General features: G+C 72.1%; 45 protein-coding genes and 2 pseudogenes (1 of these 47 cut by a window edge). 24 read left to right on the top strand and 23 right to left on the bottom strand.

What is annotated here, in order from left to right; translation table 11 throughout:
- Nucleotides 1–13: 13 nt before the first annotated feature.
- Nucleotides 14–931: pseudogene (gene iscB / locus SY2F82_RS39530) on the top strand (RNA-guided endonuclease IscB); the annotation flags it as partial.
- A gap of 271 nt (nucleotides 932–1,202) precedes the next feature.
- On the opposite strand, the gene pdxH reads toward iscB, so the two are convergent.
- The gene (gene pdxH, locus SY2F82_RS22160) at nucleotides 1,203–1,841 is read right to left on the bottom strand and encodes a pyridoxamine 5'-phosphate oxidase (RefSeq protein ID WP_200421092.1); all 639 of its coding nucleotides are present in this window, start codon (nucleotides 1,839–1,841) and stop codon (nucleotides 1,203–1,205) included.
- A gap of 430 nt (nucleotides 1,842–2,271) precedes the next feature.
- On the opposite strand from pdxH, the gene SY2F82_RS22165 reads away from it, so the two are divergent.
- Nucleotides 2,272–3,372, top strand: coding sequence for a citrate synthase 2 (locus SY2F82_RS22165; RefSeq protein WP_200420894.1), 1,101 nt, complete (start codon nucleotides 2,272–2,274; stop codon nucleotides 3,370–3,372).
- A 142-nt stretch (nucleotides 3,373–3,514) separates the two neighbouring features.
- Here SY2F82_RS22165 and SY2F82_RS22170 read toward each other — a convergent pair whose 3' ends face one another.
- The 8 genes from SY2F82_RS22170 to SY2F82_RS22205 form a co-directional block, all read right to left on the bottom strand.
- Nucleotides 3,515–4,120: a TetR/AcrR family transcriptional regulator gene (locus tag SY2F82_RS22170; RefSeq protein WP_200420895.1), complete on the bottom strand. Its 606-nt coding sequence runs from the start codon at nucleotides 4,118–4,120 to the stop codon at nucleotides 3,515–3,517.
- Entirely contained in the window at nucleotides 4,108–4,845 is a 738-nt protein-coding gene (locus tag SY2F82_RS22175) for an enoyl-CoA hydratase family protein (protein ID WP_200420896.1), read from the bottom strand. Before SY2F82_RS22175 ends, SY2F82_RS22170 begins: the two co-directional genes overlap by 13 nt.
- The gene (locus tag SY2F82_RS22180) at nucleotides 4,842–6,407 is read right to left on the bottom strand and encodes a 4-coumarate--CoA ligase family protein (RefSeq protein WP_200420897.1); all 1,566 of its coding nucleotides are present in this window, start codon (nucleotides 6,405–6,407) and stop codon (nucleotides 4,842–4,844) included. The genes SY2F82_RS22175 and SY2F82_RS22180 overlap by 4 nt, the downstream gene beginning before the upstream one ends.
- Nucleotides 6,408–6,436: 29 nt before the next feature.
- The gene (locus tag SY2F82_RS22185; protein WP_200420898.1) at nucleotides 6,437–7,570 is read right to left on the bottom strand and encodes an acyl-CoA dehydrogenase family protein; all 1,134 of its coding nucleotides are present in this window, start codon (nucleotides 7,568–7,570) and stop codon (nucleotides 6,437–6,439) included.
- A 97-nt stretch (nucleotides 7,571–7,667) separates the two neighbouring features.
- A complete protein-coding gene (locus tag SY2F82_RS22190; protein WP_308437784.1) occupies nucleotides 7,668–9,509 on the bottom strand; it encodes a biotin carboxylase N-terminal domain-containing protein in 1,842 nt (613 codons plus the stop codon).
- Nucleotides 9,510–9,540: 31 nt separating this feature from the next.
- Nucleotides 9,541–11,139: an acyl-CoA carboxylase subunit beta gene (locus tag SY2F82_RS22195; RefSeq protein WP_200420900.1), complete on the bottom strand. Its 1,599-nt coding sequence runs from the start codon at nucleotides 11,137–11,139 to the stop codon at nucleotides 9,541–9,543.
- Entirely contained in the window at nucleotides 11,136–12,827 is a 1,692-nt protein-coding gene (locus tag SY2F82_RS22200) for an acyclic terpene utilization AtuA family protein (protein WP_200421093.1), read from the bottom strand. Before SY2F82_RS22200 ends, SY2F82_RS22195 begins: the two co-directional genes overlap by 4 nt.
- 5 nt (nucleotides 12,828–12,832) lie before the next feature.
- Nucleotides 12,833–13,627, bottom strand: a complete 795-nt coding sequence (locus tag SY2F82_RS22205; protein WP_200420901.1) for a TIGR03084 family metal-binding protein — start codon at nucleotides 13,625–13,627, stop codon at nucleotides 12,833–12,835.
- Nucleotides 13,628–13,971: 344 nt separating this feature from the next.
- Between SY2F82_RS22205 and SY2F82_RS39535 the strand changes: the two genes are divergently transcribed.
- From SY2F82_RS39535 to SY2F82_RS22225, 5 genes are all read left to right on the top strand, one after another.
- Nucleotides 13,972–14,106: a hypothetical protein gene (locus SY2F82_RS39535; protein WP_258053272.1), complete on the top strand. Its 135-nt coding sequence runs from the start codon at nucleotides 13,972–13,974 to the stop codon at nucleotides 14,104–14,106.
- Nucleotides 14,107–14,247: 141 nt separating this feature from the next.
- Nucleotides 14,248–16,290, top strand: coding sequence for an ABC transporter ATP-binding protein (locus SY2F82_RS22210; protein ID WP_200420902.1), 2,043 nt, complete (start codon nucleotides 14,248–14,250; stop codon nucleotides 16,288–16,290).
- A 120-nt stretch (nucleotides 16,291–16,410) separates the two neighbouring features.
- Nucleotides 16,411–17,367, top strand: coding sequence for a DMT family transporter (locus SY2F82_RS22215; protein ID WP_200420903.1), 957 nt, complete (start codon nucleotides 16,411–16,413; stop codon nucleotides 17,365–17,367).
- Between the two features lie 291 nt (nucleotides 17,368–17,658).
- Nucleotides 17,659–18,177, top strand: a complete 519-nt coding sequence (locus tag SY2F82_RS22220; protein WP_200420904.1) for a hypothetical protein — start codon at nucleotides 17,659–17,661, stop codon at nucleotides 18,175–18,177.
- 169 nt (nucleotides 18,178–18,346) lie between these two features.
- Nucleotides 18,347–18,634: a hypothetical protein gene (locus SY2F82_RS22225; protein WP_200420905.1), complete on the top strand. Its 288-nt coding sequence runs from the start codon at nucleotides 18,347–18,349 to the stop codon at nucleotides 18,632–18,634.
- A 119-nt stretch (nucleotides 18,635–18,753) separates the two neighbouring features.
- Here SY2F82_RS22225 and SY2F82_RS22230 read toward each other — a convergent pair whose 3' ends face one another.
- Complete coding sequence (locus SY2F82_RS22230) at nucleotides 18,754–19,533, bottom strand: metallophosphoesterase (RefSeq protein ID WP_200420906.1); 780 nt, start codon at nucleotides 19,531–19,533, stop codon at nucleotides 18,754–18,756.
- On the bottom strand, nucleotides 19,530–22,403 hold the full coding sequence (locus tag SY2F82_RS22235) for an FAD-binding and (Fe-S)-binding domain-containing protein (protein ID WP_200420907.1): 2,874 nt from the start codon (nucleotides 22,401–22,403) through the stop codon (nucleotides 19,530–19,532). The genes SY2F82_RS22230 and SY2F82_RS22235 overlap by 4 nt, the downstream gene beginning before the upstream one ends.
- A gap of 133 nt (nucleotides 22,404–22,536) precedes the next feature.
- On the opposite strand from SY2F82_RS22235, the pseudogene SY2F82_RS22240 reads away from it, so the two are divergent.
- Both SY2F82_RS22240 and serC read left to right on the top strand, forming a co-directional pair.
- A pseudogene (locus tag SY2F82_RS22240) lies at nucleotides 22,537–22,922 on the top strand (cytochrome P450); the annotation flags it as partial.
- 313 nt (nucleotides 22,923–23,235) lie between these two features.
- Nucleotides 23,236–24,354, top strand: coding sequence for a phosphoserine transaminase (serC, locus tag SY2F82_RS22245; RefSeq protein WP_200420908.1), 1,119 nt, complete (start codon nucleotides 23,236–23,238; stop codon nucleotides 24,352–24,354).
- Nucleotides 24,355–24,425: 71 nt separating this feature from the next.
- On the opposite strand, the gene SY2F82_RS22250 is transcribed toward serC, so the two are convergent.
- Nucleotides 24,426–25,418, bottom strand: a complete 993-nt coding sequence (locus tag SY2F82_RS22250) for a WD40 repeat domain-containing protein (protein WP_200420909.1) — start codon at nucleotides 25,416–25,418, stop codon at nucleotides 24,426–24,428.
- 111 nt (nucleotides 25,419–25,529) lie between these two features.
- On the opposite strand from SY2F82_RS22250, the gene SY2F82_RS22255 reads away from it, so the two are divergent.
- The 3 genes from SY2F82_RS22255 to SY2F82_RS22265 all read left to right on the top strand — a co-directional run bounded on the left by SY2F82_RS22255 (nucleotide 25,530) and on the right by SY2F82_RS22265 (nucleotide 27,937).
- Nucleotides 25,530–26,213 carry an SGNH/GDSL hydrolase family protein gene (locus SY2F82_RS22255; protein ID WP_200420910.1) on the top strand — a complete coding sequence of 228 codons (684 nt, stop codon included), beginning with the start codon at nucleotides 25,530–25,532 and terminating at the stop codon, nucleotides 26,211–26,213.
- A gap of 88 nt (nucleotides 26,214–26,301) precedes the next feature.
- Entirely contained in the window at nucleotides 26,302–26,886 is a 585-nt protein-coding gene (locus SY2F82_RS22260; protein ID WP_200420911.1) for a Uma2 family endonuclease, read from the top strand.
- Between the two features lie 61 nt (nucleotides 26,887–26,947).
- Nucleotides 26,948–27,937, top strand: a complete 990-nt coding sequence (locus SY2F82_RS22265) for an aldo/keto reductase (protein ID WP_200420912.1) — start codon at nucleotides 26,948–26,950, stop codon at nucleotides 27,935–27,937.
- Nucleotides 27,938–28,154: 217 nt separating this feature from the next.
- Here the strand turns inward: SY2F82_RS22265 and thpR are convergent, their stop codons facing one another.
- From thpR to SY2F82_RS22280, 3 genes are all read right to left on the bottom strand, one after another.
- Nucleotides 28,155–28,724, bottom strand: a complete 570-nt coding sequence (gene thpR, locus SY2F82_RS22270) for an RNA 2',3'-cyclic phosphodiesterase (RefSeq protein ID WP_200420913.1) — start codon at nucleotides 28,722–28,724, stop codon at nucleotides 28,155–28,157.
- 91 nt (nucleotides 28,725–28,815) lie between these two features.
- The gene (locus tag SY2F82_RS22275) at nucleotides 28,816–30,078 is read right to left on the bottom strand and encodes an MFS transporter (protein WP_200421094.1); all 1,263 of its coding nucleotides are present in this window, start codon (nucleotides 30,076–30,078) and stop codon (nucleotides 28,816–28,818) included.
- Nucleotides 30,079–30,601: 523 nt separating this feature from the next.
- Nucleotides 30,602–31,039 carry a MarR family winged helix-turn-helix transcriptional regulator gene (locus SY2F82_RS22280; RefSeq protein ID WP_200420914.1) on the bottom strand — a complete coding sequence of 146 codons (438 nt, stop codon included), beginning with the start codon at nucleotides 31,037–31,039 and terminating at the stop codon, nucleotides 30,602–30,604.
- Between the two features lie 193 nt (nucleotides 31,040–31,232).
- On the opposite strand from SY2F82_RS22280, the gene SY2F82_RS22285 reads away from it, so the two are divergent.
- Nucleotides 31,233–31,427 carry a ribbon-helix-helix protein, CopG family gene (locus SY2F82_RS22285; RefSeq protein ID WP_200420915.1) on the top strand — a complete coding sequence of 65 codons (195 nt, stop codon included), beginning with the start codon at nucleotides 31,233–31,235 and terminating at the stop codon, nucleotides 31,425–31,427.
- 33 nt (nucleotides 31,428–31,460) lie between these two features.
- Here SY2F82_RS22285 and SY2F82_RS22290 read toward each other — a convergent pair whose 3' ends face one another.
- A complete protein-coding gene (locus tag SY2F82_RS22290; RefSeq protein WP_200420916.1) occupies nucleotides 31,461–32,912 on the bottom strand; it encodes an NCS2 family permease in 1,452 nt (483 codons plus the stop codon).
- A 259-nt stretch (nucleotides 32,913–33,171) separates the two neighbouring features.
- Here SY2F82_RS22290 and SY2F82_RS22295 point away from each other — a divergent pair, with 259 nt between their 5' ends.
- Both SY2F82_RS22295 and SY2F82_RS22300 read left to right on the top strand, forming a co-directional pair.
- Complete coding sequence (locus SY2F82_RS22295; protein ID WP_200420917.1) at nucleotides 33,172–33,444, top strand: DUF2530 domain-containing protein; 273 nt, start codon at nucleotides 33,172–33,174, stop codon at nucleotides 33,442–33,444.
- Nucleotides 33,445–33,563: 119 nt separating this feature from the next.
- On the top strand, nucleotides 33,564–35,957 hold the full coding sequence (locus SY2F82_RS22300; protein ID WP_200420918.1) for a cation-translocating P-type ATPase: 2,394 nt from the start codon (nucleotides 33,564–33,566) through the stop codon (nucleotides 35,955–35,957).
- A gap of 76 nt (nucleotides 35,958–36,033) precedes the next feature.
- Here the strand turns inward: SY2F82_RS22300 and SY2F82_RS22305 are convergent, their stop codons facing one another.
- The gene (locus tag SY2F82_RS22305) at nucleotides 36,034–39,150 is read right to left on the bottom strand and encodes a sacsin N-terminal ATP-binding-like domain-containing protein (protein WP_200420919.1); all 3,117 of its coding nucleotides are present in this window, start codon (nucleotides 39,148–39,150) and stop codon (nucleotides 36,034–36,036) included.
- A 223-nt stretch (nucleotides 39,151–39,373) separates the two neighbouring features.
- Nucleotides 39,374–40,294, bottom strand: a complete 921-nt coding sequence (locus SY2F82_RS22310; RefSeq protein WP_236041727.1) for a DUF3027 domain-containing protein — start codon at nucleotides 40,292–40,294, stop codon at nucleotides 39,374–39,376.
- 376 nt (nucleotides 40,295–40,670) lie between these two features.
- Between SY2F82_RS22310 and SY2F82_RS22315 the strand changes: the two genes are divergently transcribed.
- The 4 genes from SY2F82_RS22315 (at nucleotide 40,671) to SY2F82_RS22330 (ending at nucleotide 44,201) form a co-directional block, all read left to right on the top strand.
- Nucleotides 40,671–42,104, top strand: a complete 1,434-nt coding sequence (locus SY2F82_RS22315; protein ID WP_200420921.1) for an MFS transporter — start codon at nucleotides 40,671–40,673, stop codon at nucleotides 42,102–42,104.
- Nucleotides 42,105–42,175: 71 nt separating this feature from the next.
- The gene (locus SY2F82_RS22320) at nucleotides 42,176–42,637 is read left to right on the top strand and encodes a DUF2771 domain-containing protein (RefSeq protein WP_200420922.1); all 462 of its coding nucleotides are present in this window, start codon (nucleotides 42,176–42,178) and stop codon (nucleotides 42,635–42,637) included.
- Nucleotides 42,607–43,350, top strand: a complete 744-nt coding sequence (locus tag SY2F82_RS22325; RefSeq protein WP_374707195.1) for a futalosine hydrolase — start codon at nucleotides 42,607–42,609, stop codon at nucleotides 43,348–43,350. Before SY2F82_RS22320 ends, SY2F82_RS22325 begins: the two co-directional genes overlap by 31 nt.
- A complete protein-coding gene (locus SY2F82_RS22330; protein WP_200420923.1) occupies nucleotides 43,347–44,201 on the top strand; it encodes a 1,4-dihydroxy-6-naphthoate synthase in 855 nt (284 codons plus the stop codon). Before SY2F82_RS22325 ends, SY2F82_RS22330 begins: the two co-directional genes overlap by 4 nt.
- A 25-nt stretch (nucleotides 44,202–44,226) precedes the next feature.
- Here SY2F82_RS22330 and SY2F82_RS39720 read toward each other — a convergent pair whose 3' ends face one another.
- Nucleotides 44,227–44,610: a cold-shock protein gene (locus SY2F82_RS39720; RefSeq protein WP_103845154.1), complete on the bottom strand. Its 384-nt coding sequence runs from the start codon at nucleotides 44,608–44,610 to the stop codon at nucleotides 44,227–44,229.
- Between the two features lie 175 nt (nucleotides 44,611–44,785).
- Between SY2F82_RS39720 and SY2F82_RS22340 the strand changes: the two genes are divergently transcribed.
- Nucleotides 44,786–45,040 (top strand): hypothetical protein, encoded by a 255-nt coding sequence (locus SY2F82_RS22340; RefSeq protein ID WP_200420924.1) that lies wholly within the window; start codon nucleotides 44,786–44,788, stop codon nucleotides 45,038–45,040.
- Between the two features lie 19 nt (nucleotides 45,041–45,059).
- Here the strand turns inward: SY2F82_RS22340 and SY2F82_RS22345 are convergent, their stop codons facing one another.
- A complete protein-coding gene (locus tag SY2F82_RS22345) occupies nucleotides 45,060–45,677 on the bottom strand; it encodes an HAD family hydrolase (RefSeq protein ID WP_200420925.1) in 618 nt (205 codons plus the stop codon).
- A gap of 148 nt (nucleotides 45,678–45,825) precedes the next feature.
- Between SY2F82_RS22345 and SY2F82_RS22350 the strand changes: the two genes are divergently transcribed.
- On the top strand, nucleotides 45,826–46,188 hold the full coding sequence (locus tag SY2F82_RS22350) for a hypothetical protein (RefSeq protein WP_200420926.1): 363 nt from the start codon (nucleotides 45,826–45,828) through the stop codon (nucleotides 46,186–46,188).
- A gap of 80 nt (nucleotides 46,189–46,268) precedes the next feature.
- On the opposite strand, the gene SY2F82_RS22355 is transcribed toward SY2F82_RS22350, so the two are convergent.
- Entirely contained in the window at nucleotides 46,269–47,264 is a 996-nt protein-coding gene (locus tag SY2F82_RS22355; protein WP_200420927.1) for a hypothetical protein, read from the bottom strand.
- A gap of 276 nt (nucleotides 47,265–47,540) precedes the next feature.
- Between SY2F82_RS22355 and SY2F82_RS22360 the strand changes: the two genes are divergently transcribed.
- Complete coding sequence (locus SY2F82_RS22360; RefSeq protein WP_200420928.1) at nucleotides 47,541–50,150, top strand: helicase C-terminal domain-containing protein; 2,610 nt, start codon at nucleotides 47,541–47,543, stop codon at nucleotides 50,148–50,150.
- A 115-nt stretch (nucleotides 50,151–50,265) separates the two neighbouring features.
- Nucleotides 50,266–51,912 carry a DNA repair helicase XPB gene (locus tag SY2F82_RS22365; protein ID WP_200420929.1) on the top strand — a complete coding sequence of 549 codons (1,647 nt, stop codon included), beginning with the start codon at nucleotides 50,266–50,268 and terminating at the stop codon, nucleotides 51,910–51,912.
- 28 nt (nucleotides 51,913–51,940) lie between these two features.
- Here the strand turns inward: SY2F82_RS22365 and SY2F82_RS22370 are convergent, their stop codons facing one another.
- Entirely contained in the window at nucleotides 51,941–52,129 is a 189-nt protein-coding gene (locus tag SY2F82_RS22370; RefSeq protein ID WP_200420930.1) for a hypothetical protein, read from the bottom strand.
- Nucleotides 52,130–52,489: 360 nt separating this feature from the next.
- On the opposite strand from SY2F82_RS22370, the gene SY2F82_RS22375 reads away from it, so the two are divergent.
- Entirely contained in the window at nucleotides 52,490–54,547 is a 2,058-nt protein-coding gene (locus SY2F82_RS22375) for a UvrD-helicase domain-containing protein (RefSeq protein ID WP_200420931.1), read from the top strand.
- 69 nt (nucleotides 54,548–54,616) lie between these two features.
- Here SY2F82_RS22375 and SY2F82_RS22380 read toward each other — a convergent pair whose 3' ends face one another.
- Nucleotides 54,617–57,671: the 3' portion of a choice-of-anchor D domain-containing protein gene (locus tag SY2F82_RS22380; protein WP_236041756.1), read on the bottom strand. It continues 122 nt past the right edge of the window; only the last 3,055 of its 3,177 coding nucleotides appear in the window; the start codon falls outside the window, past its right edge; the stop codon is at nucleotides 54,617–54,619.

The raw sequence follows: 57,671 nt of genomic DNA on the forward strand, positions 1-57,671 counted from the left end.
CGACACGACCGTCTCCTGGGCAGTCCGCCTGTGCCGGTACGCACCGGTCACCGAGATCCACGTCGAACACGCCGCCTTCGACACCCACTCCATGAGCCTGGGCCGACAGCTCACGGGGACCCAATACCAGCAGGGCACACTCGCCGGGACCGACGCGCGCGCCTACCTCCAAGAGATGTGGCGCAGCGCCTGCGCCTACTGCGGTGCCACGGGCGTGCCCCTGAACATCGACCATGTCCGGCCCAGAAGCCGAGGAGGCTCGGACCGCATCTGGAACCTCGTCCTGGCCTGCGTGCCCTGCAACAAGGCCAAAGGCAACCTGCCCGTCGACGTCTTCCTGGCCCACAGGCCCGACCGACTGGCACAGATCCTCGCCCAGGCCAGACCACCGCTTCGCGACGCCGCTGCCATGAATACGACCCTCTGCCGGCTCACCGAGGCGCTCACCGCACTCGGCAGGCCAGTGCACCCCCGGTCGGGCCACCGTACGAAGGGGAACCGAGCCGCCACGGGCCTGCCCAAGACGCACACCCAGGACGCGCTGTGCGTCGGACGCCTCGATCACGAGAGCGGCGACATGATCGTCCGGATCCCCGCACACGTCCTCATCGCCAAGGCCACCGGACGCGGCTCCTACGCCCGCACCACACCCGACCGGCACGGGTTCCCCCGCCTGCGGCGCGCCCGCGCCAAGCAGCACTTCGGATACGTCACCGGAGACCTCGTACGTGCCGTCGTGCCGTCCGGCAAGCGGGCGGGCACGTGGACCGGACGGATCTCCGTTCGCGCCCGAGGGCAGCACAGCCTCTCTACGCCGGCCGGACGGATCAACGTCTCCCACTGGAATCTGCGGCTCGTGCAGCGCGGCGACGGGTACGGCTACGGCACCCGGCCGGAACCCGCGCCGTCAACATCTCGAAAAACCTGTTGATTGGGTCCCGACAGCTTCTTAGGGTGTGTCGTACAGCTGAGAGGAGGTGGTTCGGCGAATGTATGAAAACCGGACAGCTGAGGTGGCTGCGGGCTAGCGGCCCGTCACCACACCCAGTGCGGCGCCGGACCAGCGCGTGTGAGATGCGCGCAGCCGGCCAATCCAACGCAGTCACCCGGCCCGCGGGCTCGCCGGTACGTCCGGCCGGCTCCTTCGTCTACTGGCGGAGGACCTGAGCTCGCGGGTCGTCTGCGTTTTCGGGCACCGAGACTCAGGGGCTGAGGCGTTCCACGCGCCAGCTGCCGTCCGGTTCCGCGACGTAGCGGAGGCGGTCGTGGAGGCGGTTTTCGCGGCCTTGCCAGAACTCGACCGTCGAGGGTGCGATGCGGAAGCCGCCCCAGTGCGGGGGGACCGGGACCTGGGCGCCCTCGGGGTAGCGGGTGGTGAGCTCCTGGTAGGTGGCGTCGAGTTCGGCGCGGGAGTAGATGATCGAGGACTGGGTGCTGGCCCAGGCACCGAGCTGGGAGCCGTGGGGGCGGGTGCGGAAGTAGGCGGCGGTTTCGTCGCGGCCGGTGCGGCGGGCGGTGCCGGTGACGATCACCTGGCGGGCCATGGGGTGCCAGGGGAAGAGCAGGGAGACGTAGGGGTTGGCGGCGAGGTCCTGGGCCTTGCGGGAGTCGTAGTTGGTGTAGAAGACGAAGCCCTGTTCGTCGTACTGCTTCATCAGGACGGTGCGGGAGCTGGGGCGTCCTTCGGCGTCGGCGGTGGAGACGATCATCGCGTTCGGTTCGTAGATCATTCCGGCGATGGCGGCCTGGGCTGCCTGTTTGAACCAGCGGGCGAACTGGTCCATGGGGTGGGGGGCGAGCGTGGATTCGTCGAGGCCTTCGGCGCGGTAGTGGGCTCGCATTTCTGCGGGGTTGGCGGACAGGTCCTCGGCGGGGCCTTCGGCCGCGCGTTCGACGATGGGTTCGATAACCGGGTCCGTCGTGGATTTGGCGGCAGGGTGAACGGGGTGCTGGGCTGCGGGTTCGTCCGGGTAGCGGTCGGTCACGTCGTCATCTTGCCGTACGCGCCCGGGGGCCTTCGGCGGCTTGTGGACAGTGGGCACGGTGCGGGTGGGCTTCATCACTGTGTGGCACTGAGTGCCGCTTGGTCTCCCCAAAGGTGGCACTCGGGGATATCGTGCAGATGCCGTTCGGGTTGGGTGACCGCCGACCGATCGGGGCATCAACCGGGGTGACCGTTTCGGACCGCGAGTTTTCGAGAACGACCGCTAAAGACCGTGGAGCCGGGGCGGCGCACCCCTTTCCGCCGTACACATCACGAGGAGCCGCCTGATGTCCGATTTCGTACCCGGGCTCGAGGGAGTCGTCGCGTTCGAGACGGAGATCGCCGAGCCGGACAAGGAGGGCGGTGCCCTGCGGTACCGGGGCGTCGACATCGAGGACCTGGTCGGCCATGTCTCGTTCGGCAACGTGTGGGGGCTGCTCGTGGACGGCGCCTTCAACCCCGGACTGCCGCCCGCCGAGCCGTTCCCGATCCCGGTGCACTCCGGCGACATCCGTGTGGACGTGCAGTCCGCGCTGGCCATGCTCGCCCCGGTGTGGGGCCTGAAACCGCTGCTGGACATCGACGTGGAGCAGGCCCGCGACGACCTGGCCAGGGCCGCCGTCATGGCGCTTTCGTACGTCGCCCAGTCGGCGCGCGGCCAGGGTCTTCCGATGGTGCCGCAGCGGGAGATCGACAAGGCGCGGTCCGTCGTGGAACGGTTCATGATCCGCTGGCGGGGCGAGCCGGACCCGAAGCACGTCGCGGCCGTCGACGCGTACTGGACGTCGGCTGCCGAGCACGGCATGAACGCCTCGACCTTCACCGCGCGGGTGATCGCCTCCACGGGCGCGGACGTGGCCGCGGCGCTGTCGGGTGCCGTGGGTGCCATGTCGGGGCCGCTGCACGGCGGTGCGCCCTCCCGTGTGCTCGGCATGATCGAGGAGATCGAGCGCACCGGTGACGCGGAGGCCTATGTGAAGGGCGCCCTGGACCGGGGTGAGCGGCTGATGGGCTTCGGCCACCGGGTGTACCGGGCCGAGGACCCGCGGGCGCGCGTGCTGCGCCGTACCGCCCGTGAGCTGGGCGCGCCGCGTTTCGAGATCGCGGAGGCGCTGGAGAAGGCGGCTCTGGAGGAGTTGCACAACCGCCGTCCGGACCGTGTGCTCGCCACGAACGTGGAGTTCTGGGCGGCGATCGTGCTGGACTTCGCCGAGGTCCCGGCGCACATGTTCACGTCGATGTTCACGTGTGCGCGTACGGCCGGCTGGTCGGCGCACATCCTGGAGCAGAAGCGCACGGGCCGCCTGGTGCGCCCGTCGGCCCGCTATGTGGGCCCCGGGCCGCGCAGCCCCCAGGAGATCGAGGGGTACGCGGACATCGCGCACTGACGGCGAGCTGCCCGGGGCCTCCCGCACTGACGGCGAGCGGCCCGGGACCTCCCGCACCGACGGCGAGCGGCCCGGGACCTCCCGCACCGACGACGGGCGGCCCAGGACCTTCGCACCGACGACGGGGCGGCCTGGGCTGTCCTCAGCCCAGCGCCTCCTCCAGCAGGGCGGCCCACTGCGCCACCACTCGTTCGCGGCGGGCGGCGTCGTCGGTGAGGAGGTTCGCGAGGCCCAGGCCGCGGGCCATGTCCAGCAGGCCCTGGACCGTTTCGCGGACGCCCGGCCTCCGCTCGTCGGCGCGGAGCAGGTCGACGGCGATGCGGTGGGTCTCGCGGCCGACGCGGGCCTCCAGCTCGGTCACGCGGGGGCGCAGCTGCTCCTCGTTCGAGGCGGCGACCCACAGGTGCAGGGCCGCCCGGAACAGCGGCCCGGTGTAGAGGTCGACGAGGGCCGCGACCACCGCGCGGCGGTCGGCGGCCCCGTGCGGGAACAGGGCCCTCAGCGCGGTGGAGCGCTCCTCGGCGACGTACTCGACGGCCGCCGTGAACAGGTCCTCCCGGGTCGGGAAGTGGTGCTGGGCGGCGCCCCGGGAGACGCCGGCGCGTTCGGCGACGACCAGGACGGTGGAGCCGGCCCATCCGTGGTCGGCGAGGCAGTCCACGGCGGCCTGGAGGAGCCGTTGCCGGGTGGCCCGGCTGCGGTCCTGCTTGGGCACGCGCTCGCGTTCGACTGTGTTCACACCACCCATGAGGGTTCCCGTCGTTCCAGGAAGGCCGTCATTCCCTCGCGGGCCTGCGGGGAGGAGAACAGCCGGGCCGAGAGCGCGGTCAGGTCGGCCGCGTCCCGGTCGAAGGTCTGCAGCACAGTAGCGGTGAGGAGCCGCTTGGTCTCCGCCAGGGCCTGGGGTGCGGCCCGGCGCAGTCCGTCGAGCATGGGTTCGAGCACTTGGTCGACGTCGTCGCCGGTGGCGGTGAGCAGGCCGGTGCGTACGGCTTCGGGGGCGTCGAAGCGTTCGCCGGTGAGGTAGTGGCGGGCGAGGGCGCGGGGGTCGGTGCGGGGCAGCAGGGTCAGGGAGATCACGGCGGGGGCGACCCCGATGCGTACCTCGGTGAAGGCGAAGGTCGCCTCGGTGGACGCGGCGGCGATGTCGCAGGCGCCCAGCAGGCCGAGGCCGCCCGCCCGTACGTGCCCGGTCACCCGGGCGACGACGGGTCGGGGCAGCTCGACGATCTGCCGCAGTAGTCCGACCAGGGCGTCCGGGGGCGGTGGGTCGCGCAGGTCGGCGCCCGCGCAGAAGGTGGTGCCTGTGTGGGTGAGGACGACGGCGCGGACGTCGCGGTCCTTGCCGCAGGCGGTGAGCGCGTCGGCCAGGCCGCGGACGAGTGCGGCCGACAGGGCGTTGCGGTTGGCGGGCGAGTCGAGGGTGAGGGTGGTGATGCCGCGGTCGTGGGCGATGCGGACGAGGTCGGTCATATCCGCTCCCTGAGCTGTCGGCGGAGGATCTTCCCGGAGGCGGCACGGGGCACGCCGTCGATGAAGGTGACGTTGCGGACGCGTTTGTAGGGGGCGACGCGTTCGGCGACGTACATCATGACCTCGCCCTCGGAGAGGTCGTCGGCGCCCGCCCGGCGGACGACGAAGGCGTGGGGGACCTCGTTGTGGTCGTCGTTGTAGACGCCGATGACGGCGGCGTCCGCGATGCGGGGGTGGGTGAGGAGGAGGGCTTCGAGTTCGGCGGGGGCCACCTGGAAGCCCTTGTACTTGATGAGTTCCTTCACGCGGTCGACGACGAACAGCCAGCCGTGGGCGTCGACGTACCCGACGTCCCCGGTGTGCAGCCAGCCGTCGCGGTCGATCATCGCGTCGGTGGCCTCGGGCCGCCCCAGGTAGCCCTTCATCACCTGGGGGCCGCGGATGGCGATCTCGCCGGCCTGGCCGACGCCGAGGTCCTTGTCGGGGTCGTCGAGGGACAGGATGCGCATCTCGGTGCCGGCGACCAGTTTGCCGACGGTGCCGGGGGGCGCGTCGTGGGCGTCGAGGGGGACGACGTGGGTGCACGGGGACAGTTCCGTCATGCCGTACCCCTGGCCGATGGGCGGCAGGCCGAGGCGCTGGGCGCAGGCCACGGCCAGCTTGGCGTCCAGGGGGGCGGCGGCGCTGATGATGTACTTCAGCGACGACAGGTCGTACTGGGCGACGACCGGGTGCTTGGCGAGGGCGAGCACGATCGGCGGGGCCACGTACAGGCCGGTGATGCGGTGGTCCTGGATGGCCGCGAGGAAGGAGTCCAGGTCGAAGCGGGGCAGCACGACGACGGTGGCGCCCTGCCGCAGGGGGGCGTTCATGAGGGCCGTCATGCCGTAGATGTGGAAGAAGGGCAGCACGGCGAGGATGCGCTCGCCGGGCCCCGTGCCGATGAGGGGCCGGATCTGCGCGAGGTTGGTGGCGATCTGGCGGTGGGTGAGCATGACGCCTTTGGGGATGCCGGTCGTCCCGGACGAGTACGGGAGCGCGGCGATGTCCTGCACCGGGTCGATGACGACCTGGGGCTCCGGCGCGGTGGAGGCCAGCATGTCGATCAGCGACCGGTGGCCGGGCGCGCTGTCGCAGACGAGGATCTCCTCGACGCCGCCCGAGAGTTCCGCGGCGCGGCGGGCCGTCTGAAGGAGCGGTGAGACGGTGATGATCCAGCGGGCCGCGGAGTCCCGCAGCTGCTTGGCGAACTCCTCGGCCGTGGCCTGCGGGTGCACGGTGGTGACGGAGGCACCGGCGCGCGTGGCCGCGTAGAACGCGAGCGGGAAGGCGATCGTGTTCGGGCTGTGCAGCGCGAGCACGTCGCCCTTGCGCACGCCCGCCTCGGCGAGCGCGGCTGCGATCCGCCGGTGGAAACGGTCCAGTTGTTCGTAGGTGAGGGTGGTGCCGTCCGTGCCGTCGATGAGCGCGGGCAGCTCGGCGAACTCGGCGGCCCGGCCCAGCACGGCGTCGTGGATGGGGAGTTCGACGGGCGGGACGTCTGCGTACTCGCTGCGGAACACTGTTCCTCCTCGCGCCGGCGCGCCGGTCGTCAGTACGACTTGGGCAGGCCCAGACTCTGGTGGGAGACGTAGTTGAGAATCATCTCCCGGCTCACCGGTGCGATACGAGACACGCGCGCGACCGTGATGAGGGAGGCGAGCCCGAACTCCCGGGTGAGGCCGTTGCCGCCGAGGGTGTGCACGGCCTGGTCGACGGCCTTCACACAGGCCTCCCCGGCCGCGTACTTGGCCATGTTGGCGGCCTCACCGGCGGCCGTGTCGTCCCCGGAGTCGTAGAGGAAGGCGGCCTTCTGCATCATCAGGCGGGCCAGTTCGAGGTCGATGTGCGCCTGCGCCAGGGGGTGCGCGATCGCCTGGTGGGAGCCGATGGGCTGCTGCCAGACGGTACGGTCGCGCGCGTACTCCACGGCACGGGAGACCGCGTAGCGGCCGAGGCCGATCGCGAAGGCGGCCGTCATGATGCGTTCGGGGTTGAGACCGGCGAAGAGCTGGAGGAGCCCGGCGTCCTCGTCGCCGACGAGGGCGTCGGCGGGCAGCCGTACGTCGTCCAGGGTCAGCTCGAACTGCTTCTCCCTGCCGGTGAGTTCCATGTCGATCTGCCGCCGCTCGAACCCGGGCGCGTCACGGGGGACGATGAACAGGCAGGGCTTGAGCCTCCCGGTGCGGGCGTCCTCGGTGCGGCCGACGACGAGGGTCGCGTCCGCGATGTCGACGCCGGAGATGAACACCTTGCGGCCGCTGAGGATCCAGTCGTCGCCGTCGCGGCGGGCGGTGGTGGTGATGCGGTGGGAGTTGGAACCGGCGTCGGGTTCGGTGATGCCGAAGGCCATGATGCCGGTGCCTTCGGCGATTGCGGGGAGCCAGGTCTGTTTCTGTTCCTCGGTGCCGAAGCGGGATATCACCGTGCCGCAGATGGCCGGTGAGACGACCAGCATGAGCAGGGGGCAACCGGCTGCGCCCAGCTCTTCCAGGACGATGGAGAGTTCTGCGATGCCTCCGCCTCCGCCTCCGTACTCCTCGGGGAGGTTGACGCCGAGGTAGCCGAGCTTGGCGGCTTCCGACCAGAGTTCGACGGGGTCGTGGCTGCGGCCGTGGCGGGTGCCGAGGGTGGCTACCGCTGTGCGGAGGGCTTTTTGTTCCTCGGATTCGATGAGGGGGCTCATTGTTGTCTCCCGGGTGCGGGTCCGTTGTGGTTGCTCGCGCTCACGCGGCGGTAAGCCGCATATCGATACAGCCCCGCGCCCCTGACGGGGCGCTTCCCTACTCGGTGCTTTGAACCACTGCCAACAGAGCCCCAACCTCGACCTGCTGGCCAAGAGCGGTGTGCAGGGCCGTGACCGTCCCCGTGGCCGGGGCTGTGATCTTGTGTTCCATCTTCATCGCCTCCAGCCAGAGCAGGGGCTGCCCGGCCTGTACCGTCGCGCCGGCCGTCAGCCCCTCCGCGATCCGTACGACCGTGCCGGGCATCGGGGCCAGCAGGGAGCCCGGGGCGTGGGCCGCCGTGGGTTCGTGGAAGCGGGGCAGGGCCGACAGGGCCGTCGAGCCGACGTACACCTCGTCGCCGTAGCGGGCCACCGGGAACCTCCGGCGTACGCCGTCCACCTCGAGGATCACCAGGTGCGCGTCCGCGTGCACCACCCGCGCCCCGTCCGCCGTCAGGCCGCCGCGCGTGTGCCGGTAGCGGACCTCGTGCTCCTCGCCCGCCATGCGGTACCGCTTGGTCTGCGGCTGCGAGGGCAGGTTGCGCCAGCCGCCGAACCGTGAGCGGCCGTGGGCGTCCGCGAGAGCGGCGGCCAGGGGGGCGTACGGTTCGGGGGCGGATTCCGTGAGGACGGCGAGGTGGCGGTCGTAGAAGCCGGTGTCCATCCGCGCCGCCGTGAACTCCTCGTGACGCAGGGAGCGCACCAGCAGGTCCCGGTTCGTCACCGGGCCGTGGATCTCGGCGCGCTCCAGGGCCCCCGCCAGCTTCCGGATCGCCTCCGCGCGGGTGGGGGCGTGGGCGACGGCCTTGGCGAGCATGGGGTCGTAGTGGACGCCGATGGTGTCGCCGTCCGTGTATCCCGTGTCGAGGCGTACCCCGGGTACGGCGATGCGGTGGAGGGTGCCGGTCTGCGGGGCCCAGTCCCGGGCCGGGTCCTCGGCGTAGAGGCGGGCCTCGATCGCGTGCCCCCGCGCGAGGGGCGGCTCGTCGTCCAGTACCGCGCCTTCCGCGACCCGGATCTGCAGGGCCACCAGGTCGATCCCGAACACCTCCTCGGTAACGGGGTGTTCCACCTGGAGACGGGTGTTCATCTCCAGGAAGTGCGCCCTGTCCCCGTCGACCAGGAACTCGACCGTGCCCGCGCCCACGTAGTCGACGGCACGGGCGGCCCGTACGGCCATCGAACGCAGGGATTCCTCGATTTCGGGGGTCAGTCCGGGTGCGGGGGCCTCCTCGATCACTTTCTGGTGGCGGCGCTGGAGGGAGCAGTCCCGGGTGCCGAGCGCCCACACCGTGCCGTGGGTGTCGGCGAGGATCTGCACCTCGACGTGGCGTCCGCCCTCGACGTACGGCTCGATGAACACCTCGTCGTCGCCGAAGGCGCCGCGTGCCTCCGCACGTGCGGCCGTCAGTTCGGCGTCCAGGTCGGCCAGTCGCCGTACGATCCGCATGCCGCGTCCGCCGCCGCCCGCCGCCGCCTTCACCAGGACCGGGAGGTCGGCGTCCGTCACGGAGGTGAGCGGCTCGAGGCCCATCAGCTTCTTCGCGCGTGTCTTGGACGCCATCGCCTCGATCGCCTCCGGCGGCGGCCCGATCCACACCAGGCCCGCGTCCCGCACGGCGCGCGCGAGGTCGGCGTTCTCGGAGAGGAAGCCGTAGCCGGGGTGCACGGCGTCGGCGCCGGCCGCGAGGGCGGCCTCGACGATCAGGTCACCGCGCAGATAGGTGTCGGCAGGTGCCGCGCCCGGGAGGCGTACGGCCGCGTCGGCCACGCGCGCGTGGAGCGCGTTCTCGTCGGCGTCCGAGTGCACGGCGACCGTACGGATGCCCAGGTCGCGGCAGGTGCGGGCGATGCGGCAGGCGATCTCGCCGCGGTTCGCCACCAGGACGGAAGTAATCACGGGCATCGAGGGCATCGGGGGCATCAGGGCCTCACATCCGGAAGACGCCGAATCCGCCACGCGCGCCCTGGTAGGGCGCGGTGTGGATCGCGGACAGGCACAGGCCGAGGACGGTGCGGGTGTCGCGCGGGTCGATGACCCCGTCGTCGTACAGCCGCCCGGAGAGGAACATCGGCAGGGACTCGGATTCGATCTGCTGCTCCACCATGGCGCGCAGGGCGGCGTCGGCGTCCTCGTCGTACGGCTGTCCCTTGGCCGCCGCCGACTGCCGGGCGACGATCGACAGGACGCCCGCGAGCTGCTGGGGGCCCATGACCGCCGACTTGGCGCTGGGCCAGGCGAACAGGAAGCGCGGGTCGTAGGCCCGTCCGCACATGCCGTAGTGCCCGGCGCCGTACGAGGCGCCCATCAGGACGGACAGGTGCGGCACCGTCGAATTGCTGACGGCGTTGATCATCATCGCGCCGTGCTTGATGATGCCGCCCTGCTCGTACTCCTTGCCGACCATGTAGCCGGTGGTGTTGTGCAGGAAGAGGAGCGGGATGTCGCGCTGGTTGGCGAGCTGGATGAACTGGGCCGCCTTCTGGGACTCCTCGCTGAACAGCACCCCCTGGGCGTTCGCCAGGATGCCGACCGGGTAGCCGTGCAGGGCCGCCCATCCGGTGCACAGGCTGGTCCCGTACAGCGGTTTGAACTCGTCGAAGTCGGAGGCGTCGACGATGCGGGCGATGACCTCGCGCGGGTCGAAGGGCACCTTGAGGTCGCCGGGCACGATCCCGAGGAGTTCCTCCGGGTCGTACTTCGGAGGGGCCGCCGGACCCGGGTCGGCGTACGCCTTGCGGTGGTTCAGGCGGGCGACCACGCGACGGGCCTGCCGGATCGCGTCCTGCTCGTCGACCGCGTAGTGGTCGGCGAGGCCCGACACGCGCGCGTGCATCTCGGCGCCGCCCAGGGACTCGTCGTCGCTCTCCTCGCCGGTGGCCATCTTCACCAGCGGCGGCCCGCCGAGGAACACCTTGGCGCGCTCCTTGACCATGATCACGTGGTCGGACATGCCGGGGATGTACGCGCCCCCGGCCGTGGAGTTGCCGAAGACGACCGCGAGGGTCGGGATGCCGGCGGCGGACAGGCGGGTCAGGTCCCGGAAGATGGCGCCCCCGGGGATGAAGATCTCCTTCTGGGACGGCAGGTCGGCGCCCCCCGACTCCACGAGGCTGATGCAGGGCAGCCGGTTGGCGAGCGCGATGTCGTTGGCGCGCAGGGCCTTCTTCAGGCTCCACGGGTTGCTGGCGCCGCCCCGCACGGTGGGGTCGTTGGCGGTGATCAGGCACTCGACGCCCTCGACCACCCCGATGCCGGTGACGAGGGAGGCGCCGACCGTGTAGTCGCTGCCCCAGGCCGCCAGCGGGGACAGTTCGAGGAACGGTGTGTCGGGGTCGAGGAGGAGTTCGATGCGCTCACGGGCGAGCAGCTTGCCGCGTGCCCGGTGGCGGGCGACGTACTTCTCGCCGCCGCCCGCCAGCGCCTTGGCGTGCTCGGCGTCCAGCTCGGCGAGCTTGGCGAGCATGGCGTCGCGGTGGGCGAGGAAGTCGGGGCTGTGGGGGTCCAGCGCCGACGACAGCACGGTCACAGGAGGGCCTCCGGTATCTCCAGGTGGCGGGCGCGCAGCCATTCGCCGAGGCCCTTGGCCTGCGGGTCGAACCGGTGCCGCGCGGCGACGCCCTCGCCGAGGACACCCTCGACGACGAAGTTCAGGGCGCGCAGGTCGGGCAGGACGTGGCGTACGACGGGCAGGCCGGCCGTCTCCGGGAGCAGTGCGCGGAAGCGGTCGACGGTGAGGGTGTGGGCGAGCCAGCGCCAGGCTTCGTCGGTGCGGACCCAGACGCCGACGTTGGCGCTGCCGCCCTTGTCGCCGCTGCGGGCGCCTGCGACGAGACCGAGGGGTGCGCGGCGGGTGGGTCCCGGGGGCAGCGGCTCGGGCAGGGGCGGTTCCGGCAGGTCGTCGAGTATGCGGGTGTTCTGGGCCGGCGGGACGGGGATACGGCGGCCGTCGTGGAGGACCGCCACATGGTCTACGGCACCACGGTCGACGGTGGCCGCTTCGAAGACTCCATACGGTTCGCCCTTCCCCGGTGGGGCGACCACATGGAAGCCGGGGTAGCTGGCGAGCGCCAGTTCGACGGCGGCGCCGGTGAATGCCCGGCCCACCGCCTCCTGGCCCCGGTCCCGTACGACGAGCCGCAGCAGAGCGCTCGCGGTCTCCTCGGTGGGCGCGTCGGGGTGATCGGTGCGCGCGAGTTCCCAGCGCACTTCCGCAGGACGGGACTTCCCCGCGTCCAGGGCCGCCTCCATCTGCGCCCTCACGAGCGCGGCCTTGGCCTCGATGTCGAGCCCGGTCAGCACGAAGGTGACCTCGTTGCGGAAGCCGCCGAGCCTGCTCAGGCCGACCTTCAGGGTGGGCGGCGGTGCCTCCCCCCGCACGCCCTCGATCCGCACCCGGTCGGGCCCCTCCTGGGTGAGTCGGACGGTGTCCAGCCGGGCGGTGACGTCGGGGCCCGCGTACCGGGCGCCGGCCGTCTCGTACAACAGCTGTGCGGTGACCGTGCCGACGTCCACGACGCCGCCGGTGCCGTCGTGCTTGGTGATGACGCTGCTGCCGTCCTCGTGCAGTTCGGCGAGCGGGAAGCCGGGCCGGTGCAGCCGCTCGGGCGGATGCTCGGCGAAGAAGGCGTAGTTGCCGCCGGTGGCCTGCGCCCCGCACTCCAGGACGTGCCCGGCGACCACTGCGCCCGCCAGCCGGTCGTACTCCTCGGGCCCCCACCCGAAGTGGGCGACGGCAGGCCCGGTGACCAGCGCCGCGTCCGTCACGCGCCCGGTGACCACGACGTCGGCGCCCTCGCGCAGACACGCGGCGATCCCGTGCCCGCCGAGGTAGGCGTGGGCGGTGAGGGCGCCGGGGTTGGACGCGGTGAGGTCGTCGCCCTCGACGTGCGCCACCCGGACGGGGATGCCGAGGCGTTCCGCCAACTTCCGTACCGCGTCGGCGAGTCCGGCCGGGTTGAGCCCGCCCGCGTTGGTGACGATCCGCACGCCCCGCTCGTGGGCGAGGCCGAGGCACTCCTCCAACTGGCCGAGGAACGTGCGCGCGTAGCCGCCGCCGGGGTTCTTCAGGCGGTCGCGGCCGAGGATCAGCATGGTCAGTTCGGCGAGGTAGTCGCCGGCTACGACGTCGAGGGGACCACCGGTGAGCATCTCGCGCAGGGCGTCGAAACGGTCGCCGTAGAAGCCGGAGGCGTTGCCTATGCGCAGGGGATGCAGGGCCGTCACCGGGCGGCTCCCTTCGCCGGGCGTCCGCTGCCCGGTGGGCCCGCGAAGGCCTGGGCGATGTCCAGCCAGTGGTCGGCGTCCGGGCCCTCGGCGCGCAGGGCGAGGTCGGCGCGGTGGGCGCGTTGGGTGACCAGGAGGCAGAAGTCGAGGGCGGGTCCGGTGACGCGCTGCGGGGCGTCTTCGGGGCCGTACGCCCACACGTCCCCGTTCGGAGCGAGGAGTTCGACGCGGAACGGGTCGGCGGGCGCGGGCAGTCCGTGGACCGCGTAGGAGAAGTCGCGGGTGCGGAATCCGAGCCGGGCGATGTGCCGGAGCCGGGCCGTGGGCGCTGGTGCCACACCGAGCGCGTCCGCCACGTCCAGGCCGTGGGCCCAGGTCTCCATCAGGCGGGCGGTGGCCATGGAGGCGGTCGACATGGGCGGCCCGTACCAGGGGAAACGGGCGCCGGGCGGTGCCTGGCGCAGGGCCCGGTCGAGCGCGGCGCGGCCCTCGCGCCACCGGGCGAGCAGGTCGGCGGGCGGGCGCCCGGCTTCCTCGCGTGCCGCCTCGTCGACCCAGGTGCCGGGCGACGCGAGAGCCTTCTCGACCTCCGTCGCGAAGGCCTCCGGGTCCGTGACGGCCAGCAGGGCGGCGCGGTCCGTCCAGGCGAGGTGCGCGATCTGGTGGGCGATGGTCCAGCCCTCGGAGGGGGTGTCCAGCGCCCAGCCGTCCTCCCCCAACCGGGCCACCAGTCGGTCGAGTTCCTCGCTCTCCCGGCCCAGGTCGTCGATCACGGACGATGCGTCGGACACGATGCGCTCCCCTCGGGGCACGACGGTGTGCGTGGGGAGCATGGCAGCGGGCGGAGAAACAAGCAAGCATGCTTGCATGGATCGCTGACGCTCAGGGGGCTCACAGACAGGGACGCCAGGGACAAGCAACACTCAGCTTCCGTGACCGACTGCCAGCAATTCCCAAGGTTTTCACAGCCCCCGTTTGCAGTTCCTTTCCGTTTTACGGCCCCGGGCCGTGTAGGTTCTTCCGTGTCGGGCGGCGAAGGAATTCCCGGGACAGCCGATCCGGAATTCCCGCCCCACCCGCCGAGAATTCTCGCACCACTGCACGGCAATATCGAGAAACCCGCAAGGAGACGGAAATGAGCTTCAAGAAGCTTGCCCCGCTGCCCCCGAAGCCCAAGGCCAAGCAGCTCCCGCCCCCGCCGAAGCCGAAGCCGAAGAAGAAGCACCAGCCGAAGCCGCTGCCCAAGCCGCTGCCCGGCCACGACCACTGAATCCGGTAACCATGAAGAGGGCCGACGGGTACACCGTCGGCCCTCTTTCGTGCTTTTTCTCGACCGATTGCGGCGGCATTACACAGCCTGCGCCGAGATTGCTCAAAGGGCCGACCGATCCCCGTGACGGAGCCTGTGGGCATGACCGGGACTGACCAGTACGAGGGCCACGAAGACGAGTACGCGGACCACGAGGAGAACGACACCCCCACGATCCCCGCCCGCACCGCCTTCCGGCGCTTCTGGCCCTTGACCAGGGGCCTGCGGGGCCGGCTGGCGATCGTCTGGGGGTGCACGGTGCTCGCCGCACTCGCCGAGACCGCCGCCATCCTGCTGTTCAGCGAGCTCACCGACCACGCGTTGCAGAAGGGCTCGCTGAGCGCGTTCTGGGCGCCGGCCGCCGAGTGGCTCGTGGTCGCCGTGCTCGGCGCGGCCATCGGGTACGCGGGCAACTCCCTGGCCACCTGGATCACCGAGCGTTTCGTGATGCGGCTGCGCGAGCACGTCTTCGACCACGTCCAGCAGTTGCCGCCGCACTTCTTCCAACGCCACCGGCAGGGCGACCTGCTGTCCCGGCTGACCAGCGACGTCGAGGCGATCGAGACGATGGTGGTGTCCGGGCTGGTCGGAGCCGCCTCGGCCGCTTTCAGTGCCGTCTTCTACGCGGCCGCCGCGTTCTGGCTGCGCTGGGACCTCGCGGCGGCGACCTTCGCACTGGCGCCGCTGTTCTGGCTGGCCGCCCGGCGCTTCTCCGGAAGCATCAAGGCGGTCTCGCGCGAGGGCCGGGTCGCGGACGGCGCGATCACCTCCGTGGTGGAGGAGTCGCTGGGCAACATCGTGCTCACCCAGGCCTACGACCGCCGTGCCGCCGAGCGGCGGCGGCTCGGGCAGGAGGCGAACGCATGGTTCCGGGCGTCCGTGCGCTCGGCCCGACTGGGCGAGCTGTACGAGCAACTCGTGCAGGTCATCGAGACGGTGTGCGTGCTCGCGGTGATCGGGCTCGGCGCCTGGGAGATCTCCGCGGGGCGGATGACGCTCGGCCAGTTGCTCGCGTTCGCGGCCTTCCTCGGCTACCTCTACCCGCCGGTGCGGGGCCTCGCGCAGCTCGGGCTCACGGTGACGGCCGCGACGGCCGGGGCCGAGCGGCTGATCGAGATCCTGGACGTACGGCCGGCGGTGAGCGATCCGGCGCCTTCGGAGCGGGCGCCGGTGGGGCGGCCCGACGGGTCGGTGGAGGTGCGGGACGTGTACTTCCGCTACCCGGGGGCGGACCGGATGACGTTGGAGGGACTGTCGTTCTCCGTGCGCCCTGGCGAGCTGGTGATCATCACCGGACCGAGCGGCGCCGGCAAGTCGACGGTCTCCAAGATGCTGCTGCGCTTCTACGACCCCGACTCCGGCGCGGTGTTCCTCGACGGAACCCCGATCGGCGGCTTCCCGCTGGCACGGCTGCGCGAGTACATCACGCTGCTGCCGCAGGAGACCCTCGTCCTGCACGACACGGTCCGCGCGAACATCGCCTGCGGCCGGCCCGGCGCCGGCGAGCAGGCGATCATCGAGGCGGCGCGGGCGGCGGACGCGCACGACTTCATCATGCGGCTGCCCGAGGGGTACGAGACCAAGGTCGACCCCAACTCCGCCCGGCTGTCCGGCGGTCAGCTGCAGCGGCTCGCGATCGCGCGCGCCATCCTGCGCGACGCGCCCGTCCTCGTGCTGGACGAGCCGACGACCGGCCTGGACGCGATGGCGGCGCGCCGGGTCGTCAAACCGCTGCGGCGCCTGATGACCGGCCGTACGACGATCATGATCACGCACGATCTGAACCTGGCGCCCGACGCCGATCGCATCCTCGTCGTCGACCAGGGACGCATCGTCGAGACGGGCCGCCACGAGGAGCTGCTGGCGCGGGGCGGGGCGTACTCCCGGCTGCACCGCTCGCAGAACAACGTGAACATGGACACGGCGGAGCTGCGGCTGCCGCTGTTTCCGCAGCCGGCGGAGGTGCCCGCAGCGGTTCCGGCGGAGTACGCGGCCGGGGCCCCGGCGGGGCAGCAGGCCGGCCGGCCGACACCCGACCCGTACGTGCCGTACGAGTTCCCCGGGGAGTCCCCCGGGGCCGTGCCCCACCAACTCCCGGACGGCCGCCCGCTCTTCCGCGACGAGCGGCCCTGGCACGGGGGCTGACGCCGTTCGGCGGCCGGGGGTACAGGCCCATAACCGCTTCACACACATGACGAAGTCCACTACCCTGGACTTCCAGGTACACCAAGCTGCACGATCCCCGCCCAGCACCTGGAAGGCCCCGTGAACACGCCCAGCACCGCAGCCTCCGCCGCCTCTTCGGCGTCGACCCCCGCCTCGACCGCCCCCGTGGCGCCCGGCGGTCCTCGGCTGCGGGGTTCCCTCGGGCCCGTCGGCCTGGTGCTCGCCGGAGGCGTCTCGGTCCAGTTCGGCGGCGCGCTCGCGGTGAGCCTCATGCCGCGGGCCGGTGCGCTGGGGGTCGTCACCCTGCGACTGGTGGTGGCGGCGATCGTCCTGCTTCTGGTCTGCCGGCCCCGGCTGCGCGGGCATTCGCGCGCCGACTGGGGCACGGTCGTCGTCTTCGGCATCACCATGGCCGCGATGAACGGCCTCTTCTATCAGGCCGTCGCCCGCATCCCGTTGGGCCCCGCCGTCACCCTGGAGGTCCTCGGCCCGCTGGCCCTCTCGGTGCTGGCCTCCCGCCGCGCGGTGAACGTGGTCTGGGCGGCCCTCGCCCTGGCCGGCGTGTTCCTGCTGGGCGGCGGAGGCTTCGGCGACCTGGACCCGGCGGGTGTCGCCTTCGCCCTGTCGGCGGGCGCGATGTGGGCGGCGTACATCGTCTTCAGCGCCCGTACCGGACGGCGCTTCCCGCAGGCCGACGGTCTGGCGCTCGCGATGGCGGTCGCGGCGGTGCTGTTCGTGCCGCTCGGGATCGCCGAGTCGGGCACGAGGCTGCTCGCACCGGTGACGATCGGACTCGGCGCGGCCGTGGCGATGCTCTCCTCGGTCCTGCCGTACACCCTGGAACTCCTCGCCCTGCGCCGCCTGCCCGCCTCCACCTTCGCGATCCTGATGAGCCTGGAGCCGGCCCTCGCGGCGACGGCGGGCTTCCTGATCCTCGGCCAGTCCCTGACCGCGACCCAGGCGGTGGCGATCACGTTGGTCATCGCGGCGAGCATGGGGGCGGTGCGGACGCAGGTGGGGCGGGGCAGGGTGAGGACGGCAGAGCCGGAAGCGTAGGCTCCGGAGCGGTTGTCGGCAAAGACGGCGTCGCGGCACGGTGGCAGCGTCGCAGCACGGTGGCGGAGCAAGAGGCCACCGGGTCGTCACCATCTGCGCGAGTCGGCCGGGAGCACGAATGGTTTTTCAGCCGACAGGTTCCCTTCGCGGCTTGTGATCATGCCCACGCAGTATGCGCAGGTTCGAAGTGATCTTCGCTGCTAAAGTGCACTTTCGACTGATCAGCGCCTGACCACCTGCTGATCGGGTGCAAATGCGGGGGAAGAGAAGCATTTCGGGGAGCCGTTAAGTTTGGACGCCTACCGGCGTTTCCGCACGCCCTCTTCCCCCTTGGTACTGCAAGGGGAAGTCTACGTGAAACCCATACGCATGCGCGTTGCCGCCGTGAGCGTGCTGGCCGCCATCGGCCTTGCCGCCGCAGCTCCGATGGCCACTGCCCAGGAGTTGCCGAAGGCCGCAGCCGCGTCCGCCCAGGAGGTCGGGGCAGCGGAGTCGCTGAAGGCCCTGCTGGACAGCAAGGACCCCGAGGTCCAGGCCTTCATGGCGAACTTCAGCAGTGAGGAACTGGCCGCCTTCAAGCAGGCGGCCGAGACCAAGCCGGGCGATGGCATGGTCGGTTTGAAGGCCCCCAACTGGGGCCAGATCATGCGTGCCCTCAAGAAGATCGGCGGCTTTGCCAGGGCTGTGGCGGGCAAGTACGACGATTTCAAGCGGTGGGTCGACGACCGGCCGTGGTACATCAAGTACGCCATCAAGGCGGTTTCGCCCGGTCTGTCGCTCTACGACATCTGGTGGCACTTCCACCACTGAGTCGCCTGCCCGTCCGGGCCGCCTGTACGGGCGGCCCGGACGGGCTCCACCGCGTTGCCACGATGCCTCTCAATTCCGTCCGGCGCACCGCTGATGGGCGTTTCCGTCGGTCTCGGCGTCGTGTCGGCGCTGTCGGCTCGAGAGGAATTGACACTCGAAGGGATTGACGATGGAAAACGGCCAGGGCCAGGACGTCGAACCCAAAGTCACCGAGGGCACCTGGGGCATGCCCCTGATCGTTTTGATTCCGGTCGCCCTGATGCGCATCTTCACAGATCTTTCGACACCGTGGCTCGTCATGGCGTGGACGCTGTGGGGCCTTGCAGCGCTGCTGACGATCGTCGGGTGGCTCCAGGTGGTCCGCTACGGCCCGCGGCAGGCGCGGGGTTGGTCCGCCTGCGTCCCGCTGCACTGCGCGCTGGCCTGGCTCGGGGCACAGCTCGTCCTTGCGGAATAGGGCCCGTCGGGCCTGTCGGGAGCCTCGCCTCTGGGCATCGGGACGGACGGGCGAGCCGCCGCCCCACCGAGGAGCGCGGCGGCTCGCCTCGCACGCTGCAGGCCCTGCCCGCCTGGGTGTCACTCCCGCTCCGGCGTCGCTCCCCGTCCCTCCATCCGTCCGAACACCTCCAGCACCTCCGCGTCGCCCGCCCGGGCGTTGAGGAAGTAGTCCGCCCACTCGGCGATGTCCTCGTACGCCGACTCCCGGGTCAGGCGGGCGATGGCGGACGGAGTGTCGAAGAGCGTTCTGCGCAGGTCCACGCCGGGACCGAGCAGGCACCAGTGGGCGCCGGGGCGGCCGTAGGGCATGCCGACGCTGCCGGGGTTGACCACCTGGCGGCCGTGGGCGAGGCGGACGTACGGCATGTGGGTATGGCCGCACACCACCGTGCCGATCGTGTCCGGCAGCTTCTCCCACACCTGAGCCCAGCGGGTGAGGGGCGAGTCGACGAGGACGACCTCCTCGTCGTTCCTCGGCGTCGCGTGGCAGAACAGGACCTCGCCGAGGCCGCGCACCGGGAGTGTCACCGTCAGCGGCAGTCCGGCGAGGAAGTCGACCTGCTCGTCGCGGAGCCGGGACGCCGCGTAGGGGCCGATGGGGTCGGGGATCTCCGTCCGCTGTCCGCGGCGGTATTCGACGAGTTCCCGGTCCGCGTTCCCCGCGACCCAGACCACCCGCTCGCCCTCGCGCGCCAGCAGGTCCAGGACCTCGGCCGGCTGCGGACCCGCCGTGATGTCGCCCGTCACCACGACGCGGTCGGCCACGGCGACCTCCGGCTCCGCGAGTACCGCTTCCAGGGCGGGCAGTACGCCGTGGATGTCGGAGAGGACCGCCACCCGGTCCAGTACGTCGCTCACTTACTCGTCCCTCTCCTTGTCGATGGCCTCTCCAGCCCTTCCGCCAGCACCTCCGCCAGGTGCCGTGCCCTGACGCCCGCCAGCTGCTGGAGCTGGGTGCGGCAGGAGTAGCCGTCCGCCAGGATCATCGCGTCCTCGGGTGCCGAGCGCACCGACGGGAGCAGTTGTTCCTCCGCGCAGGCCGTGGACACCTCGTAGTGGCCCTTCTCGAAGCCGAAGTCGCCCGCGAGGCCGCAGCAGCCGCCGGCGAGTTCGCCGGTCAGGCCCGCCGCCGTGCGCAACCGGCGGTCGGCCGTGTCGCCCAGGACCGCGTGCTGGTGGCAGTGGGTCTGGCCGGCCACCGGGCGGTCGAGGTGGGGCGGTGTCCAGTCGGGGGCGTACCTCTCCAGAGCCTCCGCGAACGTCACCACCGCCGCCGCGAGGCGCTGCGCGCGTGGGTCGTCGTGCAGCAGCTCGGGGAGGTCCGTGCGCAGGGCGGCGGCGCAGCTCGGCTCGAGGACGACCACCGGGGCGCCGGCCGCCAGAACCGGTTCCATCAGGCCGAGGGTGCGGCGCATGACGGTGCGGGCGCGGTCCAGTTGGCCGGTGGAGACGTAGGTCAGGCCGCAGCAGACCCTGCGCCGACGGCCCGGGGGCAGGGCCACCCTGAGACCCGCCGCCTCCAGCACCCGTACCGCCGCGCGGCCCACCGACGGCGACAGGTGTTCCGTGAAGGTGTCCGGCCAGAGGGCGACCAGCGGGCCCGCCGTCCGGGGGCGTCCGCCGGTCGTCCGCCCCCACCATCGGCTGAAGGTCTCCCGCGCCAGTCGGGGGAGGCGGCGCTCCGGCGCGATCCCGCCCAGGCGTTTCGCGAGCGCCGCCAAGGGGTCCACCGACGCGAGGGCGTTGACCAGCGGCGCCGTGCGGGTGCGGGCCACCGCCCGGAGCCACAGCGGCAGCCACCCCATCGCGTAGTGCGCGGCCGGGCGGCGGCGGTCCGCGTAGTGGTGGTGCAGGAACTCCGCCTTGTAGGTCGCCATGTCGACGCCGACCGGGCAGTCCGTGCGGCAGCCCTTGCAGGACAGGCACAGGTCGAGGGCGTCCCTGACCTCCGTCGAGCGCCAGCCGTCCGTCACCACCTCGCCCGCCAGCATCTCGTGCAGCAGCCGGGCGCGGCCCCGCGTGGAGTGCTCCTCCGCGCCCGTCGCCCGGAACGACGGGCACATCACCGAAGAGCCGGACACCGTCGTCGTACGGCACTTGGCGACGCCCACGCACCGGCGGACCGCCGCCGAGAAGTCGCCGCCGTCCGACGGATAGCCGAAGGCGACCTCGACCCGCTCGCGGGGCAGCACCGCGAACCTCAGGTTCTCGTCCAGGCGGTTCGGGCGGACCAGCATGCCCGGGTTGAGCAGGCCGTCCGGGTCCCACAGGTCCTTGGCGCGGGTGAAGAGGGCGACCAGATCGGGGCCGTACATCTTCGGCAGCAGCTCCGCGCGCGCCTGCCCGTCACCATGCTCCCCCGACAGCGAGCCGCCATGGGCGACGACCAGGTCCGCGAGGTCCTCGGAGAAGCGGCGGAAGCGGGCGACGCCCTCCTCGGTCAGCAGGTCGAAGTCGATCCGGACGTGGATGCAGCCGTCCCCGAAGTGGCCGTACGGTGTGCCGCGCAGGCCGTGGTCGGTCAGCAGGCGCCTGAAGTCGCGGAGATAGTCGCCGAGTCGGGCCGGGGGGACCGCGCAGTCCTCCCAGCCGGGCCAGGCTTCCCTGCCGTCGGGCATGCGGGTCGCCGTACCGGCGGCGTCCTCCCGCAGCCGCCACAGCGCGCGCTGTCCGGCGGGGTCGGTGACCACCGTGGCGTCCGTGACGTCCGCCGCCCGGACGACGGCCTCCGCACGCGCGCGTGCCTCCGCCTCATCCCCGCCGCCCACCTCCACGAACAGCCAGGCGCCGCCGCGCGGCAGCCCCGCCGACGGTGGTACGAGATCGGCGGCCATGCCCTCCACCGTCAGCGGGCCGAGCGGCAGCAGCCCGGCCGCCGCCTGGGCCGCCGCCGTCTCGTCCGCGTACCCCAGCACGGCGAGCGCACGCGCGCGGGGGGCCTCGACGAGGCGGACGACCGCCTCCGTCAGGACGCCCAGCGTGCCCTCGGAGCCGCAGAAGGAGCGGGCCACATCCGAGCCCTTCTCCGGCAGCAGCGCGTCCAGGGCGTAACCGGAGATACGGCGCGGGAGGGACGGGAAGCCCGTGCGCAGAAGCGCCAACTCCCCCTCGAGCAGCGTCCGCAGCCCCTCGGGGGCGCCCTTCCAGCCCGGCCCGAGGGTCAGCGCCTCGCCCCGCGCGGTGAGCACCGACAGGCCCCGTACGTTGTCCGCCGTCGTCCCCCAGGCCACCGAGTGCGAGCCGCACGCGTTGTTTCCGATCATTCCGCCCAGCGTGCAGCGGGCGTGGGTGGAGGGGTCCGGGCCGAAACGCAGGCCGTGCGGGAAGGCGGCCTCCTGGAGACGGTCGAGGACCAGGCCCGGCTGCACCACCGCCGTGTGCGCCTCGGGGTCCAGGGACACGATCCGGTTCATGTGGCGGGTGAAGTCGAGCACCACCCCCGTGCCCGTCGCCTGCCCGCCGATCGACGTGCCGCCGCCGCGGGCGACGACCGGCACACCGTGCGCCCGGCACACCGCCAGCGCCGCCGCCACGTCGTCCGCGTCCCGGGGCGCCACCACGCCGAGCGGGACGCGCCGGTAGTTCGACGCGTCCATGGTGTGCAGCGCCCGCGCGGTCGTGTCGAACTCGACCGCACCGCGCACCGCCGCGCGCAGCTCCCGACGCAGCGCACCGACGTCGGCACCGGCGCCCGCCGCCTGCTGCCCTCGCACCACAGGATCCGTCATGCCACCAGCATGCCGTCCGCCACTGACAGTGACCGTCCCGGGGCACACCGGAGCCGTCAGGCAGGACGGTGGCGGCTGCGGTCGCCGAGTGGCGGCCCCTGCGGTCGCCGGGCTGTCGCGCGGCGATCACATGACCGCCGCCTCGCACGTGCTGATCCGCTTCGCGATGGAGGACGTCCCGGTGGGGGACAAGGTCGTCCCGGCGGGTGACGCGCTGATCGTGTCGTACGGGGCGATCGGGCGGGACGAGAAGGCGCACTGTTCGACCGCGGGCGTCTTCGACGTCACCCGGGAAACAAAGAACCGGCACATCTCCTTCGGGCACGGTCCGCACGTGTGCCCCGGGGCGGCGCTGTCACGTCTGGAGGCGGGCGTGGCGCTTCCGGCGCTGTACGCCCGTTTCCCGGACCTGGACCGGACCTGGACCTGGACCTGACGGTGCCGGCGAGCGAGCCGCGCAACAAGCCGGTGGTGACGCAGAACGACCTGTTCGAGCTGCCGGTACGGCTCGGGGGCTGAGGCAGGGGGTCGTCGCCCCCGCCGCCCCTACCCGTCCCGTCCCTGGGGGCTGCGCCCCCAGACCCCCGCTTCGGCCTGACGGCCTCGTCCTCGAACGCCGGACGGGCTGAATATCGCTCACCGGCGTTGACACTGCAGCCCTCCGGCGGAAATTCAACGGGCCCGGGGCGGAGTCCCGGTGGGGTCGGTGGGGCGGCGCCCCTGGGGTGGGCGGGTAGAGGTGGCGGGGGCGCGGTCAACCCGGCGGCGACACCCCGTCTCAGCCGACGGACCACGTTTCGCCCAGGTTTCCTCCAGCGGCTACGCTCCGTCCGTGGCTGATATCCAGATTCCTGACGACATCAAGCCCGCCGATGGTCGTTTCGGCGCGGGTCCCTCCAAGGTGCGGGTCGAGGCGCTGGACGCCCTCGCCGCCACGGGTAGTTCCCTGCTCGGCACGTCCCACCGCCAGGCCCCGGTCAAGAACCTGGTCGGCCAGGTGCGCGAGGGTATCCGTGAGTTGTTCCAGCTCCCCGACGGCTACGAGGTGATCCTCGGCAACGGCGGGTCCACCGCGTTCTGGGACATCGCGACCCACGGCCTGATCGAGAACAAGTCGCAGCACCTCAGCTTCGGCGAGTTCTCCTCGAAGTTCGCCAAGGCCGCGGGGCTCGCCCCCTGGCTCGCCGAGCCCACCGTCGTCGCCGCCGACCCCGGCACCCACCCCGAGCCGCAGGCCGAGGCGGGCGTCGACGTCTACGCGTTCACGCACAACGAGACGTCGACCGGTGTCGCCATGCCGATCAAGCGCGTCGAGGGTGCCGACGAAGGCGCGCTGGTCCTCGTGGACGCCACCTCCGGCGCCGGCGGCCTCCCGGTCGACATCGCCGAGACCGACGTCTACTACTTCGCCCCGCAGAAGTCCTTCGCCTCCGACGGCGGCCTGTGGATCGGCGTCTTCTCCCCGGCCGCGATCGAGCGCGCCGAGCGCATCCACGCCTCCGGCCGCCACATCCCGGAGTTCTTCAGCCTCCCCACGGCGATCGACAACTCCCGCAAGAACCAGACGTACAACACCCCGGCCCTCGCCACCCTGTTCCTGCTCAACCAGCAGCTGGAGTGGATCAACGGCCAGGGCGGCCTGGACTGGGCGGTCCGCCGCACCGCCACCTCGGCGCGCACGCTGTACGGCTGGGCCGAGGACGTCAAGTTCGCGACCCCGTTCGTCACCGACCCGGCCAAGCGCTCCCAGGTGATCGGCACGATCGACTTCTCGGACGAGATCGACGCCGCCGCCGTCGCCAAGGTGCTGCGCGCCAACGGCATCGTCGACACCGAGCCGTACCGCAAGCTCGGCCGCAACCAGCTCCGCATCGCGATGTTCCCGGCGATCGATCCGGCGGACATCGAGGCACTGACGAAGTGCGTCGACTACGTGATCGAGAAGCTGTAGGGCCCGGCCGACTTCATCGCGCACGACGACAAGGGGCGTCCGGTGTCACCGGGCGCCCCTTCCGTCCTTCTCTAGCGCGGGGTGCGGCGCAGCAGGCGTTTGAGGACCAGGACGAGGGCCAGGCCGGCGGCGAGGACCAGGGCGCCCACCTTGTAGTCGGCGTTCAGCGGTGAGCCGCTTCCGGCCCCGGTCTGCGCACCCCCCTTCCCTGAGGGCGACGTGGACGACTGGTGACCGGGCACCTTCTCGGACTGCACCGGGCTGTCCGCGCCCTCGCTCCCGTACAGGAGCTCGGAGCCGTCGAGCGTGTACGTGACCGACTCGCCCTGCCGCTGCAGAGGGACGTCCAGGCGGGTCTGCTTCTTGATCCGCCCGCCGTTCCACGCGTACGCGATGCCGCCGAAGTAGCCGCGCACGGCGAGCTGTTCGCCGTCGGGCGAGAAGGCGGCGTCGGTGGCCCACAGGTCGACGGCGGCGGTGGGGCGGAAGACGTTCGTCCCCGTGGCGGAGAGCCTGGCCGGGCCCTCGTAGAGGTGGCCGCCGTCCTCCTTCTTGTCGATGATGTAGACGCGACCGGTCTTCGGGTGGACCAGCAGGGACTCGGCGTCCCTGGGGCCGTCCGCGTACTTCACGACGTACTGGGTGGCGCGGATCGTCTGGTCCTTGAGCACCTTCGGCTCGGGCAGCTTGTAGATCCACACGTACGGCCACTTGCCGCCGAAGTTGTCGCCGATGTCGCCGAGGTAGATCTCGTTGCCCGGGCCTATGGAGACGGCCTCCACGTCACGCGGCGTGCCGATGCCGCGGAGGGTGAGGGTGGCCACCGTCTTTCCGGTGCGGCCGTCCACCGCGTAGACGTACGGGCCGTCGTCGCTGTCGTTGTGCGTCCAGTAGATCCCCGGGTGGAGACGGGAGGCGGCGAGCCCGCTCGACTCGGTGATCCGGGGGTCCTTGATGGTGAAGCCGCCGTCGTCGGCGGACGCGGGCGCCGACGCGACGAGCGCGAGCACACCGGCGAGAAGGGCCCCGAAGAGGCCGGAGAGGAACGCGAACGATCGACGCATGGCCCCAGCGTGCCATCCCGTGATCGGCGGCCGTCGCGCGTGTCGATCCTCACACCCACCCCGTCCCATACGTGCCACCCCGTTCCCCCGCTGATCGTCCATCATGAGCGGATGCTCAGGTTCATGCCCGTAGGCGACTCCCAGACGATCGGCAGCGCGGGCGAACACACGTGGCGTTACCGGTTGTGGCGGCATCTGTGCGCGACGTACGGCGGCCCGTGCACGCTCGTCGGTCCGCGCGAGACGCTGTACGACAAGGCGGAGGACGCGCCGACGTCGTACGCCTACGCCGAACCCGACTTCCCGCGCGCCCATCTGGCGGGCTGGGGCGAGGGCTGGCTTCACATGGCGCCGCTGATCGGGGACGCGGTCCGCGCGTCGCGGGCGGACGTGCTCCTGGTCTCCCTGGGCCTGATCGACCTCGGCTTCTACACGAACGCGGAGCAGACGGCGGAGAACGTGCGCCGCTTCGTGGCGGAGGCCCGGGCGGCCGACCCGCGCATCCGTATGGTCCTGCTCCCGGTGATCCCCAACATCCGGGCGGAGGCGGACGCGTCGTTCGGGGCCCAGGTGACGCTCTTCAACGAGCTTCTGGCGAAGGCAGCGGCCGACCTGGACGAGCCCCGGTCACCGATCCTGCTGGCCTCGCCGCCGTCGTCGTACGACATCCACGTCGACACGTACGACGGTACGCATCCGAATGCCTCCGGCGAGCACAAGATCGCGGCGGCGTTCGCGGGGGCGATGTGGGAGGCGTGGGGAGTCGGACAGCCGTACGCGGCTGGAACGAGTTGACCGAATACCGGAGTGCCCCGGTCACCGTGCGTATCGTTGTACTGCGTGGCTGCACTCGTGCGGAGAGTGGCCGGGGAGGAGCGCCACGATGACCGTCCTTGAAGACAGGATCGAGATGGCCGATGACAGCGGCGAGCTGACTTTGGACGAGCTGTTCGAGTCGCTCGAGCGGACCACCCCCGAGGGATACAAGGTTGAGATCGTCGAGGGGGCCATCTTCATGTCGCCGCAGCGGGACACGCACTGGGAGATCATCGCCGACATCTACGAGCAGCTGCGCACCAAGTACGCTCGCAAGCGCGTGAAGTCGGACGTCCGCGTCGACTACCCGGGCCACCTCAACGGCTTCGCCTCCGATGTGACGCTCGTGGCCGAGGGCGCCGAGAAGGACGACAAGGGCCTGTGGCGGTGCAAGGACGTCGAATTCGTCGCCGAGGTCATCTCGAAGGGCACAGCGCATAACGACTACGGGCCGAAGAAGACGGCCTACGCACTCGCCGAAGTCCCCGTCTACCTCATCGCCGACCCTTACCAGGGCAAGTGTCACCTCTACACCCAACCCAAGGACGGCGAGTACGTCAGCGAACTCTCCATCGCCTTCGGAGCCGACGTCGACATGACCACCACTCCACTCGGCCTGACCCTCAAAACCGATGACTTCCCCCGCGACTGACCCGGCCCCGCCCCCAACGCCCCTTGCCTAGAGCGCACTCCACCCCGTTGGCTAAGCAGTCATGAAGTACACGCAGCTCGGACGCACGGGACTCAAGGTCAGCCGGCTCGTTCTCGGGACCATGAACTTCGGTCCGCAGACCGAGGAAACCGACAGTCACGCGATCATGGACGCGGCCCTGGACGCGGGGATCAACTTCTTCGACACCGCCAACGTGTACGGCTGGGGCGAGAACAAGGGCCGTACCGAGACCATCATCGGCAACTGGTTCGCCAAGGGCGGCGAGCGGCGCGACAAGGTCGTGCTCGCCACCAAGGTGTACGGCAACATGGGCCCGGACGGCGAGGCCTGGCCCAACCACGACAAGCTCTCCGCCGTGAACATCCGGCGGGCGGTCGACGCCAGCCTCAAGCGCCTCCAGACCGACTACATCGACCTGTACCAGTTCCACCACATCGACCGGAACACTCCCTTCGAGGAGATCTGGCAGGCCCTGGACGTGCTGGTCCAGCAGGGCAAGGTCCTGTACGTCGGCTCCAGCAATTTCCCCGGCTACAAGATCGCGCAGGCGAACGAGACCGCCGCCCGGCTCGGCTCGCTGGGACTGGTCAGCGAGCAGTGCCTGTACAACCTCTTCGAGCGCCGCGCCGAGATGGAGGTCATACCGGCCGCGCAGGACTACGGCCTCGGAGTCATCCCGTGGTCGCCGCTGCACGGCGGGATGCTGGGCGGCGTCATCAAGAAGGAGGTCCAAGGCGGACGCCGGGCCGGCGGGCGCACCGCCGACTCGCTCGCCGACCCCGCTGTGCGGTCGCAGATCCAGTCCTACGAGGACCTGCTGGAGAAGCACGGCCTGGAGCCCGGCGAAGCGGCTCTCGCCTGGCTGCTGACCCGCCCGGGCGTCACGGGACCGATCGTCGGCCCGCGCACCGCCGAGCAGCTTCAGTCCGCGATCAGGGCGGTGGAGCTGGAGCTGTCGGAGGAGGTCCTGGCGGGCCTGGAGGAGATCTTCCCCGGTCCGGGTCCGTCTCCGGAAGCCTTCGCCTGGTAGCCCGCCCGCCCGGCGGGGCGTGGGTGCGGGACGTGGGTGGTGTCCGCGGGCCGGGAACGTCCGGCCCGGGGCACCTCGCCCGCGTCCGCGCGGTACCCCTGGATCTACTTCCCGACCGCCGCCGCCAGCGCCACCACCGCGAACATCAGCACGAGCACACCGGCCATGATCCGGTTACGGGTCTTCGGGTCCACGTATCGAGCCTAACCGGACCTCGTCACTCCCCTGCGCCGAGCCCCCACCGCTCCACCGTCTCGTAGCGCGGCTGCTCCCCCGGCACGCCCGACCTCGGCAGGCGGCTGCGCACGAGGGCCAGGTCGGCGACCCTCCACTCGCGGCCCGCGAACTCCCGCAGTGCCGCCACATACGGCCGGAAGTCCGCCGTGCCCCGGCTGCGGGCCAGGGTCAGATGCGGGCGGTAGGGGCGGTGCTCCCCCATCTCCACGCCCGCCTTGCGCGCCGCGGACTCCACACGGTCGGCGAGCAGCCGGAGCGCCCGCACGTCCCCGGACGCGCCCACCCACAGTGCCCGGTCCCCGAAGCGCCCGCCCCCGGACACGGACAGCGGGAACGGCTCCGTGCGCCGGGCCGCCCGGGCGAGCCGCTCGGAGAGGTCCGGCACGACGTCCTCGGGCACCTCGCCGTAGAAGGCCAGCGTGAAGTGCCAGGCCGGCCGTTCCGTCCAGCGCAGCGAGCGCGCCCCCGGCAGCCCCTCCAACTCCTTCACCGCCGAGGCCAGTTCCCGAAGGGCGTCCGGGGGCGGCAGCACCGCGGCGAAGAGTCTCATGACCTCACCTTCGCAGGGATCGGGTTCCCCGGCCACACCGGTGACCAGGCGCGAAGAGGGGCGCCCCCTGCCCCGGGGCGCCCCGAACCCCTCAGGCCGGCACCGGCTCCTCGCGCGGCACGAACCGTACCCGCGGGTGCCCCCGGTGCCAGCCCACCGCCAGGCGCAGGCCGCTCGCCCGGGCCAGGATCAGGCCGATGGTCACGGCGGCCAGGGCCGAGATCAGGCCACCCAGGGCGAACCCGACCCGGGCGCCGTACGCGTCCGTGATCCAGCCGACCACGGGCGCCCCGAGCGGCGTGCCGCCCATGAAGACCATCATGAACAGGGCCATGACGCGGCCGCGCATCGCCGGGTCCGTGCCCATCTGGACGGCCGTGTTCGCCGTGACGTTCACCGTGAGGCCGAAGATCCCTATCGGCACCATCAGCAGTGAGAACAACCACAGGGACGGCGCCCCGGCCGCCACGATCTCCAGCGTGCCGAAGAGGGCCGCCGCCGCGATCAGCACCCGCAGCCGGGCCGTGCCGCGGCGGGCGGCGAGCAGCGCGCCGGTCAGGGAGCCGATCGCCATCAGCGTGTTGAAGAGGCTGTAGGCGCCGGCGCCCGCGTGGAAGACGTCGTCCGCGTAGGCCGACAGCCACACGGGGAAGTTGAAGCCGAAGGTGCCGATGAACCCGACCAGCACGATCGGCCAGATCAGCTCCGGATGCCCGGCGACATAGTGCAGGCCCTCGCGCAGCTGGCCCTTGCCGCGCGGTGCGCGCTCCACGGCGTGCAGCTCACGGGCGCGCATCAGCAGCAGGCCGGCGATGGGCGCGAGGAAGGACAGGCCGTTGAGCAGGAAGGCCCAGCCCGTGCCCATGCCGGTGATCAGGACACCGGCGACGGCGGGGCCGACCAGGCGGGCGGACTGGAAGTTCGCCGAGTTCAGGCTGACCGCGTTCTGCAGGTGCTTCGGGCCGACCATCTCGGAGACGAAGGACTGCCGGGCCGGGTTGTCGACGACCGTGGCGAGTCCGACGGCGAAGGCGGCCACGTAGACGTGCCAGACCTGGACGTGCCCGGTCAGGGTCAGGAAGGCGAGGACGAGGCCGGTGGCTCCCATCGCCGACTGCGTGACGAGCAGCGTCGGGCGCTTGGGCAGGCGGTCGACGAGGACGCCGCCGTACAGGCCGAACAGCAGCATCGGCAGGAACTGCAGCGCCGTGGTGACACCGACGGCGGTGGAGGAGCCGGTCAGGCTGAGCACCAGCCAGTCCTGGGCGATGCGCTGCATCCAGGTGCCGGTGTTGGAGACGACCTGGCCGAGGAAGAAGAGCCGGTAGTTGCGGATGCGCAGCGAGCTGAACATCGATGACTTGCGGGGCTCGGTCGGGACGGCGGTCCCGGTGCGTTCGACGGACTCGGCCGGCAGGACGGGCTCGGTCCGCGCGGCGGACTCGGCCGGCAGCACGGGCTCGGTCCGTGGGACGGGGCCGGTCTGCCTGACGGGCGCGGTCCTTACGACGCGGCCGGTCCGTGCGACGGGCTTGGTGCGTGCGACGGGCTTGGTGCGTGCGACCGTCTCGGTCCGTTCGACGGTCCCGGTCCGTTCGACGGGCTCGGTCCGTTCGGCAGGCTCGGGGCCCTCGGCGGGGGTGGGGGGTTGTGCCGGTTGCGCGGTCTCGTGGGCGGGCGGGGAGTCGTGGGTGGCTGGTGCGGGGGCGGAAGCTGCTCCGGTTCCCGTACTCAAAGGGATTCGCCTCCTTGCGATGACGGCTTCGTACGTACGCGGGTGGGGGCCGCGTCGGTCACGGTGGGCGTCCGGCCCGGGCGCGCACCCGTGGCCGCGACACCCCGGCTCGGGGTGCCGCGGTACCCCGGATGCGCCCCGGTCACAGGTGCGCGAGCTTCTCGAGGACGGGGGCCGCGGCCCGCAGTGCCGCCCACTCGTCCTCGTCCAGGCCCTCGATCAGTCCGGCCAGGAACGCGTTTCTCTTGCGGCGGCTCTCCTCGAGCATCGCCTCGGCACGCTCGGTCTGGGTGACCACCTTCTGGCGCCGGTCCTCGGGGTGGGGCTCCAGGGCGACCAGACCCTTGCTCTCCAGCAGCGCCACGATGCGGGTCATCGAGGGCGGCTGGACGTGCTCCTTGCGGGCCAGCTCACCCGGGGTCGCGGAGCCGCAGCGGGCCAGGGTGCCGAGCACCGACATCTCGGTCGGGCTCAGCGACTCGTCGACCCGCTGGTGCTTGAGTCGGCGCGACAGGCGCATCACGGCGGAGCGGAGAGCGTTCACGGCGGCAGCGTCGTCGCCATGGGTCAGGTCAGGCATGCTCTTTAGGATAACTCATTACCTTCGCTAAAGACCACCCGGAGATGCGCCCACAAGGGTGACTCCGACCACTTCCGCAGGCGGCACGACGGGACCAGGCAAGAAACTCCTGAGCTGCCTACATCACTCGAATGAGTGATCCGGCAGCGGAACGTGACCCCTCGCGCGCCCGGTCCGGGCAACCCTCGTCGCCATGGGGACCAGCGTGCTCAGTGTGCGGATAGACAGGGAACTGCTCGAGCGGCTCCGGCACCACGCCGCCAGAAGAGGAATGAGCGTCCAGGACTATGTCGTCCGGACGCTCATTCGGGATGACTTCGACCAGCGGTTCGAGGCCGCCGTCGAGGAGACGGAACGGTTCTACAACGGTTCTACGCCGGTCACCTGACCGTCGCCCGACCCCGGAGACCGACCCGGCGGATCAGGTCAGGCCCAGCGCCGGCATCAGGTAGTAGAAGGCGAAGACCGCCGCCACCACGTACATCGCCGCCGGGACCTCACGCCCGCGGCCCGCGGCCAGGCGCAGCAGGGCGAAGGTGATGAAGCCCATGCCGATGCCGTTCGTGATCGAGTACGTGAACGGCATCATCAGCATGGTCACGAAGGCGGGGATGGCGATCGTGTAGTCCGCCCAGTCGATCTCCTTGATCGAGTTGGACAGGATCAGGAAGCCCACCGCGACCAGGGCCGGGGTGGCCGCCTGGGACGGGACCATCGTGGCGACCGGGGTGAGGAAGAGCGCCACCGCGAACAGCAGGCCCGTGACGACGTTCGCGAAGCCCGTGCGCGCCCCCTCGCCGACACCGGCCGTGGACTCCACGAAACAGGTGGTGGCCGAGGAGGAGCTGGCGCCGCCCGCCGCGACCGCGATGCCGTCGACGAAGAGGACCTTGTTGATGCCGGGCATGTTGCCCTCGGCGTCGGTCAGCTTGGCCTCGTCGCTGATGCCCATGATCGTGCCCATCGCGTCGAAGAAGCACGACAGCAGGACCGTGAAGACGAACAGGATGCCGGTCAGCACGCCGACCTTGCCGAAGCCTCCGAACAGGCTGACCTTGCCGATCAGGCCGAAGTCGGGGCTGGCGACCGGGTTGCCGGGCCACTTCGGGACGGTCAGCCCCCAGCTCGGGATCTTGGCGACGGCGTTGAGGACCACCGCGAGGACCGTCATCGCGACGATCGAGATCAGGATCGCGCCCGGAACCTTGCGGACGATCAGCGCGAAGGTGAGCAGCGCGCCGAGGACGAAGACCAGCACCGGCCAGCCGTTCAGGTGGCCGTTCATGCCGAGCTGGAGCGGGACCGTGGTCTGGGCGACGTCGGGGATGCGGGTGACGAAGCCGGAGTCCACGAGACCGATCAGCATGATGAACAGGCCGATGCCGATCGCGATGCCCTTGCGCAGGCCGAGCGGCACGGCGTTCATCACGCGCTCGCGCAGACCGGTGGCGACGAGGAGCATGACCACGAAACCGGCGAGGACGACCATGCCCATCGCGTCCGGCCACGACATGCGCGGGGCGAGCTGGAGGGCAACGACCGTGTTCACGCCGAGGCCGGCGGCGAGGGCGATCGGGACGTTGCCGATCACGCCCATGAGCAGCGTGGTGAAGGCGGCCGTCACGGCCGTCGCGGTGACGAGCTGGCCGTGGTCCAGGTGGTGCCCGTACATGTCCTTCGCGCTGCCGAGGATGATCGGGTTCAGCACGATGATGTACGCCATCGCGAAGAAGGTGGCGAAACCGCCGCGGATCTCACGGGACAGCGTGCTGCCCCGCTCGGAGATCTTGAAGTAGCGGTCGAGGGCGCCGGACGGCGGCCGGGTGCCCGGCTGCTGCGGGGCGGAGGCCTTGGCGGGGGCCGAGGTGGACATGCGGGACCTCAATGTGCACGGGATCACGGGGATCGCTGACAAACGTGATCGAGTCTCGCCGTCGCCTGTCACCAACAGGTTCCCCCACGCTTCCGTTGGTGCTTCATACGAACGTAAGCGGCCAGACTCGAACTGTTTCAGTATGAACATATAAGCCTTTGATCGCTATCTCCGCGCGTAGACCCTTGGTGTGCAAGGGCCCCCGGGGCCACGCCCGGGTCGAGGTCGGGGCGGTTTCGGCTCCTCGTAAGCTGTGCGCATGGCGAAGTGGACCCCCAGGCACGAGGCGCCGGAGCCCCTTGAGGGCCCCGTGGTGCCCGTCGTCACCGGCGGCACGATCCTCTGGTTGCTGATGTTCCTGGTCCAGTTGCCGTTCTACGGCTGGTTCGCCGACCACGGGCACACATGGTGGCTGTGGACGTGCCTGGCGGGAGCGGGGCTGGGCTGCGTGGGCATCTGGTACGTACGCAGGCGGGACGCGGCGATCAAGCGGGACGCGGCGATCAAGCGGGCCGCCGACGCCGAGCGGTGACTTTCGCAGTACCTCTCCCGCGTTCCCTCCGACCCCCGCATGAGCCGCCCTCCTCCCCTGGTCGGATCTTTGAAGTGCTCGGCGGGTGAAGGCGCAAATCCGCACGTACCGTCGAATGCATGACGCACATCGACGCGGGCGCCGAACTCGATCCCGTGCACCCCGTCCCGATGCCCGTGCGGACGCGCGGCCTGACCGCCGCGGAAGTGGCCGAGCGGGTCGCCCGCGGTGACGTCAACGACGTTCCCGTGCGCAGCAGCCGCTCCCTCGGCGAGATCGTCCGCGCGAACGTCTTCACCCGCTTCAACGCGATCATCGGTGTGCTCTGGCTGATCATGCTGTTCGTGGCGCCGTTCCAGGACAGCCTGTTCGGATACGTCATCATCGCGAACACCGGGATCGGCATCATCCAGGAGTGGCGGGCCAAGAAGACCCTGGACTCCCTCGCCGTGATCGGCGAGGCACGGCCGACCGTGCGCCGGGACGGGACGGCGGCCCAGATCGGTACGTCCGAGATCGTGCTGGACGACGTCATCGAGATCGGGCCGGGGGACAAGATCGTCGTCGACGGCGTCTGCGTCGAGACCGACGGGCTGGAGATCGACGAGTCACTGCTCACCGGCGAGGCCGACCCCGTCGTCAAACGGCCCGGTGACCCGGTGATGTCCGGCAGCTTCGTGGTCGCGGGCGGTGGCGCGTTCCAGGCGACCAAGGTGGGCCGCGAGGCCTACGCCGTCCAGCTCGCCGAGGAGGCGAGCCGTTTCACGCTCGTGCACTCCGAGCTGCGCACCGGCATCTCCACCATCCTCAAGTACGTCACGTGGATGATGGTCCCGACCGCGGTCGGCCTGGTCGTCAGCCAGCTGGTGACGACGCAGCACGGGATCAAGGACTCCGTCGCCCGCACGGTCGGCGGCATCGTGCCCATGGTCCCCGAGGGGCTGGTCCTGCTGACCTCCGTGGCCTTCGCGATCGGTGTCATACGGCTGGGCCGCAAGCAGGTCCTCGTCCAGGAACTGCCCGCCATCGAGGGGCTCGCCCGCATCGACACCGTCTGCCTCGACAAGACGGGCACCCTCACCGAGGGCGGCATGGACGTCACCGAGCTGCGACCGCTCCAGGGCGCCGACGAGACCTACATACGCAAGGTCCTCGGCGCCCTCGGCGAGGCGGACCCGCGCCCGAACGCCTCCCTCCAGGCCATCATCGACGCCTACCCCGACAGCGAGGACTGGCGCTGCCTCGAGGCCCTGCCCTTCTCCTCCGCCCGCAAGTACAGCGGCGCCTCCTTCAGCGAGGGCGACGGCCAGGCCGGCACCTGGCTCCTCGGCGCCCCCGACGTCCTCCTCGACCCCGACGACCCGGCGCTGACCGAGACCGAGCGGCTGAGCGAGCAGGGGCTGCGCGTGCTGCTGCTGGCCCGTGCCTCCCGGGACCTGGACGACCCCCGGGTCACGGCCGGCGTCCGGCCCACCGCGCTGGTCGTCCTGGAGCAGCGGCTGCGCCCGGACGCTGCCGACACCCTGCGCTACTTCGCCGACCAGAACGTCCGTGCCAAGGTCATCTCCGGCGACAACGCGGTGTCGGTGGGCGCGGTGGCCGGAAAACTCGGCATCCGTGGCGAGGTGATGGACGCCCGGCACCTGCCGCAGAACCAGGACGAGATGGGGAAGTCCCTGGACAAGGGCACCGTCTTCGGCCGGGTCACCCCGCAGCAGAAGCGGGACATGGTGGGCGCGCTCCAGTCGCGCGGGTACACGGTGGCGATGACGGGCGACGGCGTGAACGACGTGCTGGCGCTCAAGGACGCGGACATCGGGGTGTCGATGGGCTCCGGCTCGGAGGCGACCCGGGCCGTGGCGCAGATCGTGCTGCTCGACAACAGCTTCGCGACGCTGCCGTCGGTGGTCGGCGAGGGACGGCGCGTCATCGGGAACATCACGCGGGTCGCGACGCTGTTCCTGGTGAAGACCGTGTACTCGGTGCTCCTGGCGGTGCTGGTGGTGTGCTCGCAGGTGGAATACCCGTTCCTGCCCCGGCACCTGACCCTGCTGTCGACCCTGACGATCGGCGTCCCGGCGTTCTTCCTGGCCCTCGCGCCGAACAACGAGCGGGCGAGGCCCCACTTCGTCCGGCGGGTGATGCGGTACTCGATCCCGGGCGGGGCGGTGGCGGCGGTCGCCACGTTCGTCACGTACCTGATCGCCCGCCACCACTACAGCGGCCCCGGCTCCCTGGAGGCGGAGACCAGCGCGGCGACCCTCACGCTGTTCCTGATCGCCATGTGGGTGCTGGCCATCGTCGCCCGCCCCTACACCTGGTGGCGGATCGGTCTGGTGGCCGCGATGGGCGTGGCGTTCCTGTGCGTGCTGGCCGTGCCGTGGTTGCAGCACTTCTTCGCCCTGAGGCTGGTCGGGGAGACGATCCCCTGGGTCGCGGTGGGCATCGCGGCGGTGTCGGCGGCCGCCCTGGAGCTGCTCTGGACGTGGGTCGACCGCCGGTTCCCCGCGTGATGCCTCAGCCGAACCTGATGCCTCAGCCGAACGTGATACCTCAGCCGAACGTGATGCCTCAGTCCGATGTGATGCCCTAGTCGAACCAGCGGTCCCGCGCCAGCTCCTCGGTGCGGGACGGGTCCTCCAGCAGCGCCGCCACCTCGAAGCGGCGCGGCCACTGGCCCGCCGCCCAGGCCAGGCCCGCCGCGACGCCCTCCAGGGTGGCCGCGTGCAGCACACCGTCGGACGTCAGGCGCCAGTCCAGCTCGACCCCGTCGACGACGAGTTCCTCGTGCTCCACGTACGTCTGCGGCGTCCGCGGTCCGAGCAGGACCCGCACCGAGTCCGGTACGTCGTGCTCGACGCCCTCGGAGGTCACCTCGCCCGTCACCGACTCGCTCAGCCGTCGTACCTGGAACAGCTCGGCCAGGTCGGCGGCCCGGGCCGGGCGGACCGGCAGCAGGGGGACGCCCTCGGTGAAGGGCAGCAGGTCGGGCGAGTCGACGACCACCGCGTCGGCGGCGTCCACGACGGTCACGCGCCCGTCGACCACCGCCCGCAGCTCCTCCGGCAAGGTCACCTGCTGCGGGTCCAGCTCGGCCAACGCGCCGTACAGCGCGTGCAGTTGCGCGGCCGTGACGGCGCGGTCCGGGTCGGCGAGCCGGTCGAGGAGTTCCGCGGCGCCGCCGGGCTCGTCGAGGAGGGCGGCGACCGACGTCCGTACGCCGAGGGCGCGCAGCACCTGCTCGTCGTCGAAGCCGGTGGCGTCCGCCTCGTCGTACAGGCCGTGCAGCAGCGGGTCGCCGCCCGCCGCGCGCAGACCGGCCGGGCGGCGGCCGTCCAGCACCGGGTGGCCGCGCAGCCACCAGGCCGCGTAGGGGCGTACGACCTCGTGCGTGCCGTCCGGCAGCAGCACCCGCACCGACTGGGTGAGCGCGTCCCTGAGCGGGGGCTGCGAGAGCAGGGCGAGGGCCTGCGGCCAGCGGTCGTCGTCGACCAGGTCCAGGTCCCGCACCGCGACGATCTCGGTCGCCACCGGCGGTACGGGTGTGTCGGGCAGCCGGTCGAGGACGTCCTCGCACCACACGTCGACCGCGTCGAGCAGCCCCACGTCGTCGGGTTCGGCGAAGTCGGAGTCGCGGGGCTCCAGTTCGTCCGGGTCCAGGACGACATCGGTGGCGCGGACGAGGGCGAAATCGGCGAGCACGCCGCAGGCGGCCAGCGGCTGCTCGCCCCAGCGTTCGGCGAGGTCGGCGTCCACGAAGGCCAGTTCGCCCTCGCGCATGACGCTCGCGAAGGGGCTGCCGGGCAGCACGAGTTCCCCGGCGGGCGCGAGTTCGCCGTCCTCGTCGGGCAGCGCGAGCGCGCCGAGCCACGGCTCGTCACCGGGGTCGAGGGCCGCCTCGCGGACGAGGGCGAGCACGGTGTCCGCCAGCTCCTCTGCGTCCAGGCCGTCCTCCTCCCAGCCCACGCCCTCGTCCTCGAGGGAGGCGGCGACGGCGGCCCGCACCTGCGGGGTGGTGAGGATGGCCCGCGGGGTGGCCGGGAGCGCGCCGAGCTTCTCCAGCAGCGGGTGGGCGCCGTCCGCGTGGGCGACCTTCAGTCCCAGCCGGGCCAGCGCCTCCGGAGCCACCGGCGGCCCGTCGAAGGTCGGCAGCAGGACCTGCCGGGGCCCGATCGTGGTCCGCCCGTCGGCCAGCGGCACCGGCAGCCCGGACAACCGGTCCGGGTCGACCCCGGCCAGGCTGTCGTACAGCCGCCACCACCACTCCGGCGCCTTCTCCAGCCCCGCGAGCCGGTCGATCGCCTCGGTCAGCGGCACCCGGGCCACGCCCAGCGTCCGCAGCTCCACGCGGCGTTCGAGGCCCGCGGGCAGCAGGCAGGGCAGCACCTCGGCGAGCACCCGCACGGTCCCGGTCCCGGCGCCCTCGACGATCTCGGCGTCCCGGGGGCGCAGTGCCTCGGGCAGTTCCTCGTCGTCGCCGGGCTCGTTCGCGGGCGGCAGGAAAGCGGTGCGCGGCAGCCGCTCCAGGATGGCCCCGCGCAGCGCGCCGTCCAGCTCCCCCTTGCCCAGCGGCCCCGGCACCAGGTCGAGGATGCCGGGGGTCACCGGGCGCCAGGCGGCGAGGAGTTCGGCGTAGGCGTCGGCCGCGCGCTCCACCAGGAAGTCGGTCAGCGGGCCGGGCGCGGCGTGGCGGCGGCTGGTGTCCAGCGGGAACGACGCGATGAGCAGGGCGGGCACCCCGAGCGGCTCGTCGCTGGGGGTCGGGGCGTGCACCACCGGGGCGGTGCGGGGACGGCCCGGGGTGCCGTCGGCCTCCGCGGGGACGGCCCAGGTGACGGACCAGTGGGGGCGCAGCCGCTCCTCGACCGGGCGGTCGGCGAGCAGGTCGGGGGTGAGGGGGCCGTGCTGGGAGACGGTGCGCCAGCGGGTGGTGCCGTCCCGGGAGTCCTCCACGACGGTGTGGGTGCCCTCGGTGCGGCGGACCAGCGTGCGCGGGCTCTCGTCGTGGATCTCGACGACGACCTCTTCGAGGCCGGGCAGGGCGAGCAGCAGCGCGTCGTCGACGGCCCCCAGCAGCCGCTCGGCCAGATCGGCGGCCGCCGCGTCGCGCAGCGGGAGGATGACGGCGGTGTCGTACGGGTCCGGGGCGGTGCCCTCGGCGGCGAACGGCAGCCTCAGCAGCGGTACGTGCCCGTCGCGGCGGCGGATCTCGTCGCCGAGGCCGGGGCTGTGCCGGGCGGTCTCGGTGGCGAGTTCCCGGGCCTCGGACAGGGCCCAGCGCACCCCTCCGTGCCGGCCGACGACCGCGGGTTCGTCACTGACGGAGAGCACGGCCGCGAAGCCGACGCCGAAGCGGCCGACGGCCTGCTCCCGTTCGTCGCGCTTGGCGGAGGCCCGCAGGGTGGACAGCGACTCGACACCGGCCGCGTCGAGCGGGGCACCGGTGTTGGCGGCGACGAGCACACCCTCGCGGAGGGTCAGCCGGAGCCGGCCGGGCACCCCCGCCCGGGCCGCGGCGTCGGCGGCGTTCTGTGCGAGCTCCACGACGAGGCGGTCGCGGTAGCCGCCGAGGACGAGGTCCTCCTCGGCGTTGGCGTCCTCGCGGAACCGGGCCGGGCTGGTCGCCCAGGCGTCCAGCACGCCACGGCGCAGGCGGGCCGTGCCGAACGGGTCGCCTTCGGCTGCCGGTCGCACGAACTTGCTCACGGTTCACTCTCCCTCTGGCGGCGGGGGGCTGCCGCCGGACGAAGGTACCGTGCGGGAGCGTGGCCGACATTCGGGCAGGTGCCGTCTGCCGGAGGCGCCGCTCTGCGGGCTCCGCCCGAGGCGCCCCTGTCCGCCTGAACGGCCTCGTCCTCAATCCCCCGAGCTCTACGAGCAGGGGGACCCCCGGACGGGCTGGTGATGCTGGACCAGGCTCCAGCCGCTCTTACGAGTGCCCCAGCTCCGCCGACGACTCGTCCGCCACCGTCGGCACCGACCCCTCCGGCGACGGCCGCAGCGGAAACGGTTCGACCTTCGTCTCGTCGACCACCGGCGGAGCCGGGCGCGGCGTCTTCGGCATGACCGCCGCCTCCGAGTGAGCGCCGCAGCCGTACGACAGGGAGACCACGTGGCCGTCCGCCGGGGAGAACTCGTTGGCGCACACCCCGAAGGCCTGTCCGAGCGAGCCGCCGATCGGGACCAGGAAGCCGCAGGAGACACAGGAGGCGGGAGCCGCCTGTGCCATCGGCGTCTTGGCGCCGAACGCCTCCTCCCAGCGGTCGGCGGCGACGTGCAGTCCGTAGCGGGACAGGACCCGGGCGCGACGCATGCCCAGCTCCTCCGCCACCGCGGAGATCGAACCGCGCGAGGGGGCGATCGGCAGGTTCGCCGGGGTCCCGCCGGTCACCTCCGCGTCCTCCGCCTCGACCAGCTCGGCCATCTCGCCGGAGACCGCCGCGTTCGGCGGCGGCTCCTCCTCGCCGGTGAAGCCGGGCTCCAGGCGCAGGTCATCGGCGTCCGTCGGCAACAGGTCGCCCGGGCCCAGGTCGCCGGGGCGCAGCCGCTCGCTCCACGGCACCCACTCCGGGGCGAGCAGCGCGTCGGGGCCGGGCAGCAGGACCGTCTCGTCCACCGTGACGACCTTGGCGCGCGAGGCCCGCGCGACCGTCACCGCCCAGCGCCAGCCCCGGTACCCCAGTTCCTTGCACTCGAAGAAGTGCGTGACAACACGGTCACCCTCGGAGACCATCCCGGAGTGCTCGCCGACGACGCCGGGCGCGGCGGCCTCCTCGGCGGCGGTGCGTGCGAGGTCGATCGCCTCGGCGCACAGGCGGTCGGGGGTGCGGCTTCGCGTTGTCGCGCTCACAGGTATCGCTTCTCTCCTACGCCGTCTCACGGTGCGCCCCTTCTCGGTTGGGTGCGGACGGAGCGGACCTGAGGGCCGCGTCGACGTCCGCGCCCGATCGCGCTCGGGCGCACCCACACCATCCATTCTGCGGGATGGATTTCAGGCGCGCGGCCGAGAACAATCGCCACGGCGCGCTACGCACGCTACCCTCTCCGGGCGCCGCGGCCCACACCGAGTCGCCGCCCTTTCCCGGAGCCCGGCCCTCCGCATGCCGTTCGGGACGTGTCGCCGCGGCTCCTTCGAGCGGGCGCGTCCCGCCCCCGGTACGACACCGGCCGATCCCGTACGTGCGGTAACGGCACTACACCCGCGCTTCTCGGGGCACTATGACGGGGTGGCAGCCGCGAGGTCGTCCCAGGGAACCACCGGGGTCGGTGGGGTCGGGGGGCGCAGCCGAGGTGGCGGTTCGGGCCGGTTCGGCGGGTCCGTCCGCGCGGTCGGCCGTGCCGTGCGCCGTCCGTTCACCGGTGTCGTTCGCGGTATCCGGAAGGCCACGCACGCGCACGGCGCGGGCGAGTCCGGCCTCGGCAAGCTCATCGAACTGCACGCGGTGAACGGCGCCGGCGACGTCATGATCACCGTCGCCCTCGCCTCCACCGTCTTCTTCTCCGTGCCGACCGACGAGGCCCGCGGGCGCGTCGCGCTCTACCTCGCCATCACCATGGCGCCGTTCACGGTGCTCGCCCCCGTGATCGGCCCCCTCCTCGACCGTCTCCGGCACGGCCGGCGGGCCGCGATGGCGGGCGCGATGCTCGCCCGCGCCCTGCTCGCACTGATCATCTCGGGGGCGGTGGCGAGCGGAAGCCTGGAGCTGTACCCGGCGGCGCTCGGCGTCCTCGTCGCGTCGAAGGCGTACGGCGTCGTCCGCAGCGCCGTGGTGCCGCGGCTGCTGCCGCCCCACTTCTCCCTGGTGAAGGCCAACTCCCGGGTCACCCTCGGGGGCCTGCTCGCCACCGGGCTGGCCGCGCCGGTCGGAGCCGCGCTGCACGCCATCGGTCCCGGCTGGCCGCTGTACGGCGCCTTCGCACTGTTCGTCGCGGGGACGTTCCTGTCGTTCTCGCTGCCGCCGAAGGTCGACTCGGCGAAGGGGGAGGACCGCGCGCTGCTCGCCTCGGACGAGGAGCATCTGCACGGCCCCGAGCGCAAGGCGGCCTCACGCCGGCCCGGGCTGCGCACCGTGGGCCCCGCCGTCATCCACGCCCTGGCCGCCAACGCCGCGCTGCGCTCCCTGTCCGGCTTCCTGATCTTCTTCCTCGCCTTCCTGCTGCGCGAGCACCCCCTCACCGGGGAGAGCGCGGCGGTGTCGCTGGGCATCGTGGGCGTGGCGGCGGGCACGGGCAACGCGCTCGGCACGGCCGTCGGCGCCTGGCTGAGGTCGCGCGCACCGGAAGTGATCATCGTGACGGTGGTGGCGATCGTGCTGGGCGCGGCGATCACCGCGGCGGTGTTCTTCGGAGCGTTCCTGGTGGCGTGTCTGGCGGCGGTCGCCGGGTTCGCGCAGGCGCTCGCCAAGCTGGCGCTGGACGCGCTGATCCAGCGGGACGTGCCGGAGCTGGTGCGCACCTCGGCGTTCGCGCGCTCGGAGACCTTGTTGCAGATGGCGTGGGTGCTGGGCGGCGCGATCGGGATCGTGCTCCCCCTCAACGGGGTGCTGGGGCTCTCGGTCGGCGCGGCGATCGTCGCGGCGGGCTGGCTGCCGACGGTACGGGCGCTGCTGGCCTCGGCACGGCGCGAGGGCACGGCCCCGGCCCGGGTGCGTGGGGCCTGATCGCGGGAGCGGGCGGCACGTCGTCCACCCCGCGTGGGGGGCGCTCCGGCCGTGCCCGATAGCCTTCGGCCATGACCGCACTGCGTTCCCGTCGCGCCGTAGCCGCCTTCGGCGCCGTTTCCGCCGGACTGCTCCTGCTGTCCGCCTGTGAGAAGCCGTCGCCGCTGGCGACCATCACGGTCGGCACGAACTCGGTGAGCTCCCAGACCGACTGCTACAACGACGGCAAGGAAGTACCCTCCGCCGATCTGGCGAAGTGCCTGAAGTCGAAGGACATCGAGTCGATCAAGGTCGACCCCGACGAGACGGTCCGCTTCGGCGTCGACCCGGCCATCGCGGACAAGGGCTGGACGATCCTGATGAACGGCCAGCCGCTGACCGAGTCCAGCACCAAGACCTACCGCACGATCCCGGGCAGCGTGTTCTTCAACGCCCAGTACGGGGCGAGCGGCAACTCCACGCTCGTCTCCATCAAGGAGGGCGAGAACAAGGTGACGGGGCTGTGGTCCTTCAAGCTCGAGAAGGCTTCCTGATCACGTCCTCCCCTGCGCGGGTCCTGGTGGCCACCGCGGTCCCCGTGGAACGGGACGCGGTGGCCGGGGCCTTCGTATCCCCGGCCGCCGAGGTACGGCTCCCCGGGGTGACCCTGCACCGCACCGGCGCCTACGACCTGCTCGCCGCAGGGGTGGGCCCCGCCCTCGCCGCCGCCTCCACCGCCGCCGCGCTCACCGCCGCCGCCCTCGACGGCGCCCCCTACGACCTGGTCGTGTCCGCCGGCATCGCGGGCGGTTTCGCGCCCGACGCGCCCGTCGGCTCGCTCGTCGTCGCCGACGACATCGTGGCCGCCGACCTCGGCGCCGAGACCGGGGACGGCTTCCTGCCGGTCACCGAACTCGGCTTCGGGACCGTCAGCCACCGGCCGCCGGAATCACTCGTACGAGAGCTCGTCGCCGCCACCGGGGCGTCGGCCGGGACCGTGCTCACCGTCTCCACCGTGACCGGCAGCGCCGTGCGCGCCGCCGAGCTGCGGGCCCGGCATCCGCGGGCGCTCGCGGAGGCGATGGAGGGGTTCGGGGTCGCGGAGGCGGCCGCCGCGCACGGCACGCCCGTCGTGGAGGTCCGGGCCGTCTCCAACCCGGTCGGCCCGCGCGACCGCGCCGCCTGGCGCATCGGTGACGCGCTCACGGCCCTCACGGAGGGTTTCGGGAAGCTAGCGCCCGTATTGGAGAGTTGGGAGTCAGCATGACCGCATCCGCCGAGCCCCTGAAGATCGCCTACTCCCCCTGCCCGAACGACACGTTCGTCTTCGACGCCCTCGCCCACGGCCGCGTGCCCGGCGCGCCGGCGCTCGACGTGAGGTTCGCCGACATCGACATCACCAACGGGATGGCCGAGCGCGGCGAACTCGACGTGCTGAAGGTGTCGTACGCCGTCCTGCCGTACGTCCTGGACGAGTACGCCCTGCTGCCCTGCGGGGGCGCGCTGGGGCGGGGCTGCGGGCCGCTGGTGCTCACGCGGGAGGAGGGGGTCGATCTCACCGGCAAGACGGTCGCCGTGCCGAGCGAGAGGTCCACGGCGTATCTGCTCTTCCGCCTGTGGGCGGCGGACACCGTCCCCGGCGGGGTGGGGGAGATCGTGGTCATGCCCTTCCACGAGATCATGCCGGCCGTGCGGGACGGGAAGGTCGACGCGGGGCTGGTCATCCACGAGGCGCGGTTCACGTACAAGAACTACGCCCTGTACAAGCTCGCGGACATGGGCGAGCACTGGGAGGACACCACCGGCCTGCCGATCCCGCTGGGCGCGATCATCGCCAAGCGGTCGCTGGGCGCGGACGCGCTGAAGCTGCTCGCCGACTCGATCCGCACCTCCGTACGGGCGGCCTGGGACGACCCCGAGGCCTCACGCCCGTACGTCATGGAGCACGCCCAGGAGATGGACCCGGCGGTGGCGGACCAGCACATCGGCCTGTACGTCAACGAGTTCACCGCCGACCTGGGCGAGGACGGCTACGCGGCGGTCCGGGGCCTGCTCACACGCGCGGCGGCCGAGGGGCTGGTTCCGCCCCTCGGCCCGAATGCGCTCGCGTTCCCCTGACGGGATCGGTGCCCTGTGCGCGTGGTCAGACGTCCAGCTGGTCGGCGACCGCGCGCAGCAGGCCCGCGATCTTCTTGCCGGAGGCCTTGTCGGGGTAGCGGCCCTTCTCCAGCATCGGGGTGATGTTCTCCAGGAGGGTCGTCAGGTCCTGGACGATGGACGCCAGTTCGTCCGGCTTCTTGCGCTGCGCGGCGGCGACCGAGGGGGTCGGCTCCAGAAGGGTGACGGACAGCGCCTGGTCGCCGCGCTGGCCGGCGACCACTCCGAACTCCACGCGCTGTCCCGGCTTCAGGGAATCCACTCCGGCGGGGAGAACCGAGGAATGGACGAAGACGTCGCCGCCGTCGTCGCGGGAGAGAAAGCCGAAGCCCTTCTCACTGTTGAACCACTTGACCTTGCCGGTAGGCACGTCTGTCCTCGTCCTCGTACTCGTCGGAAACTGCGTCTGCAAAGTTTTTCGGAAAACTGCTCTGGAGAGCACTGCAGCGGGCCGCGCGGACCCGCCGGTACCAAGGCTAATGGTCCCCGGGCCGGTGACAAGACGTCGCTGAGTGGTTCCTCGCGGTGGGAACTACCCTGGTCCAGTGCGTGACAAAACCCAAGCGAATTCCGCCGCGGCCGGCGACCGGCTGATCCGTGCAGGTGCCATCGTGTTCTTCCTCGGGGCCGTGTCCACTTTGGTCACCGTGGCCCCGTTGCTGCTGGGGACGAAGCCTTTCCCGCCGTACATGTACGGCCTGTGCATGCTCATGGGCGTGGGCTTCCTGATGGCCGGGGCCGGGGTGCTCCAGTCGATCGCGGAGGGGCGCAGGCAGGCGCGCGCAGCGGGGCAGCGGTAGGGGTGGCGGTAGCGGGTCGCTACCGAGCCCGGTACGTCGCGAGCCAGGCCGGGAACTCGGTGAGGTCGGCGAGGACGACGTCCGCGCCCGCGGCCCGCAGCTCGTCGGCGTCGCAGGGGCCCGTGGCGACGGCGACGGAGTGGGCCCCCGCCGTACGGGCGCCTCGCACGTCCCCCGTGTGGTCGCCGACGTAGACCGCCGCGCCGTGGTCGAGCAGCGCCTCCGCCTTGCGCTCGGCCCACAGGTCGCCGATCACCGCGTCGGGTTCGATGCCGAGGTGCTCCAGGTGCAGCTTGGCGTTGGGCTCGTACTTGGCGGTGACGACGATCGCGCGCCCGCCGGCCCCCCGTACGGCGTCGATCGCCTCGCGGGCGCCGGGCAGGGCGGGCGTCGCGGCGATGGCGATGGTGGGGTACATCTCACGGTAGAGGTCGGCCACGGCGTCGATCTCCTCGGCCGGGAACCAGTTCACAAGCTCCTCCGCGAGCGGCGGCCCGAGCCGGGTGACGGCCAGGTCGGCGTCGATGTACGTGCCGGTCCGGGCGGAGAGTGCCTGGTAGCAGGCGTGGATTCCGGGCCGGGAGTCGATCAGCGTCATGTCGAGGTCGAAGCCGACGGTGAGGGCGCGAGAGGTCATATCGGCGATTGTTCCAGGGGAGAACATGCCCATAGGGATCAAATCATCCCATCGGTGACATCATGAGTAGTGAATTCCGTATCACGACGGTCGTCCTACGGGACGACACCTGAGCCCTTTCCTGTCAGCACGGGAAGGCGGTGAGCACGTGAGCGACACCGAGCAGGAGCCCACTGCGGCCGAAGGGACAGAGGCGGAGAGCACCCCCGAGCAGACGCCGGACACCGGGACGGAAGGGCCCGGGACCACTGGGGCCGAGGGCGTCGGGGGCGAGGAACCGGAAACCGCCGCGGCCGAAGAGACCGCGACCGAAGGGCCTGAGGCCACGACGGCCGGGGAAACCGCGACCGGAGGGCCCGAGGCCACCACGGCGACCGAGGAGACCGGAGAGACCGGGGAGACCGGGGCTGAGGAACCCACGACCACCGCGGCCGAGGACACCGGGGCTGAAGCACCCGAGACCGGCGCGGCCGAGGAGAGCGGGAGCGAAGACACCGGCACGGAGGAGTAGAGGAGTGGAGGTAGAGGCGTAACGGAGGATCGTCGAGTAATGAACGGCCCCGGCTCCCGTGAGCCGGGGCCTTTGTGGTGTCACCGGCGTCGCTGTGAGCGCCAGACCAGGAACAGGGCCGAGGTGACGGCGGCGCCGCGGACCACCCAGGGCCAGGTCTGGGCGATCGCGTCGTTCATGTGGCCCTCCGTGATGGGGGTGCCCCAGCGACCGTCCGTGCGGCCCCACAGCCAGACGATGCCGGCGGCCGCGACCAGGCCGGGCATGCCCATGACCGCCCACTTGGACTCGGTGGGGGTCAGCCGACGGGAGGCCCAGGCGATGAGCCAGCCGAGCCCGAGGGCGATCCAGTTGCCGAGCACGGCGCCGGCGACGAGGAGACCGGCGGCGAGGAGCAGCAGGGGGTTGCGCCATCCCGTCAGGCGCGGCAGCCGGCGGGCAGGGGCGGCTGCGGTCCCCTCGGCGGCGGGGGCGGCCTCCACGGCCGGTACCGGCTCCGGTTCCTTCCGCTCGGTCTCCGGCTTCGGCGGGTCGCGCGGCGGCGGCTTCAGCAGCTCGGGGATCTCCACACCGCCGACGAACCCGGGGACGCCGTCACCGGCCCCGAACGCACCGCCAGGCCCGCCGTCGACCCGCCACCAGTCGGGCCGGACGGCGCTGTCGCCGAGCTCGTGGGCAGCGGCAAGGTGGGGCGGGGAAGGGGCGTTCCGGGAGGTGTCGGCGGGCGGGGGCTCGGCCGGGCGTGGCCGGGGTACGATCCGGCGCAGGCCCTTGGGACGGTCGTCCGTGTCGTTCGCCCGCTGGACGGGCACGGAGGCGGGACGGCTGTCGGTGGCGCCGGCGGGAGCGTCGGCGGACGCGGCGGCGACGACCTCGTCGGGGGTGCCGAGCCGGTCAAGAATCCGGCGGACGGCCGTGGGGCTGTCGACGGCGGCCTTCGCCCGCCGCCGGTCGATCTCGTTCCGCAACTCGGACACGAGGCGCATGCGCGCGGCCGACGGCAACTGGCGCTGTTGGGCCACGTCTCCGACCCGGCTCAGATAGTCGAAGACGAGCTGATCGCTCTCAATCCCCACGAAGCCCCTCCGGGGTGGCGTCGCATCTTCCCCGTACCGTACCGGGGCGAACCGCACTCTGGGGGCTTCGCCCCCAGCCCCCGGTCGGCCTTCGGCCTGAAGAGTGGGGTGGCTCGGGCGAGTGCCCCGCTGCGGGCCGCCGGTGGCTGATCGCGCAGTTCCCCGCGCCCCTGCGCCTCCCCGCGCCCTGGGGGTGGGCGGCTGGGGTGGGATCCTCTCGGTGGTTGCTCCGCCGGGGCACGCGTCGGGGCCGTCCCACCCGCTACCGTTGACCGGATGACGACCGAGGAGCGCTCACGCAAGGAAGCCGCCGGCACCGGTGCGCCCCGTTCGCTGGCCGAATTCCTGCGCGCCCGGGACGACGCCTCGCTGGCCGCCCTCCTCCGCGCCCGTCCGGACCTCATCACCCCGGTCCCCACCGACCTCACCCAGCTCGCCACCCGCGCCGCCACCCGCGCCAGCGTCATCCGCGCGCTGGAGCGCCTCGACCGGTTCGCCCAGCAGACGGCGGAGGCACTCGCCGTGGCCGGGGACCCGGCGTCGTACGGCGAACTCCTCCGGCTCATGACCGGTGACGGCGGCGCCGAGGCCGATCCCGTGGTCGCCGAGGCCGTCCCCCACGCCCTCGCCACCCTGCGCGAGCAGGCCCTCGTGTGGGGCACCGACGACCGGCTCCACCTCGTCCGCACCGCCCGCGAGCTGCTCGCGCCCACCCCGCAGCACCCCTCCCCCACCGGCCTCGGCCCCACCGTCGCCGAGGCCACCGCGGGCATGTCCCCGGGGCGGATCCAGGAGATCCTCACCACCGCGGGGCTTCCGACCACCCACGACGCCGTGTCCGCCGTCTCCTCGCTCACCGGCCTCTTCAGCGACCGGGCCCGCATGGCCGCGCTCCTCGCCACGGCACCCGCCGAGTCCCTCGAGGTGCTCCACCGGCTGGTGTGGGGGCCGCCGTACGGGCAGGTCACGCCGGACCCCGCCCCACGTCTGCGCTGGCTCCTCGACCGTGGTCTGCTGCTGCCCACGGCACCCGGCACCGTCGTACTCCCCCGCGAGGTCGCCCTGCATCTGCGGTCCGGGCGGGCGCACCGCCGTCCCGAGCCGCTGCCGCCCGCCGTGGAGCCCGCCGCCACCCACCGTCCACAGGTTGTGGACGCGACCGCGGCCGGTCAGGCGTACACGGCGCTCGCCACCGTCGAGGAGCTGCTGAAGGACTGGGACGAGGGCGGGCCGGCCGTGCTGCGGGCCGGTGGGCTCAGCGTGCGGGATCTGAAGCGGACGGCCGTCGCCCTCGACGTGCCGGAGCCCGTCGCCGCCTTCTGGGTGGAACTCGCCTACGCGGCGGGCCTGCTGGCCTCGGACGGCGAGGCCGACGAGCGGTACGCGGCCACCCCGGCCTACGACGAGTGGCTGGAACGCCCCGCCGCCGAGCGCTGGACCCGGCTCGCCACCGCCTGGCTGGCCGCCACCCGCACCCCCGGTCTGGTCGGCGGGCGCGACGCCAAGGACCGCGCCCTGTCCGCGCTCGGCCCCGGTCTCGACCGCTCCTCCGCGCCCGAGGTCCGCCACCGGGTCCTGACTCTGCTCGCCGGGCTGCCGGAAGGCGCCGCGGCCACCCCCGAGTCGATCCTGGCCCGGCTGCGCTGGGAGCGGCCCCCGCGCGGCACCCAGCCTGCGGCCGTCCAGCCCGCCGCCGCCCAGCCCCCGGCCGACGACCTGCGCACCCGCCTCGCCCAGTGGACCCTCTCCGAGGCGGAACTCCTCGGCGTCACCGGCCGCGGCGCCCTGTCCGCCCACGGCCGCGCCCTGATCGGGGAGCCCTCCGGTCACACTCCGGCCGTCGAGCCCGCCGCGACCGGCCCCGGCGACAAGCTCCCCGTCCACCACCAGCACCACCGGCCCGCCGCGCCCCGCGCCCCGCTCACCCCCGCCGAGCAGGCCGCGGCCGCCTCCCGCGCCGCCCGCCTGCTCGCCCCGCTGCTGCCCGAACCGCTGGACCACGTCCTGCTGCAGGCCGACCTCACGGCGGTGGCCCCCGGGCCGTTGCAGCGCCCGCTGGCCGACGTGCTCGGCGTGCTCGCGGAGGTGGAGTCGAAGGGCGGCGCGACCGTCTATCGCTTCACGCCCGCCTCCGTCCGCCGCGCCCTGGACGCCGGCCGCACCGCGTCGGACCTGCACGCCTTCCTGACCGCCCACTCCCGCACGCCGGTACCGCAGCCGCTGGCCTATCTGATCGACGACGTCGCGCGGAAGCACGGTCACCTGCGCGTCGGCGCGGCCTCGGCGTACGTGCGCTGCGACGACGACGCCCTGCTCAACGAGATCCTCGCCGACAAGCGTTCGGCCGCCCTGCGCCTGCGCCGCCTGGCCCCGACCGTCCTGGCCGCCCAGACCGACCCCGCGACCCTCCTGGAGGGGCTGCGCGCCATGGGGCTCGCCCCGGCCGCCGAGTCCGCCGAGGGCGACGTCCTGATCGCCCGCGCCCACGCCCACCGCACCCCGCCGCGCACCCCGCCCGAGCCGGTCCCGGACGGCCCGCCGGCCCCGGACGCCACCCTCCTCACGGCCGCCCTGCGCGCCATCCGCGCCGGGGACCTGGCCTCCACGGCCCCCCGCAAACCCACCGGCGCCCGCGACACGGCCGGCGACCTCCCGCGCACCACCTCCGCCGAGACCCTCGCCACCATGCAGGCCGCCGTGCTCACCGGTGAGTCCCTGTGGATCGGATATGTCAACGCCGACGGCGCCGCCAGCCAGCGCGTCATCGCCCCCATCCGCGTGGAGGGCGGCTACGTGACGGCGTACGACCACACGGCGGACGAGGTCCGCACCTATCCGCTGCACCGGGTCACGGGGGTCGCGGAACTCGCGGACGACCAGGAGTGACCGTCCGCGAGCCGGCCTTGATCGTCCTCCTATGAGGCACACTGGACGTTTGGCCGTGCAGAGTCGCGCAGAGCCATACAGATCCGTGCAGAGCCGTGCAGAAAGGCAGCCGCGCGTGAATGGTCCGCTGATCGTCCAGTCCGACAAAACCCTGCTCCTCGAAGTCGAGCACGAGCAGGCCGACGACTGCCGTCGGGCCATCGCGCCGTTCGCCGAGCTGGAACGGGCACCCGAGCACATCCACACCTACCGCGTGACCCCGCTCGGGCTGTGGAACGCGCGCGCCGCGGGCCACGACGCCGAGCAGGTCGTGGACGCGCTCGTGCAGTACAGCCGGTATCCCGTGCCGCACGCGCTGCTCGTCGACATCGCCGACACCATGGACCGGTACGGGCGGCTGACCCTCACCAAGCACCCGGCCCACGGGCTGGTCCTGAGCACCACCGACCGGCCCGTCCTGGAGGAGGTGCTGCGCTCCAAGCGGATCGCTCCGCTGGTCGGGGCCCGGATCGACGAGGACACCGTCGCCGTGCACCCCTCCGAGCGCGGGCAGATCAAGCAGGTGCTGCTGAAGCTGGGCTGGCCCGCCGAGGACCTCGCCGGGTACGTGGACGGCGAGGCGCACCCCATCGAGCTGCGCGAGGACGGCTGGGCGCTGCGGCCCTACCAGAAGCAGGCCGTGGAGAACTTCTGGCACGGCGGCAGCGGTGTCGTCGTGCTGCCCTGCGGCGCCGGGAAGACCCTGGTCGGCGCCGGGTCCATGGCGCAGGCCAAGGCGACCACGCTGATCCTCGTCACCAACACCGTCTCCGCACGCCAGTGGAAGCACGAACTGGTGAAGCGGACCTCGCTCACCGAGGACGAGATCGGCGAGTACTCGGGGACCAGGAAGGAGATCCGGCCGGTCACCATCGCCACCTACCAGGTCCTCACCACCAAGCGGAAGGGCATCTACCCGCACCTGGAGCTGTTCGACTCCCGTGACTGGGGGCTCATCGTCTACGACGAGGTGCACCTGCTGCCCGCGCCCGTCTTCAAGTTCACGGCGGACCTGCAGGCGCGGCGGCGGCTCGGGCTGACGGCGACGCTGGTGCGGGAGGACGGCCGCGAGTCGGACGTGTTCTCCCTGATCGGGCCCAAGCGGTTCGACGCGCCGTGGAAGGAGATCGAGGCCCAGGGGTACATCGCGCCCGCCGACTGCGTGGAGGTCCGGGTGAACCTCACCGACTCCGAGCGGCTCACCTACGCCACCGCCGAGACGGAGGAGAAGTACCGGTACTGCGCGACCACCGACACCAAGCGGAAGGTGACCGAGGCACTGGTCAGACGCTTCGCCGGACAGCAGATCCTCGTCATCGGGCAGTACATCGACCAGCTGGACGAGCTGGGTGAGCATCTGGGCGCGCCCGTCATCAAGGGCGAGACGTCCAACGCGCAGCGCGAGAAGCTCTTCGACGCCTTCCGCCAGGGCGAGATCAGCGTGCTCGTCGTCTCCAAGGTGGCGAACTTCTCCATCGACCTGCCGGAGGCGACGGTCGCCATCCAGGTGTCGGGGACGTTCGGGTCGCGGCAGGAGGAGGCTCAGCGGCTGGGCCGGGTGCTGCGCCCCAAGGCCGACGGCCACCAGGCCCACTTCTACTCGGTCGTCGCCCGGGACACCATCGACCAGGACTTCGCGGCCCACCGCCAGCGGTTCCTGGCGGAACAGGGGTACGCGTACCGGATCGTGGACTCGGACGAGATCCTGGCCGGGGAGAACTGAGGCCGGGGAGCTGAGAGGGACGGGGTGACTAGGGGCGGCGGCGGATGCCGGCCTCCTCGCCGTACTCGCCGAAGAGGACCACGTCCACCGCGGCGCCCAGGAACACCTTGACGGCGCGCACGGCGTCGGCGAGGCGGTGGCGGTGGTGGTCGCCGTCGAGGGCCGTCGCACCGGACGGCGGGCCGTGCCGGGAGGGGGTGAAGGTTGCTGCGCTCATGTCTCCATGGTGGAACGGCACCACCCGAATGGCGTCGGACCAGGGACGTAACCTGCACGGCCCGCACCTCCCCCTTCAGTCGGTCCCCCGAGTGGTACCCAGGACGGACACCGACCCTGAGGACACCCGGGCCGCACCCCTGAAGCGGCGGTCGGCACGGCGGAAAAACCGTTGGCCGCCGTATCCGCCCGTCACCTAGAATCCCATCTCTTGCCCGCCTCCCTTCACGGAGAGCCGCCGTCCGGACGGAAACCGGACGGCAGAACCGCCACCCGTCACCGCAGCAGCCGGCCACCGGCACGCGCGCGTGCGTGCCCGCGTACCGCCCGGCTCCTTGCCACGCCCCGGAGGCACCTTTCCGTGTCCACCCCGACCACCCCGCCCGACACCGACACCGACCCCCTCTCCCGCGAACGCGCCCACCTCGCCGCCTCCCGGGCCGCCCTGCGGGCCATGCGTGAGGACGTGGAGAACCTCGACATCCGCGACGTCACCGCGAACTGGGTCAACGCGGAGGTCCTCGCCCACCAGATCGAGGAACGCATCAAGGCCCTCGCCGACCTCAGCCACACCCCCCTCTTCTTCGGCCGCCTCGACTACCTCCACGCCCCCGGCGCCGACCAGGCGGAGGGGGCGGAGGGCGAGAGGTTCTACATCGGGCGCCGGCACGTGCACGACGCCGACGGCGACCCCATGGTCATCGACTGGCGCGCCCCCGTCTCCCAGCCGTTCTACCGGGCCTCCAAGAAGGACCCCATGGACATCGGGCTGCGCCGCCGCTTCGGCTACACCGGCGGGGACCTCACCGCGTACGAGGACGAACACCTCTCCGACCCCGCCGAGGCCGCCACCACCAGCAAGCTGCTCCAGCGGGAGATCGAGCGCCCGCGCGTCGGCCCGATGCGCGACATCGTGGCCACCATCCAGCCCGAGCAGGACGAGATCGTGCGTGCCGGGCTGTCCGGGACGGTCTGCGTCCAGGGTGGACCCGGCACCGGCAAGACCGCCGTCGGCCTGCACCGCGTCGCCTACCTCCTCTACGCCCACCGCGAGCGCCTGGCCCGCACCGGGACCCTCGTCATCGGCCCCAACAAGTCCTTCCTGCACTACATCGAGCAGGTGCTGCCCGCACTCGGCGAGCTGGAGGTCAGACAGGCGACGGTCGACGACCTGGTCGCGCACGTCGAGGTGCGGGGCACGGACACCGCGGCCGCCGCCGTGATCAAGGGCGACGCGCGCATGGCGGAGGTCCTGCGCAGGGCCGTCCGTGCGCACGTGACCATGCCCACCGAGCCGGTCGTGGTGGTGCGGGGCTCGCGGCGGTGGCGGGTGCCGGCGTACGAACTGGAGGAGATCGTACGGGAGTTGCTGGACCGGGACATCCGTTACGGCGCCGCCCGGGACGCCCTGCCGCAGCGGATCGCGCACGCCGTGCTCGTCCAGATGGAGCGCTCGGGGGAGGCGCCGGACGACCGGGTGCAGGACGCCGTGGCCCGCAACGCGGCGGTCAAGGCGGCCGTCAAGGCGATCTGGCCGCCCGTCGACCCCGCCAAGCTGGTGCTGCGGCTGCTCACCGACGCCGACTTCCTCGCGGAACACGCGGACGGGGTCCTCGACGTGGACGAGCAGAAGGAGATCCTCTGGTCGAAGCCGGTCAGGTCGGTGAAGTCCGCCCAGTGGTCGCCCGCGGACGCCGTGCTGATCGACGAGGCCACCGACCTGGTGCAGCGCACGCACTCGCTCGGGCACGTGGTGCTGGACGAGGCGCAGGACCTCTCCCCGATGCAGTACCGGGCGGTCGGCCGGCGCTGCACGACCGGGTCCGCGACCGTGCTCGGCGACCTGGCGCAGGGCACCACGCCCTGGGCGACGCGGAGTTGGCAGGAGGCGCTCGCCCACCTCGGGAAGCCGGACGCGGTGGTCGAGGAGCTGACGGCGGGTTTCCGTGTGCCGACGGACGTGATCACGTACGCCTCCCGGCTGCTGCCGCACATCGCGCCGGGCCTGACGCCGGTCGCGTCGGTCCGTGAGAACCCGGGCTTCTTCGAGGTGCGTACGAGCGCCGGGGCCGCCGATGTGGTCGCCGCCTGCGCGGAGTTGCTGCGCAACGAGGGCTCGACGGGTCTGATCGCCGCCGACGCCCGCATCCCCGCACTGGCCGAGGCCCTCACGGCGGCGGGCGTCCCGTATCTGGCCCCCGGTGAGGAGACCACCCGGGAGACCCGACTGACCCTGGTCCCGGCCTCACTCGCCAAGGGTCTCGAGTACGACTACGTCGTCCTCGACGAGCCCCAGGCCGTCGTCGACGGCGAACCGGACGAACGCACGGGCCTGCGCCGCCTGTACGTGGCCCTCACCCGCGCGGTCTCGGGCCTGATCGTCACGCATGCGGCGCCGCTGCCGCCGCAACTCGGCTAGGGCGCGTCGGCGCCACCGGCCTCCAAGGGGCGGGTGCGGCACCGCGCGCGGTGCCGCGCCTCCGTCCTGTCAGATGAGCGAGTTGTAGATGTTCCAGCCGTAACCGATGGACGTGCGGGCCAGGAACGGCGCCGAGGCGCTGCCGGTGCCGCGGTAGAGCCACAGGCCGCCTTGGGCGTCGCGGGCGACGAGATCCGCCTTGCCATCCCCCGACAGGTCAGCGGTGCCGACGATGGAGCCGTAGATGTTCCAGCCGTAACCGATCTGCTTCCGGGGCGCGAAAGGCGCGTTCGGGTTGCCCGTGCCCTGGTAGAGCCACAGGCCGCCCTGAGCGTCGCGGGCTACGAGGTCGGCCTTCCCGTCCCCCGTCAGGTCACCGGTGCCGACGATGGAGCCGTAGATGTTCCAGCCGGTGCCGACCTGCTTCCGGGGCGCGAAAGGCGCCTTCGGGTTGCCGGTGCCCTGGTAGAACCACAGCACGCCGTTGCCGTCACGGCCGACGGCGGTTCCGGTGCCGTCCGCCGTCTCACCGCTGACACTGGTGATGATGTCGTAGGTGTTCCAGCCGGTTCCGATGGCGGTCCGGGGTGCCAGTGCCCCGGAGGGCACACCGGTGCCGCGGTAGAACCACAGGGTGCCGGAGTAGTCCCGTGCCAGCACGGCGCCCAGCTGCGACGCCGGGGGCACACCGGTGCCGGTGAGCGGCTCCAGCCGTGCCCCCTGCCCGGCGTCGCCCGTGACCTCGTACGAGGCCGACTGGCTGCCGCTCACGGTCGGGGCGAAGGTGACCGTCTGCCGGACACTCTGCTCGGGACCGATGACCAGGCCCTCGGGGAGCGGGTCGGCGCTGCTGAACACCCCTGCCGGGGCCTTCGCCTTGGTGACGGTGACCGGGATGTTCCCCGTGTTGGTGATGGTGAAGGTCCGTGTGCTCGACGTGCCGCGCACCACCGCGCCGAACGAGAGAGTCGTCGGGTCGAACACCAGATGGCCCTGGCCGCTGATCGCGTCGCCCTCGACCGGGATGGTGAGCGGGCCGCTGGTGCTGCTCAGTGTGATCGACGAGGAGTTGTGGCCGGTGGCCGTGGGCGCGTACCCGACTTGCAGGACGATCGAGCTCTGGGGCGGGATCACCGTCGGGTTCGCCGGGTCGGCGCTCGGCAGGCCGGCGGCCGTGAACGGTCCGTCGGGCGGGGTGACGGAGGTGACGGTCTCGGGGTCGGTGCCCGTGTTCGTCAGCTGGACGTTCGCGGTGGCCGTGGTCCCCGTCGGCTGGTTGTCGAAGGACACCGTGCCCGGGAACGCGGCCAGACCGGGCTTGGTGCCGACGCCGTGCAGGCTCAGTGCGAAACTGCCGGCGTCGGTGGCCACGGTGAGTGTTCCGCTCGCGCCCAGGACCGAGGTGGGTTCGAAGGAGACGGGTATCGACAGCTGCCCGCCCGCCGGGATCGTCGGAGGCAGCGACGAGGTGTCCGCGGTGAACGGACCGTCGACGGTGACGCCCTTGATGCCGAGGGACCGGGACGGGCTCTGGTTCTCCGTCAGGACGACGTCGGTCCTCGCGGAGCCGCCCACCGGTACGAGCCCGAATTCGACCGGGCCGCCCTTGAGCGGACTGCCCACCGGGTTGCCGAAGCCGTAGACCTTGCCCTCCCTGGTGCCGACGAAGACCTGCCCGCCGTCGGTGGCCGGGGTGGCGAACTTCGGCGCGGTGCCGATCGGCGCGGACCAGACCAGCGGCAGGACGCCGTTCGCGTCGGGAACCGGCTCGTACGCGCGCAGTTGCGCGTTGACGCCGGTCGGCCCGCCCGACCGGACCACCCACACCAGGGCGCTGCCCGAGCGTGTTCCGTCGGAGGTCACCACGGGCGATCCGCTGGTGTAGGGGAAGGAGTCCTGGCTGGACCCGGCGACGGTCAGCGCAGGGTCGCCCGAGCCCGTCACGCCGCGCTGCAGCGCCACCAGTGAGCCGCCGTTGCCGACGCAGTAGACATAACCGCCGTCACCACCCCAGACCGCGGGGTGGCCCCACTGGCCCTTGAGCGGCCCGGTGATGCCGACCACGTCGTCGGTCCCGCCGGTGCCCTGCGACCTTCCGCCGAGGTCGTCGCGGTCCAGCAGGAAGACCCGGCCGTCCTTGCCCTGCTGCACCAGCAGATGCGGGTGGGAGGCGGTGCCGAAGCCGTCCGGCAGACCGATGGGTCCGCCGGAGGCCAGGTCCTTGTCCTGCTGGTCCAGGGTCGGCGCGTTGGACGGGCTGAAGAAGTCGGCGGCCTTCAGGCTCCGGTCGGCCTGCACCTGCAGCCGGACCACGGACTCCGCGAGCGTGCCGGGCGGGGCGCTGCCGGGGCCGGGCGCCGGGCTGACGCCGTTGCCGGTGGCGAGGAAGATCCGGCCGGGACCGTCCGAGACGAGTCCCCCGCCGGACTGCCAGACGCCGGCCCCGCTGTTGCTGGCGCCGGTCTCCGTCGCCCACATCGAGGTCACCGAGGGGTTGGTGGTGCTGACGCCGACCACGTAGCCGCGATAGGGCTTGGCGTCGCAGTGTCCGCCGAACGCCGCGTACACCACCCCGTCGAGCAGCAGCAGGCCCGGACGTTGCATCTGGTACGCGGGCAGGAAGGACTGGGTGGGGTCGTTGGACGGGGTGCCCTGGATCGTCACGGGGAAGCCGGACTTCTCCGCCCCGGTGACCGGGTCGAGCGCGTGCATGTACCAGTGCGGACTCAGGGCGCCCGGGCCGTCGTCGACCTTGGTGGTCAGATAGACGGCCCCGCCGGCCGGGTCGTACACCGGCGTCGCGGTGCTGCCGATGGTCGGCACGAGATCGCCGCAGTTGAGGGTGGACGCGGGCCACGCGGGCCCGAAGCTGCGCTGCCACAGCACGGCTCCCGTGGCGCGGTCGAGGCCGTAGGCCTTGTTGTTCTCGGTGACCGCCACCACTGTGCCGCCGACGACGATCGGCTGGGCGTATATCTGCCCGTCGAGCTGCGCGGGGGCCTTCCAGAGCTGCCCGAAGGAAGAGGAGCGGACGTCGGACGGGCCGAGGTTCGGTTCACTCCGGTCCCAGCCGGTCCGGAGCGTGTCCACCGAGGCGGTCGTCTCGCTCGCCTGCGCCTGTGGG

This window comes from Streptomyces sp. Y2F8-2, from assembly GCF_014905555.1.
GTDB classification, from domain to species: domain Bacteria; phylum Actinomycetota; class Actinomycetes; order Streptomycetales; family Streptomycetaceae; genus Streptomyces; species Streptomyces cynarae.

Coding starts and splice junctions, on each gene's coding strand:
- SY2F82_RS22175 (WP_200420896.1), bottom strand. CDS start 4,845: ATGACCGACCTCGTCCGCATCGCCCACGACCGCGGCATCACCACCCTC.
- SY2F82_RS22295 (WP_200420917.1), top strand. CDS start 33,172: ATGGCGAAGTGGACCCCCAGGCACGAGGCGCCGGAGCCCCTTGAGGGC.
- SY2F82_RS22255 (WP_200420910.1), top strand. CDS start 25,530: ATGCTCAGGTTCATGCCCGTAGGCGACTCCCAGACGATCGGCAGCGCG.
- SY2F82_RS39535 (WP_258053272.1), top strand. CDS start 13,972: ATGAGCTTCAAGAAGCTTGCCCCGCTGCCCCCGAAGCCCAAGGCCAAG.
- SY2F82_RS22275 (WP_200421094.1), bottom strand. CDS start 30,078: ATGTTCAGCTCGCTGCGCATCCGCAACTACCGGCTCTTCTTCCTCGGC.
- SY2F82_RS22320 (WP_200420922.1), top strand. CDS start 42,176: ATGACCGCACTGCGTTCCCGTCGCGCCGTAGCCGCCTTCGGCGCCGTT.
- SY2F82_RS22185 (WP_200420898.1), bottom strand. CDS start 7,570: ATGAGCCCCCTCATCGAATCCGAGGAACAAAAAGCCCTCCGCACAGCG.
- SY2F82_RS22210 (WP_200420902.1), top strand. CDS start 14,248: ATGACCGGGACTGACCAGTACGAGGGCCACGAAGACGAGTACGCGGAC.
- pdxH (WP_200421092.1), bottom strand. CDS start 1,841: ATGCGAGCCCACTACCGCGCCGAAGGCCTCGACGAATCCACGCTCGCC.
- SY2F82_RS22170 (WP_200420895.1), bottom strand. CDS start 4,120: ATGGGTGGTGTGAACACAGTCGAACGCGAGCGCGTGCCCAAGCAGGAC.
- SY2F82_RS22265 (WP_200420912.1), top strand. CDS start 26,948: ATGAAGTACACGCAGCTCGGACGCACGGGACTCAAGGTCAGCCGGCTC.
- SY2F82_RS22250 (WP_200420909.1), bottom strand. CDS start 25,418: ATGCGTCGATCGTTCGCGTTCCTCTCCGGCCTCTTCGGGGCCCTTCTC.
- SY2F82_RS22165 (WP_200420894.1), top strand. CDS start 2,272: ATGTCCGATTTCGTACCCGGGCTCGAGGGAGTCGTCGCGTTCGAGACG.
- SY2F82_RS22330 (WP_200420923.1), top strand. CDS start 43,347: ATGACCGCATCCGCCGAGCCCCTGAAGATCGCCTACTCCCCCTGCCCG.
- SY2F82_RS22280 (WP_200420914.1), bottom strand. CDS start 31,039: ATGCCTGACCTGACCCATGGCGACGACGCTGCCGCCGTGAACGCTCTC.
- SY2F82_RS22300 (WP_200420918.1), top strand. CDS start 33,564: ATGACGCACATCGACGCGGGCGCCGAACTCGATCCCGTGCACCCCGTC.
- thpR (WP_200420913.1), bottom strand. CDS start 28,724: ATGAGACTCTTCGCCGCGGTGCTGCCGCCCCCGGACGCCCTTCGGGAA.
- SY2F82_RS22345 (WP_200420925.1), bottom strand. CDS start 45,677: ATGACCTCTCGCGCCCTCACCGTCGGCTTCGACCTCGACATGACGCTG.
- SY2F82_RS22360 (WP_200420928.1), top strand. CDS start 47,541: ATGACGACCGAGGAGCGCTCACGCAAGGAAGCCGCCGGCACCGGTGCG.
- SY2F82_RS22235 (WP_200420907.1), bottom strand. CDS start 22,403: ATGACGGATCCTGTGGTGCGAGGGCAGCAGGCGGCGGGCGCCGGTGCC.
- SY2F82_RS22285 (WP_200420915.1), top strand. CDS start 31,233: ATGGGGACCAGCGTGCTCAGTGTGCGGATAGACAGGGAACTGCTCGAG.
- SY2F82_RS22290 (WP_200420916.1), bottom strand. CDS start 32,912: ATGTCCACCTCGGCCCCCGCCAAGGCCTCCGCCCCGCAGCAGCCGGGC.
- SY2F82_RS22370 (WP_200420930.1), bottom strand. CDS start 52,129: ATGAGCGCAGCAACCTTCACCCCCTCCCGGCACGGCCCGCCGTCCGGT.
- SY2F82_RS22225 (WP_200420905.1), top strand. CDS start 18,347: ATGGAAAACGGCCAGGGCCAGGACGTCGAACCCAAAGTCACCGAGGGC.
- SY2F82_RS22260 (WP_200420911.1), top strand. CDS start 26,302: ATGACCGTCCTTGAAGACAGGATCGAGATGGCCGATGACAGCGGCGAG.